This is a genomic window from Brachybacterium sp. sponge (assembly GCF_001613775.1).
GTDB lineage: Bacteria > Actinomycetota > Actinomycetes > Actinomycetales > Dermabacteraceae > Brachybacterium > Brachybacterium conglomeratum.
In genome coordinates this window covers 449,868-507,119 of the sequence record NZ_LRMP01000001.1, presented here as the reverse complement: position 1 = coordinate 507,119, position 57,252 = coordinate 449,868, and the positions used below count along the sequence as shown (strand labels likewise).

Sequence of the window (57,252 nt, the reverse complement as noted above, 5' to 3'; positions counted from 1 at the left end):
GCGACTACCTCTCCCTCTGCGTCGCCGTCGAGCAGCTCGCCCGCGTGGACCAGTCCATCGCCGTGACCCTCGAGGCCGGGCTCGGCCTCGGCGCCATGCCGATCCTCTCCTACGGCACCGAGGCGCAGAAGCGCCGCTACCTGCCCGCCCTCGCCCGCGGCGAGCAGCTCGCCGCCTTCGGCCTCACCGAGGCGGAGGCCGGCTCCGACGCGGGCGCCACCCGCACCACCGCGCGGCGCGAGGACGGGCAGTGGGTGATCGACGGGTCCAAGCAGTTCATCACCAACTCCGGCACCCCCATCACCTCGCTGGTCACGATCACCGCCGTCACCGGGCAGAAGAGCACGGCCGACGGGCGCACCGTCCCGGAGCTCTCCAGCATCATCGTCCCCACCGGCACGCCCGGGCTGACCGTGCTGCCGAGCTACGACAAGGTCGGCTGGCACACCTCCGACACCCACCCCCTCCTGCTCGAGGACGTGCGCGTGCCCGAGGAGAACCTGATCGGGCAGCAGGGCCGCGGCTTCGCGAACTTCCTGGCGAGCCTCGACCAGGGGCGCGTCGCGATCGCGGCGCTGTGCGTCGGCGCCGCACAGGGCTGCCTCGAGCAGGCCGTCGAGCGGGCGAGGAGCCGCATCGTCTTCGACAAGCCGCTCGGGGAGCACCAGCACATCGCCTTCACCCTCGCCCGCATGCAGGCCCGCGTCGCCTCCGCCCGCGCCCTCATGCACGAGGCCGCCCGCCGCCTTGACGCCGGGATCCCCTTCTCCCAGGAAGCGTCGATCGCGAAGCTCGTGGGCAGCCACGCCGCCGCGGACAACGCCCGCGACGCCTGCCAGATCTGGGGCGGCTACGGCTTCCTCAACGAGAACGTCGTCTCCCGCCACTACCGCGACAGCCGCGTGCTGCAGGTGGGGGAGGGGACCGACGAGGTCCAGCTCGGGATCATCGCCAAGCACCTCGGGTTCCCGGGGGCGCTCGCGGGGTGAGGCGGCCCCGTCCTGTCGGTCGGACGCCCCGTCAGTGAGAGCTCGTGCGCTGTGAGCTTCGAGACAGTCTCGGACTGACCAAATGACGAATGTGGTCAGGTGGTTCCATCATGGTGACATGACATCGACACCGCGACCCGTCCCGCCGCACTCCACCGTCTCCCACACCTCGACCCTGCCCGCCTCGCCGTCGGCGAACTCGTCCACGTCGGCACCCTCCGCCCCCGCGTCCGCCCCTTCGCGTCGCGCGCTGGTGGTCGGCGCCGGGATCGCCGGCCTCTCGGCCGCCACCGCGCTCCACCGCGCCGGGTGGCACCCGGAGATCGTCGAGCGCTCCGGGCAGCGCCGTCGGGGCGGCTACTTCATCATGATGTTCGGCAGCGGACGCATCGCCGGCGAGCACCTCGGGATCGAGGGCATCCGCCCCCGAAACGCCGAGGACGGCATGAGCTACAGCTTCGATCGGCGAGGGAGCCGCTCCTCGGCCCCGGGCTTCGGCGACCTGCCCGCGAACCCGTGGATGATGCTGCGCGGCGACGTGGAGAAGGCGGCCTACGAGGCGCTGCCCGCCGGTGTTCCGATCCGCTTCTCGACCTCGCCCGTCGCGATCGTCCAGGGCCCTGAGCGCACCAGCGTCACGCTGCGCGACAGCTCCGACGGCAGCGAGCGCACCGAGGACTACGACCTCGTGGTCGGCGCCGACGGCCTCCGCTCCACCGTCCGACGCCTGGTCTGGGGGCCGCACGAGGACTATCTCGAACGCGTCGGCGACATGATCTGCGCCTTCGAGCTCCCGGAGGCGCTCCCCGGAATGCAGTCCCAGGACGGAGGGAGGATCACGGAGCCCGGCCGCTCCTTCACCGTCTTCCCCTTCCGGGACCATGCTCCGACGGTGCTGTTCTCCTACCGGGCCGACGACGTCGACGCCGAGCGCGCCCGGGCCAAGGAGATCGGTGTCGCGGCGCATCTGCGCGAGATCTACGGCCCCGAGCCGCTCGGCGAGATGATGGAGGCGGCGCTCGGCCACCTGGAGTCGACCGACGAGTTCCTCTTCGACTCCGTCGAGCAGGTGCACGTGGACCACTGGCACCACGGCCGCGTGGTGCTGCTCGGCGACGCCGCCTGGTGTCCGAGCCTCTACTCCGGCATGGGCGCCACCTCGAGCCTCAGCGGGGCCGATGCGCTCCGGGTCATGCTCGAGCGACACCCGGAGTCCCTGGAGAAGGCGCTCACCGCCTGGGAGGCGAAGCTGCGCGAACCGATTGAGGAGTTCCAGCTCTCCGCCGCCCCGATGCGCAGCCTCTTCACCGTGGACACCGCGGAGGAGATCGCACGCCGCGGACGCACGCAACCGGTGCAGAGATTCCTGTTCTCCTTCCCGCCGACCAGGGCCGTCATCGCGAACCTGCCCACCTTCCGGAGGCGCGACAGCGACCTCGCCGTCTGAGCGCAGCGCTCCCCGCGCGTCAGGGACGAGTGAGGGATGATGGCCGGGACCCCCGAGGAGAGGAACCCATGACGTCCACCGCCGCCCCGTCGCCGCGGATCCAGCGGATCAGGCAGGCCGCCCGCGACATGGCGCTGCGCGGCGGCCTGCAGGGCATCACCATCGCCGAGATCGCCCGCCGCGCCGGCGTCGGGAAGGGGACGGTGTACCTGTACTGGACGACGAAGGAGGACCTCTTCGCCGACCTCTTCGCCGAGGACTTCCTCGACGCGCTCTCCGAGGTCGAGGCGGCCGTCCGCGAGGACCCCGGGCTCGTCGTCCCGCGACGACTGCTCCCGCTGGTCGGCCGCTCCCTGGACCGTCACCCCTTCGTCGCCGCCGTGCAGTCCTCCGGCGCCGGGCTGCTCGGCGTGATCGCCACGCACCCCGCGATCGTCCAGGTCACTCGTGATGTCGGCCCCGTGGCCGTGCTCGCCCGCGTCCTCCCCGTGCTGCGTGAGCACGGAGTGATCCGCAGCGATCTGGACTCCACGACGCAGGTGCATGCCACGGCGGCCCTGCTCCACGGCCTGCTCGGACTCGACGAGCAGGAGCCCGTGGCCGATCTGCTGCCCGGGAGCGATCCGCAGGAGGTGCTGTCCGCAGCCTGTGCCGCGCTCCTGGAGCCCGCCGAGGCCGTGGACCCCGGTCCTGCTGCGAACGCGGCGCTCACGGAGATGGCGCTCGCTCGTGATGCGGCGCTCGAGGGACTGCGCGGCTTCGGGCTGGGTGCGGGCGGGGCGCACTCGTGAAGATGACGAGCATCGAGCTCGTCCCTCCCCGACGGTGGCCCGTGGGCGTCGGCGCCGCCTGTCATCGATCTGTCATCGAAGGTCCCCACTTCCTATAGGATGCCGCGTGGGCGTGTGCGTCGGACGTGACGCGCCGCCCGTGCGACGATCGACGCCACCGGGACGGGCGAGGAGGCCCGCTCCGGGCAGAGAGGGGAGTGCCGTGATGGCTGTGCGACGGCAGGTGCTGCGCGCCGAGGTCGAGGAGCTGATCCTTCAGCGACTGCTGGAGGCTCGCTGGCCTCCCGGCGCCCGTCTCAGCATCGACGGACTCGCCCGCGACCTCGAGGTCTCCCCGACCCCGGTACGCGAGGCGATGGTGTCCCTCGAGCGCTCCGGGCTGGTGGAGTACGTGGCGCTGCGCGGCTACGTCGTCGCACCGATGCTCGACGCCGAGCAGATGACCGAGCTGCTGGATGCCCGCCGCGTCGTCGAGACCGCGGCGCTCGGTCGCGCCTTCGAGGACGTGGACGCGCTGCTCGCCGCCCTCGAGGAGGCCCACGCCGCCCACGGCGACGTCATCGCCCGTATCGAGGCGGCCGGCGAGGTCAGCATCGAGCTGCTCCAGGAGCACTTCCACGCCGACTGGGCCTTCCATCAGGCCCTCTTCGACCACTCCGGGAACCGCTACCTCTCGACGATGGTCGAGACGGTGCGCGCCCACACCCACCGCATGCGCCAGACCTGGGTGGGCGGACCCGCCGCGCTCGACGTCCACGAGGCCTACACCGAGCACGGCAGGATCCTCGAGAAGGTGCGCCGCCACCATCACGACGGGGCGCTGCAGGCCCTGGACGAGCACCTCGCCGCCGTGCTCGAGCGCTCCCACGCCGTCGCCGAGGCCGAGGAGGCCGGCGGCGCCGCGAAGGGCTGACGGTCCGCGCCGGGCCGTCGGATCACGCCGGGCGGACGGTCACGTCGGAGCGCGGCGGGACCATCGGCGCGGGGCCGTCGCTGAGGGACCGTCGGCTGCGCCGAGGAGCGACCGGCTCAGCGGTCGCCGGCCGGATCTGCCGACGGCTCCGAGAAGCGGGCGCGGAGGAACTCCGAGTGCACGTCGAGGGTGCGCGAGACGCCGGAGACGACCTCGTGCTCGAGCCGGTCCAGGCGCCCGTCCAGCACCGCGAGCTGCTCGTCGATGCGCTGCAGGTTCCCCGCCGCACGGGCACGGGTGTCCTCCGTCGAGCCGGGCGTCAGGAAGCCGACCGTGTCCTCGAGCGCGCCCACCAGCTCGGGGACGTAGCGCTCGGTCATGCCCTCCAGCAGCATCACGTCGGGGTCCGAGGCGCGACGGGACTGCAGCGCCGCCGAGCCCAGCAGCGCGTCGACCCGCAGCAGGAGGGTCTCGGCGCGGTCCAGCAGACGCTTCTCCGTCGGCCCCTGGCTCCGGCGCCGCATCCGATGGATGCGCCGGCGCTGCTGGGTGGAGTCCTTGACGATCTTCTCCAGCATCGCCCGGGTGCCGGAGGAGATCTCCTCCGCGGAGCGGCCCAGGCGCGTCGGCCTCGGTCGACGATTGCGCAGCAGGAAGGCGCTGCCGCCGCCCGCCATCGCGGCGATGCCGAGGCTCGCCAGGAACGGGGTGAGCAGACCGGCGCCGCCCACCAGGGCGCTCACGCCGAGGAGCATGAAGCTGCTGATCCCGAGCACGCCCGCGAGCACCACCGGCACGCCGACGGTCAGCCAGCGCCCGCGCCTGCGGGGCAGCGAGACCGAGCGGGAGCGCGGGGCATGGACCGTGCCCTCGAGGGGCGCGGTGCCGGCGGCCCACGAGCCGGGCGCGGGCGGCGCCGGGGCGCGCAGGCCGGGGTGCGCGCCGGGACCGGGGCGCGAGGGCGTCCCGCCGGGACGTGCCGGGTGCCGGCGGGGCGAGGGGCTCTGGGGGCTCATGGGAACCGCGGACCTCTCTGTGGACGGAGCTGAGGTCTCGACGGTGAGGGCCCTGCGGTCCGGCCTCGGGGCGATCGCGGGAGGCGACCAGCGCGGCCGCGGACCCGGCGCGGGCCCTCGTCGTCGACGGCTCCCAGGCTATCGCGGCACCGTGAGGATCCCCTGGGGGATGTCCCCCTGATCCTGGGAGGGACGCCCCGGAGGTGTCCGTGCGCAGGCGGCGATCGTCGGCCGTGGGAGGCGGCGGGGGCCGTCGGCCGTGCGGGGCGGCCGGGTCCCAGGACCCGGTCCCGTCCTTGACGGAATTAGTGAGCCGCTCCTAATCTCCGTCCACCGGCACGCAGCCCCGAAGTGCCGGCCCGGATGCCATGGACGAAGGAGTCCCTCACATGCGCACCACCCTGCCCCGCCGTTCCCTCCTCACCACCGGAGCCGTCGGCGTCGCCGTCGGCGCGACCGCCCTCCTGCCTGCCGCCGCCCAGGCGGACCCGCCCGGCCGCGGCAGGTACGCGCAGGTCCGATTCGACCTGGGCGCCGAGGTCCTCGACGGCGGCGAGCAGGTCGTCACCCTGACCCTGCGCTCCCGGGCCCTCGCCCCCGTGGCCCGCGAGTCGCTCACCGTGGACACCTTCGCCGTCCACGTCCGGGCGACCAGCCCGCTGGACGGCGCCCTCGCCTACGAGCAGGACCGCGCCGTCACGGCCGTGCGCTGGTCGGGACGGGACGCGGTGCTCGAGCTCGAGCACGGCCAAGACGTCGCGGGCGCGTCGACCCTGCTGTACACCTCGGGCCGCAACGTCCAGCTCGACCTCGAGTACACGATCACCCAGGCAGCTCCCCTGCGGAAGCGCGGCAGCGGGGCCGCGGTCGAGCTCGGCACCTTCGTCCAGGGCGCGCTCGTCTCCCCGGAGGTCGACGCCTTCACCCACCACCAGGTCGACGGCGGCCTCAAGTACCGCCTGTTCACCCCCGCCTCGAAGAGGTCGAAGGGCGCCGGCCGACGGAAGGGCCGGGCGCTGGTGGTGTGGCTCCACGGCGGCGGCGAGGGCGGACTCCTCACCGGCGGCCACGACTACTACGACAACGAGACCACCCTCCGTGCGAACCGCGGCGCCCTCGGCCTCGCGACCGACGAGGCGCAGGAGGCGTTCGGCGGCGCCTACGTCCTCGCCCCGCAGTCGACCTCGGCGTGGATGCAGGACGGCGACGGCTTCGCCCCGCAGATCCAGGCCGTCATCGACGAGGTCGTGGCCCGGGAGGACATCGACGAGGACCGCATCCACGTGCTCGGCTGCTCCAACGGCGGCTACATGACGCTGAAGATGGTCGCCGAGCAGCCCGGACGCTTCGCCTCCCAGGTCCCGATCTGCGGCGCGGTGAGCGGGCCCGAGGGCACGTACCACCTCTCCGACGACACCCTGCGCTCGCTCGCCGAGACCCCGACCTGGCTGGTCGCCGCCGCGAACGACGACACGATCGACGCCGAGGCGAACACCGTGCGCTTCCACGAGCTGATCGAGGACTCGATCCTCAGCCTCTACCCGACCGTCGAGTGGGACGGGGTCGACTACCCCGGCCACTGGTCGTGGATCTACGTGGCCCGCAACGACCCGCAGCACGAAGGCGTGCGGATCTGGGACTGGATGGCGGCCCAGCAGCGCTGAGCGCCACAGCTCAGCGGCCGGCGGCCTTCGCGTGCAGCGCCCGGACCTCGGCGGAGAGCTCCGGGTCCGGTCCGGCGACGTCGATCCCCGGCGCGACCTCCGGGATCCGCAGCGGGGCGACCGGCCCGGCGGGGACGCCGAGCTCGCCCTGCCACTGGAGCAGCTGCTCGGTGCTGGAGGCGTAGACGATCCGGCCCAGTCCCACCCAGGCATGGGCGGCCGCGCACATCGCACAGTGCTCGCCCGAGGTGTACGTCGTCGACTCCCGCCGCTCCTCGGGCGTGAGGTTCGCGGCTGCCCAGCGGGCGATCTCGAACTCGGGATGGCGGGTGTGGTCGCCGCCGGCGACGCGGTTGCGGTCGGCGAAGCGCTCGACGCCGTCGGCATCGACGAGCACCGAGCCGAAGGGCTCGTCACCCGCCGCGAGCGCTTCGGCGGCGAGGTCGACGCAGCGGCGCAGGTGACGACGGTCGTCGGCGGTGAGGGCGGAAGGCGTGTTCATGCCCCCACCACAGCACATCAGGGCGCCGGGCGACAGATCAGGCGGCCGCGTGCGCCTCGGCGATCCGCAGCAGCTCGAGGTAGCCCTCGAGCTTCCACGCGGTGCGGCCGACGAACAGGCCGGTGACGTGCTCGATCCCGAGCAGGTCCGCAGCATTGTCGAGGTTGACCGACCCGCCGTAGAGCAACCCCGTGACCTTCCCCGAGTACTGCCCGCCGAGCGCGGCGAAGGGCTCGACGAGCTCCTCGACCGTCGCGGGACGGCCCTTCTCGCCGATCGCCCAGATCGGCTCGTACGCGATCACCACGCGGGAGAGCTCCTCGGCGGAGAGTCCCTCTAGCGCGCCCGCGGCCTGCTCGAGGATGAACGCGCTGGAGCCGCCCGCCTCCTTCACCTCCGCGCTCTCCCCGATGCACAGCAGCGGGGTGAGGCCGTGACGCAGCGCCGCGGCGACCTTCAGCCGCGTGGTCTCCACCGTCTCCCCGAAGTGCTCGCGCCGCTCCGAGTGCCCGATCTCGACGACCTGGGCGCCGGCGTCCTTCGCCTGCGGCACGGAGACCTCGCCGGTCCACGCGCCCTCGTCCTCCCAGTGCGCGTTCTGCACGCCGAGCAGCACGGGGGAGTCCTCGCCGAGGACGCCCCGCACCGTGGTGGTGGCGGTGAAGGAGGGGATCACGAAGGGCTGCACGCCTGAGGGGGCCTGGCCGCCGTGCTCGCTCGCGAGGTGATCGCGCAGGCTTTCGGCCCAGGCGCGACCCTCGGCGAGAGTCTTGGTCATCTTCCAGCTGGTGCCGATCCAGAGGGGGGACATGCTGCTCCTTGGTCGATGTGTGCCGCTCGCGCGGCGGGTGTCCGACGATCGATTCCTTGCCGGGGAGGAGTTCTTCGACGATTCGTACCAAGAAATGGGAAGAATCGTCGAAGAACTCCGCTCGGCCCGCGCCGGGATCCCCGCAGTGCCGGGTTGATCGACGTCCCGTTCCACGCCGCGGGGGTTGTTCGACGTCCGGTACCAGCTTCTTGGTACGTGACGTCGAACAACTGGTCGGGTCCCGGTAACGGACGTCGATCAGCTGGCCGGTGAGGGGCGCGTGCGGGGTGAGGGGGCGCCGCCGGCCCGGGTGCCGGGGCAGAGCCGGTCAGCCCGAGCCGGGGTGCCGGGCTCGTGCCCGGGGCACCGTGCCGGGGCTCGGGCCCGGCGTCAGCTCACTTCTCGAGGGAGCCGTCGTAGGCGCAGATCGCGTCGACCTTCGCCGCCGAGGAGGACTCCGGGTCGAACTCGAGGTCGAGCCACACCTTCAACAGCTCCTTCGCGAGCTCCAGCCCGATCACGCGCTCGCCCATGCACAGCACCTGCGCGTTGTTCGACAGCACCGAACGCTGCACCGAATACAGGTCGTGCGCGGTCACGGCGCGGATGCCGGAGACCTTGTTCGCCGCGATCGCGACACCCAGACCGGTGCCGCAGATCAGCAGCGCACGATCCGCCTCGCCCGCGGCGATCTTCTCCGCCGCCTCGACCGCGACGTTCGGGTAGTAGGTGCCGTCCTCACGGCCGGTCACGCCCACGTCGAGGACTTTCCCGACGCGGGGGTCCTGCTCGAGCAGCTCCTTGAGCGCGGACTTGTGGCCGTAGCCGGCGTTGTCGGAACCGGTGACGATGGTCAGAGCCATGATGTTCTCCTTCTGGTGATGCGTGACGGATGTGCAGGTGGCGGGTACGGATCGGGCGTCGAGGCGGTGGGTCCCTCGGTCCTGGGTGGTGGGGTCCTTCGTCCCAGCATGCCCGGGACGGGATCGCGGCGTGAACCCGCGGTCGGTGCGAGTCCCGGGGCGAAGCCGCGGCGGGGGAGGGACTCTCCCGTCCGTGGGGGTCCCGGCCGGGAGGGGAGCTGATCACCCTCCCGGCCAGGAAGATCAGGACAGGTGCTGGCCGAGCTCGCGCATGAGGATCGAGAAGGAGATCGCGCCCGGGTCCGGGGTGCCGACCGACTTCTCGCCGAGCACGCGGGCGCGGCCCAGGGTCGCGGTGATCTCGGCGGTCGCGTCGGCCGCCTCGCGGGCCACGTCCGCGGCCTGCAGGATCGCCTCGGCCGCGTTCTCGCCGGTGAAGGCCTTCGCGAGCTCCTCGCGGAAGGGCGCGGCGGCGTCGACCATAGTCTTGTCGCCCACCTGGGCGCCGCCGAGGCGCTGGATCGCGTCGATCCCGGCGTCGACCGCGTCCACGACGGTGCGCGCCTCCGCTCCGGCCTGGTCGTCGTAGACGGCGCCGGCCGCGATGAGGGCCGCGCCCCAGAGCGCGCCGGAGGTGCCGCCGGCGGACTCGGACCAGGCCTCACCGGCACGGACCAGCAGGGTGCGGGCCCCGGCGCCGTCCTCGAGCGCCTGGCGCGCGGCGGCCGCGGCACCCTTGGAGCCGTAGGCCATGCCCTGGCCGTGGTCGCCGTCGCCCGCGATCGCGTCGATCCGGCCGAGCTCGGCCTCCTCCCGCGTGCACACGCCCGCGAACAGGTCCAGCACCCCGGCGACCTTCTCGGCGACCTCGCGGGACTCGCTGCTCGCCGCGGGCGTCTCGTCGGCCCCTGCCTCCCAGAAGGCGGTGCGGCGCGGGCGCTCCGCCGCGCCGGTCATCGCGCCGCGGTGGAAGGCGGGGGTGTCGACCGGGGCGAGCCAGTGCTGCTCGAGCTCCTCGTCGAGGAACACCAGGGTCAGGGACAGGCCGGCCATGTCGAGGCTGGTCACGAGCTCGCCGACCTCGGGGCGGACCGGCGTGATGCCCGCGTCCTCGAGCAGTGCGGCGACCTTCGCGTAGACCACGAAGAGCTCCTCGTACTTCACGGTGCCGAGGCCGTTGACGAGCACCGCGGCGCGGCCCTGGTAGCCGCCCTCGGCGCGCTCGGGCTGCTCGGCGAGCACGCCCTCGACCAGCATCGCCGCGATCTCGTCGGCGGTGCCGATCGGCTCGTCGCGCACGCCGGGCTCGCCGTGGATGCCCAGGCCCACGCCCATCTGGCCCTCGGGCACGTGGAAGAGGGCGCCGGTGGCGCCGGGGAGGGTCGGGCCGTCGAAGGCGACGCCGAAGGAACGCGTCGCGTCGTTGGCCTTCCACGCCAGGCGCTCGGCCGTATCGAGGTCCGCGCCGGCCTCGATCGCGGCGCCGGCGATCTTGAAGACGGGCAGGTCTCCGGCGATGCCGCGGCGGTCGCGGTGGTTCTCCGGCGTGTTGGAGACGATGTCGTCGCTGACCTTGATGATCCGTACGTCGATGCCCTCGGCGCGCAGCTTCTCGGCCGCGGCGCCGAAGTGGAGCACGTCGCCGGCGTAGTTGCCGAAGCCGAGGATCACGCCGCCGCCGTTCTCGGCGTTGCGCGCCACGGAGTACACCTGGGAGGCCGACGGGGAGGCGAACACGTTGCCGCAGGGGGCGCCGTGGCCCATGCCGGGGCCGACCCAGCCGGCGAAGGCGGGGTAGTGGCCGGAGCCGCCGCCGATCACGAGGGCGGGCTGGCCGGCGGGGGTCTCGGTCGCGCGGACCACGCCGCCGTGGACCACGGCCACGTGGTCGGGATGGGACAGGGCCAGGCCCTGGACCGCGTCAGCGGCGAAGGCGGCCGGGTCGTTGAAGAGGTACGTCATCGTGGATTCCTCCGGGTGCTGCCGTGCGGGGTCGACGGCGCGGGGTCGTGGGGGAGCCGGGCGCTCCGCGCCGCAGCAGAATGATCCTATAGGAAATTAGCGGGGTCGGGCAGGGGGCGCCGGTCGATGGGAGCGTCCCGTCGGCCGGAGCCTCCCGGTCGGGCGGGGCGCCCTGCCCGACCCCTGATCATGCGGCGTGGGCCCTCCGGGCGGAAGGCTTCGACGAAATGGTCAGACCACCAGCCACACCAGCGAGAGCAGGAGCATGCTCGTGAAGCCCAGGACCGAGGTCAGCACCGTCCAGGTGCGCAGCCCGTCGGCCACCGAGAGTCCCAGGAACTTCGTGGCGATCCAGAAGCCCGAGTCGTTGATGTGGGAGAGCGAGACCGATCCCAGCCCGATCGCGAGGATGATCAGCACCACCTGCATCGGCGAGTAGTCCCCGGCCATCACGGTGCCCTGGACGATGCCTGCGGCCGAGAGGGTCGCGACGGTGCCGGAGCCCTGGGCGACCTTGAAGGCGAGCGCGACGAGGAAGGCGAGCAGCAGGATCGGCACGCCCGCGTCCAGGAGCAGGCCGGAGACCGCATCGCCGACGCCGGTCTCGGTGAGCACCTTCGCGAAGACGCCGCCGGCGCCGGTGACCAGGATGACGATCGCGGCCGGGCCGAGGGCGCCGTCCATCACCTCGCTGATCTGGGCCCTGCCCCAGCCGTGCATGATGCCCAGCAGGTACATCGCCGCGAGCGTCGCGACCAGGAGCGCGAAGGCAGGAGCCCCGAGGAAGGAGACCACGTGCGCGGCGGTCGAGCCCTCCTCGGCGACGAGTCCGCCGACGGTCCCGAGCGCGATCAGCAGGATCGGCAGCAGGATCAGCGCGGTCACCAGGCCGGCCGACGGGCGACGCCCGGCGAGCTCCCCGTCGGCCGACGACGCGGCGGTCGTCCCGCCGTCGGAGGGGTCGTCGCCCGTGGGGGTGCCCGCGGGGTCGAGGGCGAGGGACGAGGCGGCGACGCCGTGCGAGGAGCCGGAGGCGCCGTCGGCCGCTGAGCCGTCGTTCCCGCCGACGGCGGCGCGGCGACCGCGCCCCGCGCCGCCGAGCTCGGCCGCGCCTGTGCCGGCGTACCTCGCCTCGATCTCCGGGCTGAGCGTGAAGACCTTCGAGGTCACGCGCTTGCCGACGAGGTGGACGAGCAGGCACATCGGGATCGCGAGCACGATGCCGGAGAGGGTCACCAGGCCCATCAGATCCTCACCCAGCAGGGTGGTGGAGCCGACGATGCCGGGGTGCGGCGGGACGGTGTTGTGGATGAACACCATGAACACGGCGACCGGCATGCCGATCGCGACCGGTCCGCGATGCCCCGCCGCCTTCGCGAAGGCGAAGATGATCGGGACCAGGATGATGAAGGCGACGTCGAAGAAGATCGGGATCGCCACCAGGCCGGAGGCGATCAGCAGCGCCTGCGCCAGGCGCTTCTCTCCGAGCGCCTCGGCGGCCGCGTGGGCGATGACCTCGGCGCCGCCGGTGCGCTCGATGATCCCGCCGAGCATCGCGCCGAGCCCCACGAGCAGGGCGACGCTGCCGAGCGTGCCGCCCATGCCCTCGATCATCAGGGGGACGACGTCCTGGACGGGGATGCCGCCGGCCAGCGCGGTGAGCACCGCGACGAGGAGCAGCGCGACGAAGGCCGGCCACTTGAGCTTGATGACCGTGAACAGCAGGATCGCGATCGCGCCGGCGGCGATGCCGACGAGGAGCAGGGGGTCCATCAGGTCCTTCCGGAACGGGCCGGGGCGGTCGTCAGCGACCGCCCCGGCCGGTGGATGTGCTGGTCAGCGCTCGATCTTGTCGAGATTGAGCATCTGGGCGAGCACGGTGTCGAGCTCCTCGTCGTCCCAGACCTTCGTCCAGTCGGGCTTGATGATGGACTCGCGGCCGTAGTCCATCGCGCGCAGGCACGCCTCGGAGAAGGGGTTCGAGCCGCGCAGCGCGTTGGTGAGCGAGATGAAGATGTGGCCGTAGAACAGGGCCTTCACGGCCTTCTCGGGGATGCCGACCTCGTTGATCGCGTGGTCCATCGAGTCCTTGAGGAACTGGCCGATCATGCAGCCGGTGGTCTCCACCAGGGTGGGCTCGAGCTGGGCGAGCTGCTTGATCGTCACCCAGTGCACGTCGATGACGGGGGCGTAGATCGCGCGGATCACCTCGGCGGTGCGTGCCCGGACCTGCTCGTCCCCGCCCTCGTAGGCGGCCACGACCTCCTGCGGCGCGGCGATGCCGCCGAAGGTGTCGGCCCACTCCTCGGGCGTGGTGCGCTCGAGGAAGACCGACGGGTGGGCGGGGTGCGCGCAGGCCTGGTGGACGCCCTCGCGTTCGGCGAGCAGCCCCGCGTAGGCGGCGGCCGGATCCAGGGTCAGCAGGACCGAGCCGTCCTTCATCAGCGGCACGACCTGCTCGGAGATCTTCCCGAGGATCACGTCGGGGACCGCGAGGATCACGACGTCGGCCGCGGTCGCGGCGTCCTCGAGGGAGGAGACCTCGCGGCCGAGCTCGGCCAGGCGCTGCTGGCCGGCCTCGGATGCCTCGACGTAGAGGATCGGGGCGTCGGTGAGGTTGAGGTTGTTCGAGACGCGGGTGCCCATCTTCCCGGCCGCGCCGACGACGGCGACGGTGATCGACGGATCGAGCTCCACGGTCTTGCCGTACAGGGGGTTCAGTTCCTTGCTGCTGGTCATCGGTGACTCCTTCTGGTGGGGCGACGGGTGTCGCTGGGGGTGCGGCGGGGCCGCAGGGCGGTGCGACACGAGGTCGCGGGGTGGGGACCGGCGGGGCCGGTGCTGGTCGGGGCGGGCCGACGGGGTCGTCGTCGGCCGACGGGTCAGGCGTTCGAGAGGCGGTGCGCCTCGCGCCAATCGCGGAGCGCCGCGAGGGTGCGGTCGGTCCAGGCGCGCTCGGCCTCGAGGGTGGTGGCGAGATCGCCCTGCCAGGGCAGCCAGTGCTCGACGATCGCGGACGGGGTGCGGCCGACGGCCGACGTGGCGCGGTCGCCGAAGTAGACGTGGCGCAGCTCGTGGTCGAGGTCGAGCAGGCCCTCGCCGAGCGGGGCGCCGGAGTAGGTGAAGCCCACCCAGCCCTCCTGGCGCGCGAAGGCGAAGTCCTTCACGTGCAGGTTCGCGGTGTGCGGGGCGCAGGCCTCCACCACGTCCTTCGGGTGCTCGAGCGCGGAGACGCAGTTGGCCGGGTCCAGGCAGATCCCCACGTGCGGGGAGTCGAGCTCCTCGACGATGCCGAGCAGCGTGGAGGTGGGGACCTGCTCGTATGTCTCGAGCGCGAGGGAGATACCCGCCGCCTCGAGGCCGGGGAGCGAGGCGCGCAGCTCGGCGACTGCGGCCTCGGGACCGGTGGCGATCTCCTGCGACTGGATCATCGAGCGCAGGGTGCGGGCGTCGAGCGCCTCGGCGATGTCGAGGTACCTGCCCAGGTGCTCGCGCCCGATGGTGCGGGTGCCCAGCTCGAGCTCGACGCCGAGCAGCTCGGCGCGCTCACGCAGGTCGTGCAGGCCGGCGGTGTCGAGCTGCTCGATGCGGGGGTCGTCGCAGATCTGGAAGACCTCGCAGCCGAGCTGTGCGGCGCGGTCGATCATCCCCGGGATGTCGAGCGGGGAGGGGTTGCGGCACTCGAACTCCCAGAACAGGGAGTAGGTGCCGATGCCGATCTTCATTGTCCGGGGGACTCCGTCGTTGGTGTCGGGCAGGTGTGTGGTGGTCACCGTAGACGGAAGAACGGCAACCGGTCAACCGGTTGGACTTGGGAGAGTGGAGGGTGCTCGGGTGGGGGCGCGCGTCGAAGGGGAGGGGCCGAGGACTGCCGAGGCGCCGCAGCGCGAGTGCACCCTGTGAGGCCGGCAGGGGGTGGGCGACGCGCTGCAGGGCGCGTGGGCGCGGAGCTGCGCTGCAGGAAGGGCGGCGGGGCGGTGCCCGCCGCGGTGTGAGCCGGGCGGTCAGATGCTGAAGCGCGGGGGAGCGGCGGCTCGAGAGCCGGGTGTGCTCAGTCCGCGGCCGGCTCCTCGACGGCGCGCAGCAGCCGCGCCCGCGCCGTGGCCATGTGCGCGATCATCGCGGAGGCCGCGCGGTCGCCGTCGTGCGCCTCGAGTGCTTCGAGGATCGCGGCGTGCTCCTCCAGGGCGACGCGCATGTCCTCGACCTCGTGGACAGAGCGGTCGTTGTAGACGCGCAGGAGCTGCCGGCTCACGGCGAGCAGGTCCGTGACGATCGGGTTCTGCGCGGCGGCGCCGAGCACGGCGTGGAAGGCCGCGTCGGCGGTGACGAAGGTGTCGAGGTCCTCGAAGCCCTCGCGCATGCCCTCGATCGACTCGCGCAGGGCGTCGATCTGCTCGGCGGAGATCCGCTCGGCGGCCAGGCGGGCGCTGTAGCTCTCCAGGCCTGCGCGCAGCTCCATCAGCTGGTCGGTGCTGCGCTCGCCGATCATCAGGCCCCAGCTGAGGGTCTGGGGGAGCAGCTCGCTCGCGGTGCCGCGCAGGTAGGTGCCCGAGCCGGGGCGCACGTCGACGATCCCGAGGATCTCGAGCGCCGCGAGCGCCTCGCGGATGGCCGAGCGGCCCACGCCGAGCGCGCTCGCGAGCTGCCGCTCCGGGGGGAGACGCGTGCCCGGCTCCAGGTCCCCGCCGGTGAACAGCTCGAGCATCCGGCCCGCCACGCCGGAGACCGGCGTTCCCGCGGGAACGGCCGACAGCGCCTCGGCGAGGGCGTCGGAGGTGCTGTCGGAGAAGGCGGGCATGCCTGGAAAGGTACCAAGAGGAGGGGCGATGCGGCCGTCGCGCACGCCGCGGCCCTTGACATCCGCGCCCCCGGCCCTAGGATGATCCACGATCCTATTGGATAGTGAGTTTGCAGCGACGCGGTCATGCTGGTCTGCGCCTCCGCTCACGGACCGACGACGGAAGAGGACGATGATGCCCGCCCCCGCCCCCCGCATTGCGATGACCTTCGGCGACTTCTCGGGCATCGGCCCCGAGCTCGCCGTCCGCCTGCTCGCCGAGCCCGGCAACCTCGACAAGGCCCAGGTGCTGGCCCTCGTCTCCCGCGAGGAGTTCGACCGCGCCTGCGCGGCCGCCGGCGTGACGGTGCCTGTCGCGGACTCCCCCACCACGGGCGCGGTGAACCTGGTCGGCTCGCCCCGCCAGGACATCGAGGTCGAGGTCGCGAAGACCTCGGTCGCCGCCGGTGCGCGGGTGATGGAGGATCTCGAGAAGGCGCTGGCCATGTTCAAGGACGGGCAGGTCGACTCGATCATGTTCCTGCCGCTGAACAAGACCTCGCTGCACCTGGCCGGGATGCATGAGGAGGACGAGCTGCGCTGGTTCGCCAAGGAGCTCGGCTTCGACGGCTTCACGAGCGAGCTGAACTTCGTGCCCGGGCTGACGACCTCGCGCGTCACCTCGCACATCCCGATCTCCGAGGTCGCCCAGCACATCAGCGCCGGCCGCGTGCGCCAGGCGATCCAGCTGCTGAACCAGGTCGTGCTCGGCACCGGGGTCGATAAGCCTCGCATCGCCGTCGCGGCCCTCAACCCCCACGCGGGTGAGAACGGCCAGTTCGGCTGCGAGGAGATCGACCACATCGCCCCCGGTGTGGAGCTCGCCCGCGAGGTCGACGGCATCGACGTGAAGGGTCCCTTCCCGAGCGACACCCTGTTCATCAAGGCCCGCGACGGCCAGTTCGACGGGGTCGTGACGATGTACCACGACCAGGGCCAGATCGCCGTGAAGCTCATGGGCTTCGACAAGGGCGTGACGGTCCAGGGCGGCCTCCCCGTGCCGATCGCAACCCCCGCGCACGGCACCGCCTACGAGATCGTCGGCAAGAACGTGGCGCACCTCGGCCCCAGCCAGCGCGCCTTCGACATCTCCGTCGGCCTCGGCGCTCAGACCGCGGAGTCGCGCACCGCCTGACCTCAGGGCAGGGTGCTCCGGAGGACCGGCCGGGCCGCCCTGTGGCCGGCATGCCCTGAGGTGTCGGCGTCCGAACGGATGCCCTGATCGAGGGCCGGAGAGTTCCGAGGCCATCCGGGTCCTGCTCGTCGGTCGTTGCGCGACCGAGACCTCTCACCCCACATTTCCAATAGGATCTTCGGTATCGTCGTCTCCGGACGGCGCTCCGCGGACCGCCACCCCCCCCGGTCGACGATGCGTCGGCCGCCCGTCTCAACGAGGAGATCTGACCATGAAGCGACGCTCCGTACTCACCGCAGGCGCCATCGGCACCGTCGGCCTCGCGCTCTCCGCCTGCTCCGGCGGCTCCGGCGGAGGCAGCTCCGCCGACGGGGAGTTCGACCCCGGCAATCGCGTGACGATGATCGTCCCGTTCTCCGCCGGCGGCGGCTCCGACATCGCCGGACGCGCGATCGCCGCAGGCCTCGAGGAGGTCACCGGCGCGACCATCACCGTGGAGAACCGTGTGGGCGGCTCCGGCGCGGTCGGCTACTCCGGGCTCACCAACGCCGAGGGCGACGGCTCCATGCTCCTCGCGAGCGAGACCGCGCTGATCACCCTCCCGATCGTGCAGGACGTCGACTTCACCTACGAGTCCTTCACCCCGATCATGAAGGCCGGAGAGGACTACAACCTCGTCGTCGTCGCCGCGGACTCGCCCTTCCAGTCGATCACCGACGTCATCGAGGCCGCGAAGACCGAGCAGCTCAACGCCGCCGTCTCCGGCGCGACCGGCCCCGACCACATCGCCTGGAGCCTCATCGAGCAGGAGCAGGGGATCACCCTCGAGCGCGTCACCTTCGAGTCCAGCTCCGAGGTGCTCGCGGCCCTCATGGGCGGCCACGTCCAGGTCGCCGCGTCGAGCCCCGGCGAGCTCACCGGCCAGCTCGAGTCCGGCGACATCCGCGCCCTGTGCGCCCTGGCCCCGGAGCGCTACGAGTATGACCTGCTCGCCGATATCCCCACGGGCTCCGAGGAGGGCGTCGAGGTCACCTTCGCACAGTGGCGCGGCTTCATCGCGCCCGGCGGCATCGACGACGCCGCCAAGGAGTACTGGATCGCGAAGGCCAAGGAGTACGAGCAGAGCGACGCGTACAAGGAGTTCATCGAGTCCAACATGCTGCAGCCGGTCACGGCCTACGGCGACGACTTCGTGGAGTACCTCCACGAGTACGCCGCCGACGTCGAGTCCGTGCTCGGGAACTGACGGGGGGAGCCATGACCGATTCGACGATCGAGACGCCGCGAGCCCGTTCGATGCCGAACACGAGCGACCTCGTCGGCACGGGGATCCTCGCGCTGGTGGGCCTCGTCGCGGTGATGATGGGACTCGGGTACGGGTTCATCGGGGACAACGGCCAGATCGGGCCGGGCTTCATGCCCGTGCTGACCGGCGCGTTCATCCTTGTCGCCTCGCTCGCCGACATCGGTCGGCTCTTCCTGGCACCGAAGGACGGCTCGACAGCCGGGCTCGGCGGAGTGGCCGAAGAGCTCTCCGCCGAGGCTGCTGCCGCGCAGGCGGCGGCCAAGGAGGAGCGCGGCGCCTCGTCCGAGGAGGAGCTGGACACTTTCGGGCGCACCGCGAAGCAGCGCAGCCGCACTGTCCCTCTGATCTTCGGGATCGTCCTGGCTGCGGTGCTGCTCATCCAGGTGCTCGGGATGCTGCTGTCTCTGACGGTGATGATGTTCGCCGTCGTCTTCCTGGTCGAGAGGAAGCCGCTGCTTCCCTCTCTGCTGACGTCCGCCGCCGTGCTCGCCGTCGCCTATCTGATCTTCGTCGTCATGCTCGGGGTGCCGCTGCCCCAGGGCATGCTCGGCATCCTGTGAGGAACTCCCGATGATCGACAACCTGATGCTGGGGCTCGAGACCGCGGTCAGCCCCGAGAACCTCCTGTGGTGCGCGGTCGGCGTGGTCCTGGGCACCGTGATCGGCCTGATGCCCGGTCTCGGCTCCGCCACCGGTGTCGCGATCCTGCTGCCGGTGACCCTCACCATGGAGCCGGTGACCGCGCTGATCATGCTCGCCGGCATCTACTACGGCAGCCAGTACGGCGCCTCGATCAGCTCTATCCTGATCTCCACACCAGGCGACTCCTCCTCTGTGGTGCTGACGCTCGACGGCTACCAGATGGCGCGCAAGGGGCGTGCCGGTGCGGCTCTCGCGATCTCTGCCATCGCCTCGTTCATCGCCGCGATCCTCTCGCTGATCGTGATGCTCGCGATCGCCGCCCCCATCGCGTCATGGGCGTTGAACTTCGGCCCGCCGGAGACCCTCGCGATCATCCTGCTCGGCATGGCCACGATCGTGACCTTCGCCGGCGAGAACATGCTGCGTGGCATCATCATGGCCGCCGTCGGCCTGCTCCTGTCGATGATGGGCATCGCCTCCGGGTTCACCACCGCCAGATTCACCTTCGGCAGTGTCGAGCTGCTCAGCGGGCTCGAGTTCGTCGCGGTGATGATCGGCATCTTCGCCCTCGGCGAGGTGCTCCACCAGATCCAGCGCGGCGGAGAGAAGCCGATCCGCGCCGGGTTCCGCGACCTGCTGCTGAAGAAGGACGAGGCCAAGCGCATCCCGGGCCCCGCACTGCGCGGCACCTTCCTCGGCACCGCACTCGGCGTGCTGCCCGGTGCGGGTGCCACCCTCGCCTCGTTCATGTCCTACGGGCTCGAGGGCCGCGTGGGCAAGCATCGCAAGGAGCTCGGCACCGGCGCCGTCGAGGGTGTCGCCGCCCCGGAGGCGTCGAACAACGCCGCCGCGAACGCGAGCTTCATCCCCACCCTGGCACTCGGCATCCCCGGCTCCGGCACCACCGCGATCCTGCTCGGCGCCTTCGTGATCTTCGGCCTCCAGCCCGGGCCGATGCTCTTCGAGCAGCAGCCCGACCTGGTCTGGGGCCTGCTGGTCTCGTTCTTCTTCGGGAACCTGCTGCTGCTGGTCCTGAACCTGCCGCTCGCACCCGTCTTCGCCCAGGTGCTCCGCGTCCCGTACAGCTACCTGTACCCGATCATCATCGTGCTGAGCCTCGTGGGCGCCTACGCCGTCGGCAACAGCCTGTTCGCCGTGTGGGTCGTGTTCTTCGCCGGTGTGCTCGGCTTCTTCATGAAGAAGTACGACTTCCCGGCGGCGCCGCTCGTGCTGGGCCTGGTGCTCGGCCCGATGCTGGAGCGCACCCTGGTGCAGACCTCGTCCATGGGCCACGGCAACCTGCTGATCGTGTTCGAGCGTCCGCTGTCGGCGTTCTTCATGGTCGTGGCGATCCTCGCCTTCGTCGTCCCGCCGCTGTGGACCGCGATCCAGGGTCGCCGTCAGAGGGCGCAGGCGCAGAAGGCGAGCGTCGACGCCTGAGCCCCCCCCCGTCGGCGTCATCGCCGGCCCCACTTCCCCGCAACACCACCAGGATCACCCGGTCCTGCACAGATTCCGGAAGGACCTCCATGTACACCGCTGAGACCTGGCCGATCGGGGCCAACATGCTCTCCTTCGGCAGCGCCGCCTCCGACGGGACACCGCTGAAGGACGCACCCTCGACCGTCTGGGCCTCCCACCTGCGACAGGTGAAGGAGCTCGGTGTCCACCAGGTCGATCCCACCGACGCCTGGCTCCCGCTCGCCGCGCTCAGCGAGGACCGCCTCGAGGAGTTCCGCCGCGTCCTGGACGGTGAGGGGCTGACGCTCTCCTCGATCTCGATGACCCGCAACTCCGTCGTCGACGCGGACAACGGCGAGCAGAACTTGCGCGATGCGCACCGCTACCTGGAGATCGCGCCGAGCTTCGGCGTGACCGTGGTGAACACCGGGTTCATGCAGGCTCTGACCCCCGTGCAGCAGAAGGCGACCTGGTTCTGGCTCGCCGACGGGCACGTCGACGACCCGGCTCGCCGGGACCTCGCGGTCGAGCGGGTCCGGGAGCTCGGCGACGCGGCCCGTGCACAGGGGGTCCAGCTCAGTCTCGAGATGTACGAGGACACCTTCGTGGGCACCGCCGACGACGCCGTCTCCTTCGTGACGGACGTCGACCACGAGGCCGTCGGGCTGAACCCCGACATCGGCAATCTCGTGCGTCTGCACCGCGAGGTCGAGCCGTGGACGGACATCCTCGAGAAGGTTCTTCCCCATGCCAATTTCTGGCACATCAAGAACTACTCCCGGGACCAGGACCCGACCACCGGTGCGTACGCCACCGCCCCGATGCCGCTGAAGTACGGCTACATCAACTACCGCCAGGGGATCCGCCGAGCACTCGAGCTCGGCTACACCGGTCCGTTCTGCTGCGAGCACTACGGATCGGACTCCCTCGGCGTCATCGCGGAGAACGTGCACTACATCCGCCAGGTGCTGACCTCGGCGCTGTCCGATCAGAGCTGAACCCGGCCCGGGCGGTGAGGAGCGGGCGCTGCAGCCGCAGCCTCCGCTCCTCGCCGCCCGGGCATCGATCCCATAGGATCACGAGGAGCCTGACGGAGTGCGGTGCGTGATCAGCGCACCTCGACACGACGGGTCGCAGCGACGGCGTCCGGCGGGACGCCACCGGACGAAGGAGTTCCCCCGAATGACCATCTCGACCGTCACCATCGTCGGCGCCGGATACATGGGCGGCGGCATCGCTCAGGTCCTCGCCATCGCCGGCTTCGACGTGACCATCGCCGACGTCAGCGTCGACACTGCGAACGCCTCCCTCGAGCGCCTGCAGCGCGAGGCGCGCGAGTTCGAGGAGCAGGGCCTGTTCTCGCCCGGCTCCGCGGATCTCGTCGCGAAGAACATCTCCGCCGGCAAGAGCCTCGAGGAGGCCGTCGCGGACGTCGACTTCATCGAGGAGGCCGTCTTCGAGCGCCTCGACGTCAAGCGCGACGTGCTCGGCACGATCTCGCAGCACGCCCGCCCCGACGCGATCATCGGCACCAACACCTCGACCATCCCGGTCAAGGAGCTGGTCAGCGCGGTCAAGAACCCCGAGCGCTTCCTCACCGTCCACTTCTCCAACCCCGCCCCCTTCATCCCCGGCGTCGAGCTCGTCGCCGGCGAGGCCACGACGCCCGAGACCGTCGCCGCGGTCAAGGAGCTGCTGGAGAAGTCGGGGAACGAGGGCGCTCAGGTCGCCGACACCCCTGGCATGGTCCTGAACCGCCTCCAGTACGCGCTGCTGAAGGAGGCGACCTCCATCGTCGAGGAGGGCGTCGCGACCGCCGAGGACGTCGACACCATCGTCCGCACCACCTTCGGCTTCCGCCTGGGCTTCTTCGGCCCCTTCGCGATCGCCGACCAGGCGGGCCTGGACGTCTACGCGAACTGCTTCGTGACCTTCGAGGACGCCTTCGGCGACCGCCTCGCCACCCCGTCGATCCTCACCGACGCCGTCGCGGGGGACCGCAAGGGCGTCAAGAACGGCAAGGGTTTGCTCGGCGACTACGACGAGGCGACTGCCGCCGAGCTCATCGCCTACCGCAACAAGGCCTACGCGAAGATGTCCCAGCTCCTGGCCGAGCTGGGCCCCGCGCCGAAGGCCTCCCCGGGCGCGAGCTGAGCCGTCTCGTCCGCATCGGGAGTCCTTCCCTCGCGCCAGCCTCCTCCCCGTCATCGTCCCCGCGGGACGTCCGCCCCGACCGGAAGGCCCCCGTTGACCGCCACCGCGTCCACCGACCGTCGCCTGCTGATCCTCGACGACGACCCCACCGGCTCGCAGTGCGTCGCCGGGATCGACGTCGCCTTCGACCTCGATCCGGCGATCCCCGTCGGCGTCCTCGAAGGACCCGGCAGCGCCTGCTTCGTGCTGACGAACACGCGCGCGCTGGACGAGGCGGAGGCGGTCGCGCTGAACCGGCGCGTCCTCGCCGGGGTGCTCGACGGGGGAGTGCCCGCCGCCGGGCTCCACGTCGTCTCCCGCTCCGACTCGACCCTGCGCGGACACGTCATCGCCGAACCGGTCGCCATCGCCGACGAGCTCGCCGCACGCGGCATCGACGTCGACGCCTTCGTGCTCTGCCCTGCGATGCTCGAGGCGGGCCGATTCACGGAGGGCGAGGTCCACTACGCCACCGTCGGCGGGGAGTCCGTCGAGGTCGCCGAGACCGACTTCGCCCGCGACGCCACCTTCGGGTTCACCAGCTCCGACCTGCGCGCCTTCCTCGAGGAGCGCTCCGGCGGAGCGGTGCGAGCGGACGACGTCCTCTCCCTCTCCCTCGAGGACATCCGTGCCGGCGCAGGCCGGGTGCGGGAGATCCTCTCCGGCGCCCGCGACCGACGCTGGGTGGTCGTCAACGCCACCGAGTACACCGACCTCGAGGTCGTCGCCGAGGCCATGGCGCTGCTGGAGGCGGAGGGCCGCACCTTCGTCACCCGCTGCGCGCCCTCCTTCGTGCGGCCGCTGGTCGGGCAGCAGGGCGCCCGCGTCGTCGACCCCGCCTCGATCACGATCCCCGAGGGGCGGCTCGACCACGGCCTCGTCGTCGTCGGCTCCCACGTCGGGCTGACCACCACGCAGCTGCGCGCCGTCCAAAGGCGCGGCACCCTCGCCGAGCTCGAGATCCACGTCCCCTCCGTGCTCGACGAGCGCCGCGAGCAGCACCTCGCGGGCGTCGCCGCGCAGGTGAAGGAGACCCTCCGCAGCTCCGACTGCGTCGTCTTCACCAGCCGCGATCTGGTGCGCACCGACGATCCCGCCGAGTCCCTCGCCATCGCCCGCAGCGTCTCCGACGCCGTGGTCGAGGTGGTGCGCCGGGTGCGCGAGGCGAAGCCCGCCTGGGTGGTCGCCAAGGGCGGGATCACCTCCCACGAGGTCGCCGAGAACGGCCTCGGCATCCGTCGCGCCCGCGTCGAGGGGCAGTTCTGGCCCGGGCAGGTCTCGCTGTTCTCTGCCCAGGAGGCGCCCGACGAGGTCCTGGGCGCGCCCTACGTCGTCTTCCCCGGCAACGTCGGCGGCGAGCAGGCGCTTGCCGACGTGATCGACGTGCTCACCGCCGCGGTCGCCGCTCGCTGATGCCGGACGCTGGGCCGAACGCTCCGGCGCTCAGCGAGCCGGCACGTCGACGTGGCAGCAGTTCCTATAGGCGCAATGCCCCGCCGGGCGTCCATATGCTGCCGTGAGCAGGCCCGCGGCGAGCGCCGAGGTGAAGGCAGGAGACGTAGTTGACCTGAGATCTTTCGCGCGGTACTCAGGGGGCGACTCGATGCAGACAAGATCGAGCCGACGGTATAGAGTGCAGAGATCCTATTGGAAATAGTGGTTGCGGGGACGCGACGAGGATCCCCACCACTGCCCGAGCAGAGTGAAGGAGCTCTTCTCATGTCGGCACCTGCACCGAACCCCGGTCGCTCACCGCTGCGGCCCACCCGGGTCCGCCTCGGCATCTTCTTCGTGCTGTGGCTGATCGTCCTGCTGAACTACATCGACCGCACGGCTCTCTCGATCGCGCTGCCGTACATGTCGGAGGACCTCGACCTCGACCCCGCGATGCAGGGCTGGATCCTCTCGCTGTTCTTCTGGACCTACCTGATCTTCCAGATCCCCGGCGGCTGGCTGCTCGACCGCTTCGGCGCGCGCAAGGTCGTCGGCGCCGCAGGTGTGACCTGGGGTCTCGTGCAGACCTCGATCGGGTTCCTGACCTCGGGGATCGGCCTCGGCATCGCCCGACTCGGCCTCGGAGCCTTCGAAGCGCCGACCGCGCCGTCCGGGTCGAAGATCAACAGCGCCTGGATGCCCCCGAGCGAGCGCGCCCGCGGCGCCACGTTCATCGACATGGCCGGGGCCTTCGGAAGCGCCGTCGGCGGCATCATCGTCACCTCGATCATCGGGGTGTTCGGGTCCTGGCGCTGGGCCTTCATCATCACCGGCCTCATGACCGTCGCCGCCGCGATCATCTACTACCTCTACGTGCGCGATACCCCCGAGCAGCACCCCAAGGTCAACAGCGCCGAGCTCGAGCACATCCGCCAGGACTCCCAGACCGACATCGCCGCCGAAGCGGCCGGAGAGGGCTCGGCCGAGGAGGCCGCGGCACTTCCGCGGATCTCGGACTACGCCCGGTCGACCTCCTGGTGGGGACTGTGGCTGGGGCGTCTCGGCTGGGCGACAGTGTGGTGGGGGATCATCTCGTGGACTCCCTCCTACCTCTCCGATGCGCGGGGCTTCGACCTGCTCAGCGTCGGCGGCGCGACCTTCTTCGTCTTCGGCATGGGCGTCGTCGGCCAGCTCGTCGCGGGCTGGCTCGCTGACAAGGGCCGCACGAAGTCGGGCAACTACAACCGCGTGATGAAGGCGCTCCTTGTGGGCTCCGGTCTCGCGATGGTCGCGACCGTCTTCCTGATCCCCGCCGTCCCCAGCGCAGGCGCCTCCCTCGTGATGCTCGCTCTCGCGGTCTTCTTCACCAACTTCGGCGGTCTCTACTGGGCGATCCCGGCCTGGCTCGCTCCCGCGAAGCAGGTCGGCACTGTCGGCTCCGTGATGAATATCGCGTCGAGCCTCGGCGGGGCGCTCGCCCCCGTGATCATGGGGTACGCGATCGGCGCGGCGGGCGGCTCCTACACCGGCGCGTTCGCCTTCCTCGCCGGTGCGGCCGCTCTGTACATGCTCGGCTCTGCCACCATCAACTTCGCCCGCCCGCTCGCGACGCGGCGTGAGAGCGCGGCGGTGGCCCGATGAGCCTCTATGACGGCCCGGTCATCGACGCACACCACCATTTCTGGCAGCCAAGCCTCGGGCGGCAGCCCTGGCTCCGTCCCGGCGTGGACATCGGCTTCCGCTACGGGCCCTACGAGTCGATCAAGCGCGACTACCTGCCCGATGACATCCGGGGGGATGCCGCCGAGGCCGGCATCGATCTCGTCGGCACGGTGACGATGGAGACGGAGTGGGAGGTCGAGGACCCCGTCGGGGAGATGCAGTACACCGCGTCGATCGCCGATGAACATGGTCTGCCCGACGCGGCCGTCGCCCATGCCGTGCTGCGGGACCCCGACGTCGGCAGGACGCTCGAAGCGCTTGCCGAGATCCCCCTGGTGAGAGGGGTGCGGAACAAGCCCGGGCAGGCTCCGGGGCCGACGGAGGCGGCAGCATCCCCGAGTCTCCTGACCGATCCGGACTGGCAGCGGGGGTACGCACAGCTCGCCCAGCACGGACTGAGCTTCGATCTGCAGGTCGCCTGGTGGCACCTCCATGAGGCGGTGCCGCTTCTCGAGGCGCATCCCGGCATCCCCGTGATCATCAACCACGCCGCACTGCCCTCGGATCGCTCCCCCGACGCGCTCGAGGCCTGGTCGCAGGCGCTGGAGCACGTGGCCAGGTTCCCCCACGTCTCGATGAAGGCGAGCGGCATCGGGCTGCGCGGGGTGCCGTGGACCGCGGAGAACAACGGCCCGATCGTGCGGAGACTCATCGAAGCGTTCGGCCCCGACCGCGTCATGTTCGCCTCGAACTTCCCCGTCGACGGGCTCACCGCGACCTATCCGGAGATCTGGAACGGATTCCGTCAGATCGTCTCGGACCTGAGCGGGGAGGAGCAGCGGCAGCTCTTCGCCGGAACGGCGCAGCGCGTGTACCGGCTTCCGGAGCAGCTGCTCGGAGTCTGAGAGGCTTGGAGCGTCCGACGAGCGCCGACGCCGACGGTCGTCGCACAGCCGGCGCACCGACTCGAAGGAGAGCACGACCGCAATGAGCTACCCCTCAACCTGGGATTCCCTCCCGCAGCGACTGCCCGACTGGTTCCGCGACGCGCCGCTCGGCATCTTCATCCACTGGGGACCGTACTCCGTGCCCGCCTGGGCCGAGCCCACCGCAGAACTCGGCGCGGTCCCCGACGACCTCGGCTGGTTCGCCCACAACCCCTACGCCGAGTGGTACTTCAACACGATCCGCATCGAGGGCTCCCCGGCGGCCGAGCACCACCGCGAGGTCCACGGCGACGCGCCCTACGACGACTTCCTGGACCAGTGGGACACCTCCGCCTTCGACCCCGCCGCCTGGGCCGACCTGTTCCGCCGCGCGGGCGCCGACTACGTCGTGCCCACCACCAAGCACCACGACGGGGTGACCCTGTGGGACGCCCCCGGCACCGGGGACCGGAACACCGTGCGCCGCGGCCCGCAGCGGGACCTCGTCGGCGAGATCGCGACCGCCGTGACCGAGGCGGGGATGCGCTTCGGCGTCTACTACTCCGGCGGCCTGGACTGGCACGTCCGGCCGACGGAGCCGCTGGTCAGCGGGGAGGACGTGCACGACCTGAAGCGTCCGCGGGATGACGAGTACGGGAAGTACTGCGCCTCCCACGTCCGCGACCTCATCGACCGCTACTCACCCGACGTCTTCTGGAACGACATCGGCTGGCCCGACGAGAACTTCCACTTCGAGGAGGGCGGGCTCGGCGAGCTGCTCGAGCACTTCTACACCGCCCGTCCCGAGGGCCTGATCAACGACCGCTTCGCCGGCGCGCAGCAGGACTTCGTCACCACCGAGTACCAGTCCGGCGAGATCCCCGACGGGCAGCCCTGGGAGAACTGCCGCGGCGTGGGCCTGTCCTTCGGCTACAACCAGGTCGAGGACGCCTCCCAGTACATGTCCGGCGCGCAGGCCGTGCGCCATGTCGTCGACGCGGTCTCCAAGGGCGGCCGCGTGCTGCTGAACGTCGGCCCCCGCGCCGACGGTTCCCTGCACGAGCTGCAGGTCGTGGCGCTCGAGTCGCTCGGCGAGTTCATGGCCGAGCACAAGGCGCACCTGGCCGGCTCCCGCGGCCTCGGCGAGCTGGCGCTCGACGGGGTCGACTGGGCACGGGCGGTCGAGAAGGACGGGATGTGCCACGTCTTCCTCAGCGGTCCGGCCGGCGCGGTGCGGATCGACGCCTCCGCGCTGCCGGCGGGCTTCGACTGGCCGACGAGCGGGGTCGGGGTGACCCTCGCCGGTGAGGACGCCGCACCGGTCGCGATCTCGGCGGCACGGGCGGGCTGAGGCGACCGGAACGTCGGCGGCGCGCCTGCGCCGAACGGGCCGCCGCCGTTTGGGGGCGCACATTTCGGCGTCCCCGGCGTGACCTCAGCTCGCACAGGGCGGTGAGGTCACGCAGGGGACGCCGAATCGTGCGCTGCACCGAGGGTGGTGCCGGCGTGGGCGGGAGCCGTCGCCCTGGTGTCGTCAGTCCTGGACGACGTCCTCCCAGCTGCGGGAGGCGGCCGAGCGCACGATCGCCTCGCAGATCTCGGCGGCGCTGAGTCCGTCCTCGGCGCTCGGGGCGCGGCGGGTGCCGTCCACGACGTCGGAGAGGAAGGCGGCGCCCTCGATGGTCTTGAGGTCGTCGAAGCTCATGGGGATGCCGGGGCCGGGCTGGAAGTGGTCGTAGTCGCCGTGGCCCGGGCCGGCGAGCACGGTGGTGTAGCCGTGCTCGGTGCCGCCCTCGCCGATCATCACCTCGAACTCGTTCATGCGGGTGAAGGACCAGCGGGCCGAGCCCTCGGTGCCGAACACCTCCAGCGCGTAGTCGCTGCGGTGGCCGCGGGCGACGCGGGAGGACTCCAGCGTCGCGTGCGCCCCGCCGTCGAGCCGGGCGAGCGCGGCGACCCAGTCCTCGTTCTCGACCTCTCCGCGCTCCTCGCCCACCTCGAAGCCGCCGTGGCCCACGCCGAGCTTCGTCGGGATCGGCCGGTCGCGGACGAAGATGTCGGTGGTCGCGGAGACCTCGGCGATCCGCTGCCCGGTGACGTGCTGGACCAGGTCCGCGCCGTGCGAGAGCAGGTCGCCTATCACACCGCTGCCACCCTTGGCGCGGTCGTAGCGCCAGGTCAGAGGCCCCTCGGGGGAGGAGGCGTAGTCGGCGATCAGCCAGCAGCGCACGTTCGTGATCCGCCCCAGCCGCTCACCGCGGACGAGCTCGCGCAGGTGCGCGATCGCGGGGGCATGGCGGTAGTTGAAGCCCACCGCGGTCGCGATGCCGGCGCCGCCCAGGGCCGCCGCCGCGGCGTCGCGGATCTCACGGGACTGCTCGGCGGAGACGCCCATCGGCTTCTCGATCCAGAAGGGCTTGCCCGCCGTGGCCGCCTTCACGGCGAAGTCGCGGTGGAGGAAGTTCGGGGAGCAGATCGAGACGACGTCCACCTCCGGATCGGCGAGGACCTCGTCGATCGAGGCGACGGCCTTCTCGAAGCCGAACTGCTCCACGGCGGCCTGCTGGTTCTCCTCGATCGGGTCCGCCGCGACCACGAGCCGCGGCCGGATGCCGAGCTCCGGGAAGCGGGAGGGGATCCGCTGGTAGGACGCGGAGTGCAGCCGCCCCATCCAGCCGAGGCTCACCACGCCGATGCCGATCTCACGCATGTCGTCTCCTTCAGGAAGTCCGTGGAAAAAGCAGGGCCGACGGGACGCGGGCCCCGTCGGCCTGGGCCGGAGATGCCGTCTCCCGTCGGCCCGGTGGGAGGCCGGGGCGCAGCCGCCCCGTCGGCCCGGAGCCGGGCCCGGAACGCGCGCATCCTGTCGGCCCGGGGCTCAGCCGGCGCCGAGCTCCTTCTGGATCCGCTCGCGCATCCGCACGTTGATCGCGTCGGCCTCCTCCTCCCAGCCGAACACGCACACGGACACGGGCCCGTCGTACTCGCGCTCGCGCAGGTAGGCGAAGGCGGAGTCCCAGTCGATCTCGCCGTTGCCGATCTCGTTGTGCTGGTGGATGCGGGCGTCGACCCCGGGCGGGTTCATGATGTAGCGGTTGCCGACGTTCGCGGTGTGGTCGAAGACGTCCGCGATGTGCAGGTGCTTCAGCCGGTCACCGGCGTAGTCCATCATCTCGCGCGGATCCCGGGCGCCCTGGCCGAGGTGGTAGGCGTGCGGGAAGCAGAACTCGTAGTTCAGCCAATCCCGGTCCACGCCGCGGATGATCTGCACGGCCCGGTCGTTCTCCTCGACGAAGTCGTAGGGGTGCGCCTCGATCGTGCACTCCAGGCCGTACTTCTCGAAGACGGGGATCAGCTCCTCCATCGACTTGTAGAACTGGCCCTCGCTCTGCCGGGGGCGGTTCGGGTCGCCGGAGAACTCGGTCGCGATCAGCGGCACCTCGAGCGCGTCGGCGATCTCCAGCAGCCGCCTCCAGTTGCGCACCTGCGCCTGGCGCTCCTGCTCGTCGGGGCTCGCCCAGTCGAAGACGGGGTTGAAGGTCCAGATCTTCACCCCGGTGTCCTTCATCGCCTGCTTCACCTCGGCGATCTGGTGACGGTCCACCTTGGGGTAGTGGTGCCACTCGTGGAAATCGGCGCGGGGCGAGAGCTCGAGGTACTCGAAGCCGAGCTCGGCGGCCTTCGCGAGCTCCTCCGCGACGCTGAGGTGGGGGTGGTACATGGACGGATCCAGCAGGATCTTCACCATGGGAGGTCTCCTCTCACTTCACGCCCAGGCCGCACTCGGCCAGGAACTCGCGGGTCGCGATGGCGTTGGGCAGCGGGAGCGACGGATCGCAGGGGTAGAGGTCCTGCTCGCAGATCACGTACAGCTCCTTGTCGAGGGTCACCAGCTTCTGGACCAGGTCCTTCATGTCCGGCAGACCCGCCGGCGGCTTCACCGAGGCGCCCTTGGCGACGGCCTCGCCGAAGGGCCAGTCCTTCTCGTGCGCCTCGCGGGTGATGTCCGGGTCGAAGGCCTTGATGTGCACGTAGCCGATCCGCTCGGGGTACTCGTCGATCATCGAGATCGGGTCGCCGCCGCCGTAGACGATGTGGCCGGTGTCCAGGCAGAAGCTGACCAGCTCCGGGTCGGTCGCCTCGAAGACGCGGGCGATCTCCTCAGGGGTCTCGATGTGGGAGTCGCCGTGGGGGTGCAGCACCATCGTCAGGCCGTAGTCCTGCTTCATGATGCGGCCCAGCTCGTTCGCGTTCTCGACGTAGCGCCGCCACGCCTCGCCGGTCAACTCCCGGTCGTCGGTGAACTCCCAGGTCTTCTCGTCGCGGTACATCGGCGGCAGATGCACCATGTACTCCGCGCCGACGGCGGCGTGGGTCTCGGCGATCGCGCGGAAGGTCCTCTCCGTCTCCGGCCAGGCCTCCTCCTTGTGCAGGATGCCCCAGCCGGTCCCGGCCACGACGCGGAAGCCGTGCTCGTCCATCACGGACTGCAGCTCCTTCGCGTCCTTCGGGAAGTAGCCCCACGGCCCGGTCTCCATCACGGAGAAGCCGGCCTCGGCCATCTCGCCGAGCGCGGTGCGCCACGGGATCTGCTTCTCGTCCTCGGGGAACCACACGCCCCACTGGTCGGGGCAGACGCCGATCGTGAGCTTGTCATAGGGCGCTTCGGGATTGCGCGACTTGTCGCCGGCGGCGGGAGAGGGCGAGGTAGTGGTCAAGACTCTGCTCCTTCGGAGGTCATGCGGGGCGTGGGACCGGGGGCGGCGGCCGTGGAACCGGCGGCTGCACGGCTGCTGATGAGGCTTTGCTGTCGCTACGACTCATGCGGGTGCTGCTATGAGTCGTAGCGGACGCAAAACCTGCGGGGCCGGGAACCCGGGGGCCGACGGGACGGGCCATGCGGCTGAAGCGCCGGACTGAGCGGCCAGCGGGACGGTCCAGGCGGCTGACGGGACGGGCCAGGAGGCTGACGGGACGGGTCGGATGGCCGACGGGCCGGGCGGCCGACGGAGGCCGCCCGGCCCCGTCGGCCGCCCGTGCGGCTGCTCAGTCGTGGGTCGGGAAGCTCATCGAGGACTCGACCGACTCGTTCTGCGAGGGCCACCGGGTGGTGACCGCCTTCTGGCGGGTGTAGAAGGAGACGCCCTCGGGGCCGTGAGCGTGGTGCTCGCCGAACAGCGAGTCCTTCCAGCCGCCGAAGGAGTAGTAGCCCACCGGGGTCGGGATCGGCACGTTGATGCCGATCATGCCCACCTGGATCTCGTCCTCGAAGCGGCGCGCGTAGTGGCCGGAGTCGGTGAAGATCGCGGTGCCGTTGCCGAACGGCGAGGCGTTGACCAGGTCGATCGCCTCGTCGAAGTTTTTCACGTGCATCACCACGAGCACCGGGCCGAAGACCTCCTCGGTGTAGGTCGGGTGGTCCGCGGCGAGGTCCGTGATGATCGTCGGCCCCACGAAGTTGCCGTTCTCGTGGCCCTCGACCACGAGCCCGCGGCCGTCGACCACGATCGTGGCGCCGGCAGCCTCGGCCTCGTCGGTCATGCGGATCACGCGCGCCTTCGCGTCGGGCGTGATGACCGGCGGCATGTCGGTCCTCTCGTCATCGCCCGGGCCGACCACCAGCTTCTCGGCCTCGGCCTTGATCGCGGCGAGGAACTCCTCGTGCACATCGCCCACGGTCACCGCGACCGGGACGGCCATGCAGCGCTCGCCGGCGGAGCCGAAGGCGCCCGAGGCGACCTGCGCGGCGGCGAACTCGACGTTCGCATCCGGCATCACCACGGCGTGGTTGTTCGCGCCGCCGAGGGCCTGGACGCGCTTGCCGGCCGCGGAGGCGGTGGCGTGGACGTGCTTGGCGATCGGGGTGGAGCCGACGAAGGAAACGGCTGCGACGCCGTCATGCTCGCACAGTGCGTCGACGACGGTCTTGCCGCCGTGGACCACCTGGAACACGCCGTCGGGCAGGCCGGCCTCCTGGTAGAGGCGGGCGACGATGTTCGATGCGGAGGGGTCACGCTCGGAGGGCTTGAGGATGAAGGCGTTGCCGGTCGCGATCGCGATCGGGTGCATCCAGAAGGGCACCATCGCCGGGAAGTTGAAGGGGGTGATCCCGGCGACGACGCCGAGCGGCTGGCGCAGGGTGTGGCCGTCCACGCCGGTGGAGATGTTCTGGGAGAAGCCGCCCTTGAGGTCCTGCGTGATGGAGGTGGCGAACTCGAGGGTCTCCAGGCCGCGGGCGATCTCGCCCTTCGCGTCGCCGACGGTCTTGCCGTGCTCGCGGGAGATCACGACGGCGATCTCGTCGGTGTTCTCGATCATCAGCTGCCGCATGCGGTAGAGGATCTGGGTGCGCTTGGCGAGCGAGACCTTCGCCCACTCCTTCTGCGCGCGCCGGGCGACCTCGACGGCCTGGTCGACGGTGGAGGCGTCGCCGAGCTGCAGCGTGCCGACCTCGCCGCCGGTGGCGGGGTTCATGATCGGCTGGGTGGAGCCGGCGCCGGCGACCTCGCGGCCGTCGATCCAGTGAGTGATCTCGTATCCCATGGTGTCTCTCCTCGGGGTGGGGTGTCGGGGTGGTCTGCGGTGGGTCAGAGGTAGTGGCGCTGCGGGACGAGGTCCTGCTCGTACTGGGTGCGGGCCTGCTGGGTGGACTCCAGGCGGGAGACGGCGCTGACCGGCACGTCCCACCAGCCGATCCCGGGAGGGTTCGGGCCGTACAGGCTCGTGTTGACCACGATCGCGGTCGCCTCCTCGGACTGCTCCGCGCGGCGGTACGCCTCGCGGAAGGACTCGGTGTCGGAGACCTCCTGCACCTCGAGCCCGTAGGAGCGGATGTTCGCCGGGATGTCGAAGGGCAACTTGTCGCCGTCGAGCATCCCGCTGCTCTCGTCGCGCATGCGGTACTTCGTGCCGAAGCGCTGGCTGCCGTGGGACTCCGAGAGGGATCCGATCGAGGACCAGCCGTGATTCTGCAGGATCACGAGGATGACCTTGAATCGCTCGGCGACGATGGTCGCGATCTCCTGCGGCGCCATCTGGAAGGTGCCGTCGCCGATGATCGCGACGACCTCCGACTCCGGCGCGGCCATCTTCGCGCCGAGCGAGGCCGGCAGCTCGTAGCCCATGCAGGAGTAGCCGTACTCGAGGTGGTACTGCTGCGGGGAGCGGGCCTTCCACAGCGCCTGCAGGTCGCCGGGCATGGAGCCGGCGGCGTTGATGACGATGTCGGTGTCACCCATCAGCTCGTTCAGCGCGCCGAAGATCTCGGGCTGGGCGGGAAGCTCCTGGTCGTGGGGCTGGAAGCAGGGCTCGACGAGCTGCTCCCAGTCGGCGCGGAGCTGCCTGGCCCGCTCGCCGTGCGCGGCGGGGGCCTGCCAGCCGGAGAGCCCGGCCTGCAGGGCGGCGAGGCCCTCGCGGGCGTCGGCCACCAGCATCGTCGCGGCGTGCTTCGCGGCGTCGAAGGCCTTGACGTTGAGGTTCACGAAGCGCACGTCGGGGTTGCGGAAGGCGGTGTGCGAGGCGGTGGTGAAGTCGGTGTAGCGGGTGCCCACGCCGATCACCACATCGGCCTCGGCCGCCAGGGTGTTCGCCGCGTCGTTGCCGGTCGCGCCGATGCCGCCGATGCACAGCGGGTGGTCGGCGCTGAGGGCGCCCTTGCCGGCCTGGGTGTCCAGCACCGGGATGCCGGTCGCGTCGGTGAAGGCCGCGAGCGCCTCGCTCGCCTCGGAGTAGATCGCGCCGCCGCCGGCGATGACGACGGGACGCTGCGCGCCGCGGATCACCTCGAGCGCGCGGTCCAGCGCCGCGGGCTCCGGCACGGGGCGGCCGACGTGCCAGGTGCGCTCGGCGAACAGCTCCACGGGCCAGTCGTGCGCCTCGGCCTGCACGTCCTGGGGGAGGCAGATCGTCACGGCGCCGGTCTCGGCGGGGTCGGTGAGCACGCGCATCGCGGCCAGCAGCGAGGGGATCAGCTGCTCGGGCCGCCAGATGCGGTCGAAGTAGCGCGAGACGGGGCGGAAGGCGTCGTTGACGGTGACGTCCATGGCCCGCTCGTCCTCGAGCTGCTGCAGCACGGGGTCCACGGCGCGGTTGGCGAAGACGTCGCTGGGCAGGATCAGCACGGGGATCCGGTCGATGGTCGCCAGCGCCGCGCCGGTGACCATGTTGGTCGAGCCCGGGCCGATCGAGGCGGTGCACGCCATGGCCTGCAGCCGGTTCTTCGTGCGCGCGTAGGCCACGGCCGTGTGGACCATGTTCTGCTCGTTGCGCGCCTGGTAGTAGGGCATCTGCGCTTCAGCGGGGGCGCCGGCCTCCGCGGGGGCGGGGTCGACGGCGTTCTGCAGGAGCGCCTGGCCGACGCCCGCGACGTTGCCGTGGCCGAAGATGCCGAAGGTGCCGGGGATCAGACGCTGCCGCACGCCGTCGCGCTCGCTGTGCTGGGCGGCGAGGAAGCGCACCAGGGCCTGGGCGACGGTGAGCCGGATCGTGCCGGCGGGGGCCGACGATGTGCCGTCGGCCGGCGCCGCGGCAGGGGCCGAAGGGTTCTCGCTCATGCTGCCTCCGTGATGCAGGCCCGCCGCACGATGGGGCGGGAAGGTCGGACCCGCCGTGCGTCCCGGCGGGAGGTCGTCGTCACTGCCGGTGACCGCGCGGGGTCCACTCAACGGTGAGCTCGTGGGACAAGCATGGCCCGCGAGACCGACCCTGTCAACACTTTGTCATGACAAGATTCCCCGCAGGTGCTTGTGGTAAAGCTCCAGGTAGGCGCGATCTGCGCTCGCTCGCTCGGGTCGAACGACCCTTCCTCGGGTGAGGATCCTGTGTTAGCTTGCCGTCTCGTCAGTGTTGTTCGGTCATTAAGACAGGACAATCAAGCCTCTCCAGCGCTCCTCCGTCCTGACATATCAGAACGCCGCGGATCGACGGGGAGCGACCCCGCACAGCGCGCAGGTGCCCGGCGGCACCGCGCACCGGCGCCCCGGCGTCGGTCTCAGGTTCCAAGGAGGGAACATGAGCCTCACCCCGTCGCAATCCACCGAGAGATTACGCGAGCTGGTCGCGAAGACCCCCGCCTCCGGGAAGAAGCGCTCGATCGGATTCCTCGCCGTCGTCGCCTGCCTCGGCGGCTTCCTCTTCGGCTACGACACAGGCGTGATCTCCGGCGCCCTGCCCTACATGCACCTGCCCTACGAGGCGGGCGGCCTCGCCCTGACCTCCCTCGAGGAGGGTCTGATCGGCGGCTTCCTGCTGTTCGGCTGCGCCGTCGGCGCGATCGTCGGCGGCCGCCTCTCGGACCGCTACGGCCGACGCCACAACATCCTGCTGCTCGCGGTGCTCTTCTTCGTCGGCGCCGTCGGCTGCGCCCTCGCCCCGAACATCGTCCTGATGTACATCGCCCGCTTCGTGCTGGGCCTCGCCGTCGGCGGCGCCTCCACCACCGTGCCGGTCTACCTCTCCGAGTCCGCGCCCAAGGAGCAGCGCGGCATGCTCGTCGCGGTCGACCAGCTCATGATCGTCACCGGCCAGCTCGCCGCCTTCGCCTTCAACGCCGTGATCGCCTCGCTGCAGGGCGGGCCCCAGGCCGTCGTCGAGAACGACCCCTCCGGCACCTACCAGGCAGGGGAGACGGTCTCCTGGGACCTGCTCGCCGGCATCGCCGGGGTCAGCGTCTCCGAGGGCAACGGCCACGCCTGGCGCTACATGCTCGTGCTCTGCTCGGTCCCCGCGATCGCGCTGTGGATCGGGATCCGTCTGATGCCGGAGTCCGCCCGCTGGCACGTCAGCCGCGGCGAGATCAAGGAGGCGATCGGCTCCCTCAAGCGCCTGCGCGTCGAGGGCAAGCACGACGTCCTCACCGAGGTCGCCGAGATGGAGGAGGCTCGTCGCCTCGAGGCCAAGCGGGAGAAGCTCAGCCTGCGCGCCGGCTTCAGGGTCCCGTGGCTGCGCTCGATCATCATCTTCGGCGGCACCTTCGCGATCCTGCAGCAGCTCACCGGCGTGAACACGATGATGTACTACGCCCCGAAGGTGCTGATGGCGGCCGGCTTCGACTCGCAGGCCTCGATCATCCTCAACGTCTTCACCGGCGTCGCCTCCGTGATCGGCTCCGCCGCGGGCCTGCTCGCGCTGCGCCGCTTCGGCCGACGCCAGGTGCTGCTCGTGGGCCAGGTGATCCTCACCCTGTCCCTCATCGCGATGACCGCGATCTTCCTGCTCGGCATCAACCCGTACATCAACCTCGACGGCACCGTGTCGCCGGACATCCCCGGCTTCGTCCCGTATCTCGTCGTGGTCGTGATCGTGCTGTTCATGCTCGGCATGCAGTCGGGCCCCGGCCCGGTCATGTGGGTGATGCTCTCGGAGATCTTCCCGGCCTCGATCCGCGGCGCCGCCAACGGCTTCGCCGTCATGCTCCTGTGGCTCGCGAACATGACGGTCACCGTCGTCTTCCCGGTCCTGATGGACGGTGTCGGCCCGGTGTTCACCTACGGCCTGTTCGCGGCGATCAACATCTTCGCCGTCATCTGGTACTTCCTGCGGGTGCCGGAGACGCGGAAGTTCAGCCTCGAGCGCATCGAGTGGGAGTTCCGCGAGGCCGGCGGCGTCATCCGCCTGCGCTGACGGCGTGCCGGGCCGGCCGCGCGTCGGTCGCGCCCGGCCCGTCGGCCCCACCCGGCAGCGCACCCGCCCCACGAGCCCGGCAGCGCACCTGCCCCACAGTCCCCTGCTCGTCACCCGACCCGCAGGTCCTGCACGTCATCCGTCCCGCCGACCCCGTCGGCCGCTCGATCCGAGAGGACCATCCCATGACCACCGCACCGCTCTCCGTCGCCGTGATCGGAGCCGGCATGGCCGGCAAGACCCACGCCAACGCCTGGCGCCAGGCCGGCACCGTCTACGACCTCGGCCTCCCGCCCGTGCGCCTGGCGACCATCGCCGATGCCCACCTGCCCTTCGCCGAGGACGCCGCGAAGCGCTACGGCTACGAGAGGGCCGTCGGAGACTGGCGCGAGGTCGCAGGCGACGACTCCATCGACATCGTCTCGATCGTGGTGGGCAACGCCCTGCACCGCGAGATCGCCGAGGCCATGGCCGCCGCCGGCAAGCACGTGCTCTGCGAGAAGCCCCTGGCCGGCACCCTCGAGGACGCGAAGGCCATGGCCGAGCTCGAGGCGAAGCACCCCGACCTGGTCCTCGCCACGGGCTACACCTTCCGACGCAACGCCGGCATCGCCATGCTCGCCAAGCTCGCGCAGGAGGGCGCGCTCGGCGAGGTCGCCCACCTCGACGCCCGCTACTGGTGCGACTACGGCGCCGATCCGAACGTGCCCATGGCCTGGCGCTACAAGGGCCCGATGGGCTCCGGCGCGCTCGGCGACGTCGGCTCGCACCTGGTGGACTCCGCCGAGCTGATCATGGGTCCGGTCGTCGAGGTCTCCGGCGCGCAGCTGGTCCGCACCATCGCCGAGCGCCCCGTGGTGACCGGCGCCGTCGCGGGCGGCCGCGGCGTGACCGCGTCGGCCGACGCCCCGAAGGAGGAGGTGGAGAACGACGACGTCGCGACCTTCACCGCCCGCTTCGCCTCCGGCGCGGCCGGCACCTTCTCCGTCTCCCGCGTCGCGCACGGCCTGCCCAACTACAAGAACCTCGCCGTGCTCGGCACCGGCGGCTCCGCCACCTGGTCCCTGGACCGCACCGGCGAGATCCAGCTGGCCGACGCCTCCTCGCCCGCGGGCCTCGGCGGCCTCCGCCAGGTGCTGGTCAACCCCGACTTCCCCTACTTCAAGAACGGCTCCTCCATGGCCTTCGGCGGCGTGGGGCTGAACCAGATCGAGCAGTTCACCTACCAGGCCCACGCCTTCCTCCAGCAGGTCGCAGGCATCGAGGACGGCGCCCTGCCGCGCTGCGCGAGCTTCTCCGCCGGCTACCGCCAGATGCGGATCCTCGGCGCGGTCGCCGAGTCCGCCGAGCGCGGCGGCGCGGCCATCCAGATCGACTGACCCCGTCGGCGGGCCGGGCGGCGTCGGCCGCAGGCGACGCCGCCCGCCCCACGACACCCCGCGAACCCTCCTGAAAGGACCCGTCATGGCCTTCACCTACGGCGCCTACACCGCCTGCCTGCAGGACCGCTCCCTCTCCGAGGCCCTCGACGTGCTCGCCGCGGCGGGCCTGACGGGCGCCGAGCTCAACACCGGCGGCTTCATCCCCTCCCCGCACGCCCACGTCGACGCGCTGCTGGCCAGCGAGAAGGAGCGCGGCGAGCTGCGCGCCCTCTTCACCGACAAAGGCATGGAGCTGACGGGCCTGACCGTCTCCGGCAACCCGCTCTCCCCGCTGCCCACCGAGGGCCTCCCGCACGCCCACGACCTGCGCCGCACCATCGAGCTGGCCGGCAGCCTCGGCGTCCGTGACGTGGTCGCGATGTCCGGCACGCCCGGCACCGACCCCGGCGCCCGCTACCCGGCCTGGATCGTGAACCCCTGGAACGGCATCGACCTGGAGATCCTGGAGCACCAGTGGTCCGTCGAGGTGCCCTTCTGGAAGGAGATCGACGCCCTCGCCCGGGAACGCGACGTGCAGCTCGCCTTCGAGATGCACCCGCGCAACCTCGTCTTCTCCCCGCTCACCTTCGAGCAGTTCCTCGACCGCGTGGAGCCGACGAACATCGGCGTGAACCTCGATCCCTCGCACCTGTTCTGGCAGCAGATGGAGCCGATCGACTGCATCGAGCGGCTCGGCGCGCACATCACCCACGTGCACGCCAAGGACACCTCGGTACTGCCGGGCGCGGCCGTGCGCGGCGTGCTCGACACCGCCTTCGACCCGGTGCCGGAGGATCCCGCCCAGCGCACCCCCACCGGCATCGGCCACTACTGCAGCACCTGGCCAGAGGACCCGGCCTGGCGATTCGTGGCCCTCGGCGAGGGGCACGACGTGGACTACTGGACCCGGTTCCTCACGGCGCTCGCCGCGGTGAACCCGGACCTGGGCGTCAACATCGAGCACGAGGACGCGGCCTTCGGCAAGGTCGAAGGCCTCGAGCGCGGCGCCCGCACCCTGCTCGCCGCCGCCGAGGCCGCCGGGGTCTGAGCGCCGGGCCCTGTCGTCTGCGCTGTCCCGCGATCCGCATTTCCCCGAGCCAGCCGTCCCTCGATCCGCAGTTCCCTGTCCCCAGAAGGAGCACCCCATGCCGCTCGTCCGCATCACCCAGCAGGATGTCCGCACCCCCGAGGAGTCCCGGAAGATGGCCGACATCGTCCAGGACGTCATGCTCGAGCTGTTCGCCGCCCCGCCCGGGGACCGCTACCAGATCCTCGAGACCCTGCCCGTCGGCTCGATCATCGCCGAGGACACCGGTCTCGGCCTCGAGCGCAGCGACGGCGTGGTGATCATCCACATCACCCAGCAGGGCCGGGGCGAGGAGCAGAAGAAGGCGATCTACGCGGCGCTGTCGGAGCGCCTTGCCGCCGCAGATCTCGTGCGCGAGGACGACCTGATCGTCTCCGTCGTGGAGAACGGTCACGAGGACTGGTCCTTCGGCCGGGGCCGCGCGCAGTTCCTCACCGGCGAGCTCTGAGCCCGGGCGCCCTGCAGCCGGGCATCTGCCCTGGGCCTCGGGAGATCAAGTGGCGGATCTCGACCGCTTCGAGAGAGGTGAAGCGGTCGAGATCCGCCACTCGATCCGGCGGGCTGTCGGCCGCCCGACAATCACCTATATTTGTATGGACAAAGACCGTTCCCCATGTGATCATGGGTGGTGACCGGAGGGTCGTGGGGCAGAGCGGCCCGCGACACCGCACCAGGTTCTGACGCAGGGAGGCATGGAGAGCCATGGCATCTGATCTCGACATCATCACGTTCGGCCGCAGCGGCGTGGACATCTACCCCTTGGAGATCGAGAAGGGTCTCGAGGACATCCACAGCTTCGGCAAGTTCCTCGGCGGCAGCCCCACCAACGTCGCCGTCGCGGCGGCCCGCCTCGGGCACACGCCCGCCGTGATCACGGGCGTGGGCGATGACCCCTTCGGCCGCTACGTGGTCAAGGAGATGGAGCGCCTGGGCGTCTCGGGCCGCTACGCGGTGAAGAACGACGAGCTGAACACCCCGATCACGCTGTGCGAGATCTTCCCGCCGGACGACTTCCCGCTGTACTTCTACCGCAAGCCCAGCGCCCCCGACCTGCAGGTCGCGCCCGAGCACCTCGACTTCGCCGCGATCCGCAGGGTGCCGCTGTTCTGGTTCTCCGGCACCGGGCTGTCCGAGGAGCCCAGCCGCTCCGCCCATCACGCGGCGCTCGAGGCCCGCGGCACGGACGGCGGCCCCGAGGGCGGGTTCACCGTCTTCGACCTCGACTACCGACCCATGTTCTGGTCCTCGGTCGAGGAGGCGCGCGAGCAGTACCGCGAGGCGCTGAAGTACACCACGGTCGCCGTCGGCAACAAGGAGGAGTGCGAGGTCGCCGTCGGCGAGACCGAGCCCGAGCGCGCGGCCGACGCTCTGCTCGAAGCCGGCGTCAGGGTCGCGATCGTCAAGCAGGGCCCCAAGGGCGTGCTCGGCAAGACCGCCGACGAGCGCGTGGTCGTCGCCCCGAACATGATCCAGGTGATCAACGGCCTCGGCGCCGGCGACAGCTTCGGCGGCTCGCTCTGCCACGGCCTGCTCACCGGCCAGTCCCTCGAGGAGACGCTGACCCGCTGCAACGCGGCCGGCGCCATCGTGACCTCCCGCCTCGAGTGCTCCACCGCCATGCCCACCACCGAGGAGATCGACCTGCTCATCGCGGGCGGAGACCCCAACCACGGCCAGACGGTTGACGAGATGCTCGGCGCCCTGCGCAACCGCGGCACGGTCGGGGCGGAGCAGCGATGAGCACGAGGGATTCCTTCGTCTCGACCTACGACGAGGTCACGCGCGTGCGGATCGAGGATCCGGGCCGCTTCGCCCGCCTCGCCGCCGCGCGGAAGCGCCGCACCGTCGCCGACACCGACGGCACGATGATGATCATCGCCGCCGACCACCCGGCCCGCGGCGCCCTCGGCGTCGGCTCCCGCGACCAGGCCATGGCCTCCCGCACCGAGCTGCTGGACCGCATGCGCGAGGCGCTGGCCGTGCCCGGGGTGGACGGGGTGCTCGGCACCGCCGACATCCTCGAGGACCTGCTCGTCATGGGCGCGCTCGAGGACAAGGTCGTGTTCGCCTCGATGAACCGCGGCGGACTGCAGGGCGGGTCCTGGGAGATCGAGGACCGCTTCACCGCCTACGACGCCGCCTCGATCAAGCAGGCCGGCTTCGACGGCGGGAAGATGCTCACCCGCATCGACCTCGACGACGACCGCACCTCCTTCATCCTCGAGTCGAGCGCGAACGCCGTCACCGACCTCGCCCGCCACGAGCTGATCGCCATGGTCGAGCCGTTCATGTCCTCCCGCCCCGGCGGGCCGGGCACGAAGGTCGTCAACGACCTCTCCCCGGAGGCGGTCATCAAGTCCATCCACATCGCCCAGGGCCTCGGCGCCACCAGCGCCTACACCTGGCTGAAGCTCCCGGCGGTCGAGGACATGGAGCGGGTCATGGACGCGACCACCATGCCCACCCTGATCCTCGGCGGCGACCCGGTGGACGACGATCCCGAGACGATCCGCGCCTCGTGGGGGAGGGCACTGGCCCGCCCGAACGTGCGCGGCCTCGTCGTCGGCCGGACCCTGCTGTACCCGGCGGGGGACGACGTCACCGCGGCGGTCTCCGCCTCGGTCGACATGATCCGCTCCGCGAGCGCGTCCTGACGATCCCGCCCCCAGCATCGAGAACAGGAGAGCATCCATGAGCACCACCGAGCAGCTCCACCTGCCGGCCGGGTCCACCGGCCGCGGGAACTACGAGACGATCATCGATCCCGGCGCCCGCGAGGGCTGGGTCCACACCGGCCTGCGCGTCCTCGCCCTCGCCCCGGGCGGCAGCGAGCTGGTCACGGCCAACGGTGTCGAGGCGATGGTCGTGCCGCTGAACGGGGCGTGCGACGTCACCGTGGCCGGCGAGACCCACCACCTGCGCGGCCGCGAGGACGTCTTCGCCTCCGCGACCGACGTGCTCTACGTCCCCGTCGGCTCCCAGCTGACGATCTCCTCCGAGCAGGGCGGCCGCTTCGCGCTCGCCACCGCCGTCGCCACCGGCGCCCACCCCGTCGCGCTGATCCGCGCCGAGGACGTGCCCGTCGAGATCCGCGGCGGCGGGAACATGACCCGCAAGGTGCGAAACTTCGGCGCCGTCGGCGCCTTCGACCAGATGGACTCCCTCATCGCCTGCGAGGTCATCACCCCCGGCGGGAACTGGTCCAGCTACCCCGCGCACAAGCACGACGAGACCACCGATACGGAATCGGAGCTCGAGGAGATCTACTACTACGAGATCCAGGACGGCCCGGCCGGACCCGGCTTCGGCTTCCACCAGACCACCTCCAGCGGCGAGGACACGCCGATCGACGTGCTCACCGAGGTGCGCAGCGGCGACACGGTGCTGGTGCCGCACGGCTGGCACGGCCCCTGCGCCGCCGCGCCCGGTCACGACATGTACTACCTCAACGTCATGGCCGGCCCCGAGGCGGAGCGGGCCTGGAACATCACCGACCATCCCGAGCAGGGCTGGGTGCGCGACACCTGGGCCGAGGCCGGGATCGATCCCCGACTCGAAGGAGAGGCCCGATGACCGCAGCGCAGGATGCTCCCGTCCAGCCCGGCCCGCAGTCCGCACCCCCGCAAGACGTCCGCGTCGGCGTGATCGGCGTGGGCCGGATGGGCGCCGACCACGTCGAGCGCATCACCCGGCGCATCAAGGGCGCCCGGGTGAGCGTGCTCAGCGACTACCTGCGCGAGACCGCCGAGAAGATCTCCCAGGCCGCTCCCGGCTCCCGCGTCGTCGACACCTGGCAGGAGGTCGTCGCGGCCGGCGACGTCGACGCCGTGCTCATCGCCAGCCCCGGCGAGTTCCACCGCGAGCAGGTCCTGGCCTGCATCGAGGCGGGCAAGCCGGTGCTCTGCGAGAAGCCGCTGGCGATGAACCCCTCCGACGCCTACGACGTGGTCCGCGCCGAGGCCGAGGCCGGCACCCCGCTGGTCTCCCTCGGCTTCATGCGCCGCTTCGACGTCGGATACGGCGAGCTGAAGGACGCCCTCGAGGCCGGCGAGCTCGGCACGCCGATGCTGCTGAACTGCAAGCACCGCAACGCCTCGGTGCTGCCCGGCTTCACCGACACCCACATGGTCTACGACTCGGCCGTGCACGAGATCGACGCGATCTCCTTCTTCCTCGAGGAGCCGGTGGTCTCGGTGCAGACCGTCATGCCGCGCAGCACCGAGAAGGCGCCCGAGGGGCTGCACGACCCGCTGCTGTTCCTGTTCCGCACCGCCTCCGGCACCGTCGTCACCGACGAGCTGTGGGTCAGCACCGACGCCGGCTACGAGGTGCGCACCGAGCTCGTCGGCTCGAAGGGCGCGGCGACCGTGGGCCAGGAGTCCGGGATGGTCACCACCCAGCAGGCCGGCTCCCGCTGGGGCGGGCAGGTGCCGCTGGACTTCCGCCCCCGCTTCATCGCCGCCTACGACGCGGAGGTGCAGGCCTGGGTCGCCGCGGTGGCCGACGGCAGCAACATCGCGCCCCGCTCGGCGACCGCCTGGGACGGCTACGCCGCCGCCGCGGTGTGCGAGGCGGCGGAGCGGTCGCTCACGGCCGAGGGCGCCGTGGACGTGACCCTGCAGGAGCGCCCCGCCTGAGGCGGCGCGGTCGAGGAGCCCCGCCCGCGGCACCACCGCCCGGCCTGCCCCGTATCCTGCGGGGCGGGCCCGCGCCGCGGCGGGGGAGGACCCGGAACTCGATGGGGAGACCCGGAGGACGAGGAGACAGACGTGGACAGCGAGAGCACGAGCGACGTGGCCGAGAGCGAGGCCGAGCACGCGGCGCCGGGGAACGGCGCGGCGGGCGGCGCCGCGTCGGAGAACGGCGCGATCACCCTGGACCTCACGATCGAGCGCGATACCAGCACCCCGCTGTACCTGCAGCTCGCCGGCGGCATCGAGGACGCGATCCGCTCCGGCGTGCTGCCCCCGGGCAGCCGCCTCGAGAACGAGCTGGCCCTCTCGAAGCGGCTGAAGCTGTCCCGGCCCACGGTGCGCCAGGGCATCCAGGAGCTCGTGGACAAGGGGATGCTGGTGCGCAAGCGCGGCGTCGGCACCCAGGTGGTGCAGGCCCCCGTGAACCGGCAGGTCGCGCTGACCTCGCTGTACGACGACCTGCGCACCGCCGGGAAGGCTCCGCGCACCGAGATCATCGAGTACCGCATCGGCCGGCCCTCCCCGGAGGCGCTGGACCGCCTGCAGCTCTCCCCGGGCGAGCAGGTCCTGGACCTGATCCGCGTCCGCTACGCCGACGGGGAGCCGCTCGCCGTCATGCGCAACACGATCCCCGAGCGGATCGCCCCTTCGCGCGAGGCGCTCGCCGCCTCCGGCCTGTACGCGTGCCTGCGCGAGCGCGGCATCGCCACCGTCCTCGCCCATGAGCGGATCGGCGCGACCGTCGCCGACGAGGAGCACGCCGAGCTGCTCGAGGAAGAGATCGGCGCGCCGCTGCTGACCATGGAGCGCAAGTCCTTCGCGAACGACGGCAGCGTCGTCGAGTTCGGGTACCACGTGTATCGCGCGTCCCGGTACTCCTTCGAGGTCACGCTGGTCGATTCCTGAGCTGCCCGGCGGCCTGGACGCCCCGGTTGCCGGAGCACCCAGGCGGCCCAGGCGCCTCTTCAGAGCCGGCCCCGGTGGCCCAGACGAGGAATGTGCAGTTCTGAGCCACTTCCACGCCGAAAGTGGCTCAGAACTGCACATTCCTCGGTTCTCGCGGGCCTCAGCCCTTCGTCGCGCCCGCGGTGAGGCCGCCGACGATGTACTTCTGCAGCAGCATGTACAGCACCAGGATCGGCACCACCGCGATGAGGATCCCCGCGGCGAGTCCCGTGTAGTTCGTCGCGAACTGACCCTGGAAGTTCAGCAGACCCAGCGGGATCGTGCGGTTCTCCTCCGAGCTCAGCAGCGACAGCGCCAGGAACAGCTCGTTCCACGTCGCGACGCCGTCGAGGATCGCGACCGTGACCAGCGCCGGGACGCTGAGCGGCAGCACCACCCGGGCGAAGATGCGCACGTCCCCGGCCCCATCGATCCGCGCCGCCTCGAGCAGCTCCTCCGGGACCCGGCGGAAGAACGCCTGCAGGATCAGCACCTGCAGCGGGAGGCCGAAGGCGATGTAGGGCGGGATGATCCCCGCGATGCTGTCGGTCATCCCGATCCCGCGCAGCATGGTGAACAGCGGGACGATCGCGATGTAGATCGGGATCGTCATGCCCAGCACGACGGTGAACAGGATGGCGCTCCGGAAGGGGAACTCGAGCTTCGCCAGCGCGTAGGCCAGGAGCGAGGCGACCAGCACGCCCAGCGGCACCTTCACCAGCAGCAGGATCGTGCTGTTGAGATAGGCGGTGCCGAACTGCCCGGCCTCCCACGCCTCGGGGAAGTTCGCGAGCGTCAGCTCCTGCGGCCAGGAGACCGGGCCGTTGCTGAGGAAGTCCGACAGGGGGCGCAGCGCCGAGATCACCAGCAGGATCAGCGGGGAGATCCACACGAGGGCGGCGAGCACGGAGCCGAGGGTGACAGCCCCGCCCTCGAGGCGCCGCCTGGTCCGGAGGCGGGACCCGGGTCGGCCGTCGGTGCGGCCGACGGCGCTGCGGGCGGGGGCGTCGGCCGAGCGGCCGCGCGCGGGAAGGGCGCCGTCGGCGCCGGTGTCGAGGGTCGGGGAGGTCATGAGCTCTTCACCTGCGATCGGACGTAGGGGATGCCGGCGGCGATGGCGACCAGGGTGATGACCACGGCGATCGCGGTGCCGTAGCCGGCCTCGAAGTACTGGAAGACGTTGGCGTACATCCAGGTGCCCATCACCTGCGTGGAGTACCCCGGGCCGCCGTAGGTCATCGCGTAGACCAGGTCGAAGACCTTGAACGACTCGATGAGGGAGAGCGCCAGGACGATGTAGTGGGTGTCCTTGAGGCTCGGGACGGTGATCCGCCAGAACTGCTGCCAGCGGGTCGCGCCGTCCATCGACGCGGCCTCGTACAGCTCGTCCGGGATGGACTGCAGCGCGGCCAGGTACAGCAGCATCGGGAACCCGGTGCGCACCCAGACGGCGGGGATCATGACGGACCACAGCGCGGTGGAGTCCTGGCCGAGCCAGGCCTGCTCGAGCCCGGAGAGCCCGACGGCCCCCAGGATCGTGTTGATCGCGCCGTCGCTCGGGTCGTAGAGCCACGCCCAGATCGAGGCGATCGAGACCAGCGGCAGCACGGCGGGAGCGTAGAAGATCGTGCGGAGCACGGGGGAGGTGTGGCTCTTGCGGTTCAGGACCACGGCCAGCAGCAGACCGAGCGTCATCGGCAGCGCGATGGTCACCAGCGCCCACAGCACGTTGTTCCAGGCCGCGATGCCGACCACCGGGTCCTCGAGCATCGCCGCGTAGTTGCCGAGGCCGATGAAGCTCTGCTGGTCGGAGAGGCCGTCCCAATCGGTGAGGCTGATCCACAGCGCCTGCAGCGCCGGCCAGACCAGGAACCCCAGGTAGAGGAGCAGCGCGGGGGCGGCGAAGGCGAAGGGCAGCAGCCGCAGGCGAGGCGCCGACGGGCGAGCCGTTGCGCCGGAAGCGCCGACGGGTCCCGCGCCGCGAGGTGTGCGGTCGATGGTCTGTGCGCTCATCGCTGGTCCTTCCACTCGGAGACGATCTGCTGCATGTCGCGGGCGGCCTCGGCCGGCGAGGCATCGCCCTGCAGGACCTTGCTCTGGACGGAGAAGTAGCTGTCCGCGACGGCCTTGGGGAAGGCCTGGTCCTGGATCGTGTAGATCTCGCTGGTCTCGCGGATCTCGACCCACTTCGCGCTGAGCGGGAACTGCTCGGCATCGGGCGGGGCGCCGAGCGCCGCGGACTGGGTGTTCTGCAGCGACTTCTGCACCGGCGGGCTGAGCAGGCGGTCGATGAGGGCGGCCGCATCGTCCGGGGCTCCGCTCGTGGAGGAGATCATCAGCCCCTCCACGAAGCCGGAGTGCCGCACCGTCTCGTGCCCGGTGGGCAGCAGGAAGGTGGCGAACTCCTCCTGGGGCTGCCCGGAGGGGAGGATGTACTGCCCCTCGATCCACGGTCCGGAGATCGTGAAGGCGCTGGTGCCCTGCACGAAGCTCTGCTCCGCGTCGGCCGGGGCGACGCCGAGGGCGCCGGGGGTGATCCAGCCGCGGTCGTTCCAGGTGCTGAAGAGGTCGAAGGACTCGACCACGGCGGCCTGGTCCCAGCTCTCCTCGCCCTGCAGCAGGGCGTCGTGCAGATCGGGACCGGCGGTGACCTCGAGGAGGTACTCGTACAGGCGCATGATGTGCCAGCCGTACTTGCCGCCGAAGCCGCCGGGGGTGACGCCGGAGGCGAGGATCGCCTCGTTGGCCGCCTCCAGCTCGTCGTAGGTGGTGGGCACCGCGGCGCCGGCCTCCTCGAAGATCCGGGCGTTGCACCAGGCGCCGAGGGAGGCGACGTTGATCGGGGCGCCGTGGCGCTCGCCGAGGAAGGTCATGCCGTCCACGCCGGCGGGGCTGAGCGTCTCGTCCCAGCCGTACTCGTCGTAGTAGGGGGCGAGGTCCAAGGTGAGCCCGGCCTCGACGAAGGGCTGGCCGATCTGCCCGCCCCAGATCTGCCACACGTCCGGGGCGTTCCCGCCCAGGATGCGGGTGCGGAGCTTGTCCGGGAACTGGGCGGCGCCGGAGCCCGGGACGGTGTCCAGGGTGGTGCGGATCCCGGAGTCGCCGGCGAAGGCGTCGAGCTGCTCGCGCAGGAGCGTGGCGGCGTCGATGTCCTCGTAGTTCAGCAGGGTCAGCCCGTCGGCCGTCGAGGTGGTGTCAACTCCGCTCGCGCAGGACGCGAGGGCGGCCGCGCCGGGGAGCGCGAGCGCCCCGGCGAGCACGGACCGACGGGCGGGCGACGATGCGTGAGCGCGCCGTGAGGTGGTCGTGACCATCGGGATCATCCCCGGGAGGCCGCGAAGCGGCGCAGCTTGGCGAACATGTCCTCGAGCAGGTAGCGGCCGTCGTACAGCTCGCACACCCGCACCGTGCCCCCGGTGCCGGGGAGCAGTCCGCCCTCGGCGCCGAAGGTCGGGGCGGGGACCGTGCGGAACTGCCCGCCCATGGGGTTGAGCATCAGGCCGATGGCGGGGGAGTCGCCGAGGGCGCGGTGCTCGATCGGCTCCCGGTGCCAGGTCGCGTTCCAGTCGATCAACTGGTCGACGAGATAGGCGCCGAGCTCTCCGCAGGGGCGCACCTTCTCCTCGAGCTCGGCGTAGCCCACCGAGGTCATGACGTAGGAGGTGCGGGGCACCTGCCAGATCCGGATGCCGGAGCGGAAGACGACGTTGGCCGCGACGATGTCGTTGCGCAGGTTGAACTCGGAGCGGTCACCCGTCTCGCGCTCGCCGTAGCCTGGGCCGCCGATCCAGATCACGGTGGTGTCGGTCTCGGCGATGCCGGGGTCCAGGAGCAGGGCGGCCGCCATGTCGGTCAGCGGTCCCAGGAACGCGATCTGGAGCGGCCCCTCGCCCTCCCTCCGCGCCTCCTCGACGATGAGCCGTGCGCCGGGGGAGTCCGCGGCGATGGTCTCGTCGGGCAGCGGGTCGGCGGCGCCGTTCTCGACCCTGACGTCGGAGCGGCCGAGGTGCTCCAGCAGCAGGTCGATCTCGGCGCGGCTGTCGAGCATGCTCGTGTCCGATCGCTCGGTCCCGAAGTGGGCGGCGATCAGGCCGCGCACGTCGAGGGTCTCGGAGAGCAGGGCGTGGACGATCGCGAACTGGTCGTCGGCCTCGTTCTTGGCGTCGGTGTCGATGATGACGCGACGGGTGCGGGGTGCGGCGGTCATGGTGCTCCTCGGTGGAGTGGGGGCGGGGTGCCGACGGCGGAGCAGCGGATCGTCGCGAGTCGCGGGGTCCGTCGCTCGTCGTCGAGCGAGGTGGGTGGTGCGCCCGGGGGCGCGGGGCGGTCAGGGAGCGGAGAGCCAGGTGTCGAGCTCGCGCAGCGTGAGGTACATGTCCTCGAACATCAGCCGGGTGTCGACCTGGGTGTAGACCCGCATCGGGCGGGCGTCGGGACAGGCGGTGTAGGTGCCGTCGGCCTCGAGCACGGGGGTCGGCATCACGACGTGGCGGCTCGAGGAGGAGTCGGGCTCGAAGAAGGAGCGCAGCGCGGTCAGGAGTACCAACGGGGAGTCGCCGAGCGCGTAGGTCCCGGGGTGCAGGCTCCCGTGCTCGGTGACCGCCTCGGCGACGGCGACGGTCTCGTCGTACAGGTACCGGCCGACGGGCCCGGTCGCGGCGACGCGGGTGCGCAGCTCGGCGTCGGAGACCAGGCACTGCCGGTACACGTCCCGGGGAACCTGCCAGATCTCGACGGTCGAGTCGGTGAACACGACCTGCCCGGCGAGGACGTCGATGAGCAGGTTGTACTCGATCGGCATGCCGCCCGGGGGTGGGGTCGCGAGGCCCTCGTGCTCGTTGCCGCCGATCCATACCACGGTGATCCGCTCGGCGATGCGCGGCTCGGCGATCAGCGCGGAGGCGAGGTCGGTGAGCCCGCCGCCGGCGACGTAGAACAGCGGCAGGTCGGTGTCCTCCCGCAGCGCCTCGCCGACGATCACGTCGAGGGCGGAGGAGCGCTGCGGCACGGTGCGCTCGGCGAGCGGGGCGTTCGATCCCTCGACGACGAGCCCCGGGGCGTCCAGGCCCATGCGGTCCAGCACGTCGCGAGCGATCGCCGCGGCCTGGGTCGCGGAGTCGCCGTGCGGGTAGAACCCGTCGCCCTCGCGGAGACGGGAGCCGACCACCGCGCGGATCTCGACCGCGGGGGAGAGCAGGTGGTGGACGAGCTGGTAGAGGTCGTCGGGATCGCCGGCGAAGTCGTTGTCGATGATCACCCGGGCGGCCGGCGGACGTGCTGCGCGGGGGGACTGCCACGGGGTCTCGCCGAGGGTCCAGCGCTTCGGAGCCGGGGCGGGGGTGCTGGGGGTGCGCGTCATCGGCGACTCATGCCCTTCGTCAGGATGACCTCTGCGTCATCAACCGGTTGGCCAATTGGGTTATCGATCACAGACCGTAGCATGTGATCGGTAACATGTGGAGGGGTCGATCGGAAGTCGCGGATGACCTGCGGCGGAGGAGGGCGTGGATGGCGACGGTGCGTGCTGGTGCGCGGCCGAGCATGGCGGATGTCGGGCGCGCGGCCGGTGTGTCCGCGCAGACGGTCTCCCGCTACTTCTCCGGGAACGGGTACGTGGGGGAGGAGACCCGCCGCCGGGTCGCCGATGCCGTCGAGTCGCTCGGATACCGCCAGAACCGCGCCGCGGGCAGCCTCCGCGCCCGGCACTCCGGAGTGATCGGCGTGCTCACCGTGGGCGAGCTGGTCCACGGCAGCGCCCAGATCCTCACCGGGCTCAGCCATGCAGCCCGGGACCTCGACCAGATGCTGATGATCTCGCAGGTCGACGTCGGGTTCGAGGGGGACGGCTGGCAGCGGGAGGTGGCGCGTGCGGTCGACCACTTCCTCTCCGCCCCGGTCGACGGGATCATCGTCTCCGCCTCGATCCCCGGGGTCGACGAGGCGCTCGACGCCGCCCGACGGCTGGTCCCGGTCGTGAACCTCTCCGAACGGCCGCGCCAGTCCACGGGCACCGTGAGCACGCATTCGTTCACCGCCGGGCTCGAGGGGACACGGCATCTCCTCGGGCTCGGGCATCGCGCGGTGCTCCATGTCGCCGGCCCCGCCAGCCGCAACGAGGCGGCCGAGCGGGAGCGCGGCTATCGCGCCGCCATGGAGGAGGCCGGGCTTCCCCCCGTGGTCCTCGGCGAGGCGCGCGACTGGTCCTCGATCGGCGGCGCCGCCGCGGCGGAGCGCGTCGAGCCCGGAACCTTCACCGCCGTGTTCGCCTCGAACGACGAGATCGCGCTGGGCTTCCTCAGCGTCATGGAGCGGCGCGGACTCGTCGCGCCGCGGGACTTCTCGATCGTGGGCGTGGACGACATGCCGGTGGCCGCCTTCTTCTCCCCGCCGCTGACCACCATGCGCCTGGACTTCCAGGGCGTCGGGCGCACCACTCTGGAGATGCTCCATGCGATGATCCGCAGCGGCGAGGAGCCGGCCCGGCGGATCATCGAGCCCGAGCTCGTCGTGCGGGAGTCGGCCGCGCCCCGGGCGCAGGGCGGCTGATCAACCCCCGTCGGGCACGGGCGGAGCGGCCCGCCAGGAGACGGGGTCGAGGGCGAGCGGGTCCTGTCGGCCGGGCAGGTGGATGCGGCGCGGGCGGGGCGAGAGGTTCGCGAGCAGGAGCGTGCGGCCGTCGCCGATCGCCCACAGGAGCATGTCCTCGGAACAGGCGGTGACCAGCCCGTCCTCGGACGGAGCGGTGGCCTGGGCGGTCTCCTCGGATCGCTCTGAGGCCGACCCGCGGTCGTCGGAGCGGGAGCGGACGTCGTGGGCCGACGTGCCGGTGCGACGGAGCGCGCGCAGCGCGGCAGGGGCCTGCTCGTACGTCAGCGACGCCACCCCGGGGACGGCCAACGCCGCGGCGCTCGCGATCGTCCATGCCTCGTGCAGCACGGTTCCTGCTCGGGGGTCGACCGGCGGCGCGGGTGCGGGGACGGGCTGAGTCCGAGTGGCGACGTTCGCGAAGCGCGGGCGCAGGGTGATCGGGCCGACGTGCACGGGCAGGTCGGGCGTGCGGGCGGTGAGCTGCTCGACGAGCAGGCGCTGCATCGCGACCGCCTCGATGAGCTGCTCGGTCTCCAGCGTGTGGAACAGCGGCGTGGTCGCGAAGGCGAGAGCCTCCGGCTCCGCGGCGAGGACCGTGTCCCACTCGCGGTTCAGCTCCGTGAAGTGGGAGCGGGCGCCGGCAACGACGGGCAGACCCGCCGGCAGCGCCGAGCGCAGGGCGGCGGCGAGCTCCGGGGTGGTCACGTGCCGGGCGTCGTCGGCGATTCCGACGAAGCGCAGCTGTGCTCCGTGCTCGATCCCTGCGGCGAGGCGTCGCCCCAGCTCCGCGAGCGTCGACGTATCGGCAGGGGAGGGGGAGACGATCCAGAGGGCGAGGCCGGCGCCCGCGTCCGCGAGCGCCGCGTCGAGACGTTCCGGCCAGTCCGGGGCCGCGAGCTCGAGGTCGAGATGGCCGGTGCCGATGAAGGGCACGGTGCCGCCGCGGAACCAGGTGAGCTCCTCTGTCTCGGCCGCGGGAGTCCCGTCGGTCGAGGATGCCGTGCCGGCCGTCGGCGTTGCATCGGCGCCCGTCACCCGGTGGGCCGACGGCGCGGCGCCGGACACCGGCTCTCCGATCTCCGACCGCGCCGCGGCTCCCGCCGCGAGCACGAGGGACTGCCGCACGTGCTGACCGGCGGCGAGCAGATACGGGAACGGCAGGTCCAGCGGCCGCGAGTAGGTCTTGTACGAGGCGTCGGTCCAGTTGCGCTGGTCCTCCATCTCGAACACGTCTCCGTCGAGGTCCAGGCGCAGCGGGAGGCCACCGGCCTCCCAGGCGAGGCCGGCGATGTCCTTCGCCGGCTGGTGCGGGCTGACCTGCACGGGGAAAGCGAGCTCGGAGACGCTCCCGTCCGGATGCGTGACCTGCAGGGGTGTGCTCGCGAGCTGCGGCGGGTGGAGCACCACGAGCCCGATGCGGTTGGTCGAGGAGTCGGTGACCGCCTCGAGGTCGAGGTCGACGACGAGGTGGTCGCCGTCGACGGGGTCGGTGCCGTTCGCGCCGTTCCCTGCTCCGGCGCTGTCGTCCGCCCGCACCCGGAGCGTGCCGGCGAGATCGAGGCCGAGGTCCTGGATCCGCAGGTCGAGGGTGATCCCGTCGTCGTCGGCCGTGACGTCCACCGAGCGCGGCCAGGCCGTCGCCCAGTCGTCGTCCCGAGCGACCGCACGCACGGCACGCAGCACCACGCGGCCGTCGCAGCGGATGTCCGCCAGCTTGTCGCCGCGCACCTCGAGCGACCAGCGGCCGGAGGTCCATGGCCTGCTGGTAGGGGACGCGATCGTGGGGGAGGCGCCCTCCGCGGAGCGCCCAGCGACTGATGCGGCGGGGGCGGGAGCGCCGTCGGCGGCGCTCACAGCGAGGTCATGCCGCCGTCGACGCGGAACAGCGCGCCGGTGGCGAAGGCGGCGTCGTCGCTCGCGAGGAACACCATGATCCCCTCGACGTCGGCCGGGGTGCCGGGGCGGCCCATCGGGATCCGGCCGACGATCGCGGTGCGCTCGGCCGGGTCGTCGGAGATCGTCGTGACCAGCGGGGTCTCGGTGTAGCCGGGGACCACGGCGTTCACGCGGATGCCGTCGGCCGCATAGGCGGCGGCGACGGTGCGGGCGAGTCCGTGGATCCCGGCCTTCGTGGTCGCGTAGGAGGTGAAGTCGTTGCCCTCCCCGGTCAGGCCCGTCGGGGAGCCGGTGAGGATGATCGAGCCGCCGCCGGTGGTCAGCATCGAGCGGACCGCGTGCTTCACGGTGAGCATGGTGCCGGTGAGGTTCACGTCGACGGTGCGCTGCCAGACGGCGAGGTCGAGGTCGGCGATCTTCGCATCCTGCCCGAACAGCTGCACGCCGGCGTTCGCGACCACCACGTCCGGGCTCCAGCCGGCCTCCGCGAGCTCGTCGAATCCGGCCTCGACCGCGGGCTCCGAGGAGATGTCGACGGCGAGGGGGCGGGCCTCGGCGCCGAGGTCGGCGACGATCCCCTCGGCGGCGCGAGCAGCGGCCTCGGCGTCGCGATCGGCGATCACGACCCGGGCGCCCTCGCGGGCGAAGCGGGTGGCCACGGCCAGGCCGATGCCGGAGGCGGCGCCGGTGACGAGGGCGGTGCGGGAAGCGAGACGAGACATCGTTGGATCATCCGTTCAGTCGGTGGTGCACGCAGTCTGCCCAACCGGTTGACCAAAAGGCAAGGGGGTGGTGGAGGCACGGAGGAGCAGCGCCTGCGGCGTCGCGGGGAGCGGAGGGCGCTCGCCACCGTATCGACCTCCGGCCCCCTCCCGCCCGTCGGCCCGCGGCCGTACGCTTCCCCCGAGTCCCCGCACCGGCGCGGGACCGCACCGGAGAGGACCCGCCATGACCGACAACTCCGCACAGGCCGGCACCGCAGGCAGCGCCGACGGCGACACCGCGCAGGGCCAGGACTGGTCGAAGGGCCGCCCCGTCCACTTCGAGATCCAGGCCGCCGATCCGCAGCGCGCCGTCGAGTTCTACACGACCGTGTTCGGGTGGACGACCGAGGACTGGTCCGGCTTCGCCGGCATGCCGTACTTCGGCGTCACCACCGGCACCGGCCCCGGCATCGACGGCGCGATCCTCGGACGCCCGGGCGGGGAGAACGCCGAGGTGGGCGGCCCGGTCATGGGCGCCACCCTGACCATGGGCGTCGCCGACTTCGACGAGGTCGCCGAGCGGATCACCGCCGCGGGCGGCACGGTCGCGCTGCCGAAGTACGCGCTGCCCGGCATGGCCTGGCAGGGTTACTTCCACGACACCGAGAACAACGTCTTCGGCATCCACCAGCCCGACCCCGAGGCGAGATGAGGGGCTGACCCGTGGCGCTCAGCGCCCGAACAGATCGCCGATCCCCAGGTCGGAGAGCTGCTCGCCGAAGCCGGTGAGCTGCTCGCCGAGGTCGGTGATGCCGCCGCCGAGACCGTCGGCCGCGCCGTCGAGGCCCTCGAACCCCTCGAGGCCCTCCATCCCCTCGAACCCCTCGGTGAAGCCCGCGAGCTGGTCGGAGAGGTCGGGGGCGAGGGCGTCGACGTCGATCCCGTCGCCGATCGCGGCCTCGAGCAGCGAGCCGCCGACGGAGCTGAGCACCGCGCCGCCCGCGACCACCGCGAGCAGCCCGCCCGCCGCCGCGCCCGCCGCGCCGAGGCCGACGGCTCCGGCGCCGAGCGCGGCCTTCCCGATCCCGCCGGAGCCTCGCGCTCCTGCGCCGTCCCCGCCCGCGTGGGAGGAGCCGACGCCGCCGGAGCGGCCGAGCAGTCGTGTGAGCCGCCGCGGATCCTGCACCCCGAGACGGGTCGCAGAGCGGGCCAGATCCTGGGGCGCGTCGGAGCGCGGCCGCTCGCCCTCGGGCAGCTCGCTGCGCATCGACGAGTTCAGCTGCTCCCGCTGGGCCGGGGTGAGGCGCTCGAACGCCTCGCGGTGCACGCGCTCGAGCTGGTCCGGCTCCGCGGTGCGCACCAGGTAGTCGTAGCGGGCGATCGCCCGACGGTCCTCCGCGGAGAGCTCCGCCGACGCGGCGCCGCCCCGTCCGCTCCGGCCGGCGGGCCCGCTCGCGCCGGCGTGCGGCGAACGGTCCCCGGCCAACGACGGCATGGACGTCGTCGGGATGCCCACGCCCGCCCGCTGCGCGGAGCTCCCGTCCCGCTGATCACGGCGGGGACTGTCGTCCCAGCGTGACGAGGAGCCGTGCGCGGAGCGCTGCGAGGAGTCGTCCCCGGTGAGGGCGTCGGCGGCGCCGCGCACGAGGGAGCGCCAGTCCGAGCCCCCTCCCGTGCGGGAGCGGCCCGAGCCCTGCTGGTCCAGGGCCTTCTGGGCGGTGCCGATCAGACGGCGGAACGTGCTCATGAGGGTCCTTCCGGTGGGACGCGCCCGGGGCTCCGGGCAGGGGACGAGAGTGACGGCGCCGCCTCCGTGCCCGCCGGGATATCCCTGGACCGCGCCTGGGAGTTCAGTATTGCCGATGCGAAGTGCAAGTTGCACTCACAATGGGCCCTCATATGACGGCTTCATCGCGTGGCGAGTAGTCCTGCTGACCGCCATTCAGGTTTGGCGGTGACGTAATTCAATACGGGCATAAAGATTCGCGACCCTAGTTCAACTTCGATGTCCGCATGGTGTAGTTAATATTAAATGCCAGACGCATGCGTCAGATGCCCATTTGGAGGGCGGTGTCGCGCAGCGTCCTGAGGTTCCCTCGGGGAAGGCGTGGACTGGTGGGAAGGGGGTGCTAGACCGAGCAGTCCAGTGAAGAATCGTCTATTTGGCTGACCCAGCCCTGGATTACCCTCCGGCCCTCTTGCATGGAAAGCAGTCCCCGCTTCATGGTTTTCAGCGGAGCCCGAAGGTCTCGCGACATGGTCTCAATGCTTTGAGTCGCTTCGAGCATAGACTCCAGGCCTTCCAGCGCCTTTTCATAGGAGATCGCCATCTGCTTGATGGATTCAAAAAGCCTGCAGGCTTGCGCTACCCGGTCAGGGTATTCTGCCGCCTCTGCCGGAGTGCGCTCGATCATAATCGCTAGACCCTGATCGACTTCATTTAGCCTCTTTGTGAAAGACTCCCCAGAGTTGGCGATCTCTGAAGCGGGGTCACGAAGATCGCTCGCAAGCTTACGGGCGACCGTCAGTCGCGCGGCAAGCGGCTTGTTGCTTTTGTTGGCGCCCTCCATCTCTGGGGTTGCCGCTGTGAAGAGTTCACCCACACTCTGGACTCCGCGCCCGATTGACTCCAAGGCTTCTTGCCATTCCGGGAGGGCGGCCTCCATTCCGGCCATGCTGTCTAGAATCCCGGGCCCGTCGTCCATGTCGGTGGACTCGAGAAGTTCGACTGGAACCTGGG

General features: G+C 71.4%; 48 protein-coding genes and 1 pseudogene (2 of these 49 running past the window's edge). 26 read left to right on the top strand and 23 right to left on the bottom strand.

Translation table 11 applies throughout. From position 1 onward, the window contains the following. The 4 genes from A4A78_RS02215 to A4A78_RS02195 form a co-directional block, all read left to right on the top strand. Window positions 1-989, top strand: partial view of an acyl-CoA dehydrogenase family protein gene (locus A4A78_RS02215; RefSeq protein WP_062946799.1) — the 3' portion only. It extends 223 nt beyond the left edge of the window; the window shows 989 of its 1,212 coding nt (coding positions 224-1,212); its start codon lies off the left edge, out of view; the stop codon is at window positions 987-989. Window positions 990-1,107: 118 nt separating this feature from the next. Then, on the top strand, window positions 1,108-2,436 hold the full coding sequence (locus A4A78_RS02205; RefSeq protein ID WP_156488520.1) for an FAD-dependent monooxygenase: 1,329 nt from the start codon (window positions 1,108-1,110) through the stop codon (window positions 2,434-2,436). A 68-nt stretch (window positions 2,437-2,504) separates the two neighbouring features. Continuing rightward, entirely contained in the window at window positions 2,505-3,227 is a 723-nt protein-coding gene (locus A4A78_RS18230; RefSeq protein ID WP_062946796.1) for a TetR/AcrR family transcriptional regulator, read from the top strand. Between the two features lie 205 nt (window positions 3,228-3,432). Further along, on the top strand, window positions 3,433-4,140 hold the full coding sequence (locus A4A78_RS02195; protein WP_062946795.1) for a GntR family transcriptional regulator: 708 nt from the start codon (window positions 3,433-3,435) through the stop codon (window positions 4,138-4,140). A gap of 116 nt (window positions 4,141-4,256) precedes the next feature. On the opposite strand, the gene A4A78_RS02190 is transcribed toward A4A78_RS02195, so the two are convergent. Next, window positions 4,257-5,156 carry a hypothetical protein gene (locus A4A78_RS02190; protein WP_062946794.1) on the bottom strand — a complete coding sequence of 300 codons (900 nt, stop codon included), beginning with the start codon at window positions 5,154-5,156 and terminating at the stop codon, window positions 4,257-4,259. Between the two features lie 389 nt (window positions 5,157-5,545). On the opposite strand from A4A78_RS02190, the gene A4A78_RS02185 reads away from it, so the two are divergent. Continuing rightward, window positions 5,546-6,820: a prolyl oligopeptidase family serine peptidase gene (locus A4A78_RS02185; protein ID WP_062946793.1), complete on the top strand. Its 1,275-nt coding sequence runs from the start codon at window positions 5,546-5,548 to the stop codon at window positions 6,818-6,820. Window positions 6,821-6,830: 10 nt separating this feature from the next. Here the strand turns inward: A4A78_RS02185 and A4A78_RS02180 are convergent, their stop codons facing one another. The 8 genes from A4A78_RS02180 to A4A78_RS02145 all read right to left on the bottom strand — a co-directional run bounded on the left by A4A78_RS02180 (window position 6,831) and on the right by A4A78_RS02145 (window position 15,759). Next, a complete protein-coding gene (locus A4A78_RS02180) occupies window positions 6,831-7,322 on the bottom strand; it encodes a tRNA-specific adenosine deaminase (protein WP_062946792.1) in 492 nt (163 codons plus the stop codon). 37 nt (window positions 7,323-7,359) lie between these two features. Continuing rightward, window positions 7,360-8,133: a triose-phosphate isomerase gene (locus A4A78_RS02175; RefSeq protein ID WP_062946791.1), complete on the bottom strand. Its 774-nt coding sequence runs from the start codon at window positions 8,131-8,133 to the stop codon at window positions 7,360-7,362. Window positions 8,134-8,528: 395 nt separating this feature from the next. Beyond that, window positions 8,529-8,996: a ribose-5-phosphate isomerase gene (locus A4A78_RS02170; protein ID WP_062946790.1), complete on the bottom strand. Its 468-nt coding sequence runs from the start codon at window positions 8,994-8,996 to the stop codon at window positions 8,529-8,531. A gap of 243 nt (window positions 8,997-9,239) precedes the next feature. Next, window positions 9,240-10,958: a dihydroxyacetone kinase family protein gene (locus A4A78_RS02165; RefSeq protein ID WP_062946789.1), complete on the bottom strand. Its 1,719-nt coding sequence runs from the start codon at window positions 10,956-10,958 to the stop codon at window positions 9,240-9,242. 231 nt (window positions 10,959-11,189) lie between these two features. Beyond that, window positions 11,190-12,731 (bottom strand): SLC13 family permease, encoded by a 1,542-nt coding sequence (locus tag A4A78_RS02160; RefSeq protein WP_062946788.1) that lies wholly within the window; start codon window positions 12,729-12,731, stop codon window positions 11,190-11,192. A gap of 63 nt (window positions 12,732-12,794) precedes the next feature. Further along, entirely contained in the window at window positions 12,795-13,697 is a 903-nt protein-coding gene (locus A4A78_RS02155) for a phosphogluconate dehydrogenase C-terminal domain-containing protein (RefSeq protein WP_082835140.1), read from the bottom strand. 143 nt (window positions 13,698-13,840) lie between these two features. After that, window positions 13,841-14,731, bottom strand: a complete 891-nt coding sequence (locus A4A78_RS02150) for a sugar phosphate isomerase/epimerase (protein ID WP_231880810.1) — start codon at window positions 14,729-14,731, stop codon at window positions 13,841-13,843. Between the two features lie 278 nt (window positions 14,732-15,009). Beyond that, on the bottom strand, window positions 15,010-15,759 hold the full coding sequence (locus tag A4A78_RS02145) for a FadR/GntR family transcriptional regulator (RefSeq protein WP_062946786.1): 750 nt from the start codon (window positions 15,757-15,759) through the stop codon (window positions 15,010-15,012). A 172-nt stretch (window positions 15,760-15,931) separates the two neighbouring features. Between A4A78_RS02145 and A4A78_RS02140 the strand changes: the two genes are divergently transcribed. The 10 genes and pseudogenes from A4A78_RS02140 to A4A78_RS02095 all read left to right on the top strand — a co-directional run. Further along, a complete protein-coding gene (locus A4A78_RS02140) occupies window positions 15,932-16,933 on the top strand; it encodes a 4-hydroxythreonine-4-phosphate dehydrogenase PdxA (protein WP_156488519.1) in 1,002 nt (333 codons plus the stop codon). 271 nt (window positions 16,934-17,204) lie between these two features. Further along, entirely contained in the window at window positions 17,205-18,179 is a 975-nt protein-coding gene (locus A4A78_RS02135; RefSeq protein ID WP_062946784.1) for a tripartite tricarboxylate transporter substrate binding protein, read from the top strand. An 11-nt stretch (window positions 18,180-18,190) separates the two neighbouring features. Then, entirely contained in the window at window positions 18,191-18,799 is a 609-nt protein-coding gene (locus A4A78_RS02130) for a tripartite tricarboxylate transporter TctB family protein (RefSeq protein ID WP_062946783.1), read from the top strand. A gap of 10 nt (window positions 18,800-18,809) precedes the next feature. Continuing rightward, the gene (locus A4A78_RS02125) at window positions 18,810-20,321 is read left to right on the top strand and encodes a tripartite tricarboxylate transporter permease (RefSeq protein WP_062946782.1); all 1,512 of its coding nucleotides are present in this window, start codon (window positions 18,810-18,812) and stop codon (window positions 20,319-20,321) included. Between the two features lie 89 nt (window positions 20,322-20,410). Then, window positions 20,411-21,340 carry a sugar phosphate isomerase/epimerase gene (locus A4A78_RS02120; protein ID WP_062946781.1) on the top strand — a complete coding sequence of 310 codons (930 nt, stop codon included), beginning with the start codon at window positions 20,411-20,413 and terminating at the stop codon, window positions 21,338-21,340. Between the two features lie 184 nt (window positions 21,341-21,524). Then, window positions 21,525-22,496: a 3-hydroxyacyl-CoA dehydrogenase family protein gene (locus A4A78_RS02115; protein ID WP_062946780.1), complete on the top strand. Its 972-nt coding sequence runs from the start codon at window positions 21,525-21,527 to the stop codon at window positions 22,494-22,496. Window positions 22,497-22,589: 93 nt separating this feature from the next. Next, window positions 22,590-23,948 carry a four-carbon acid sugar kinase family protein gene (locus tag A4A78_RS02110; RefSeq protein WP_062946779.1) on the top strand — a complete coding sequence of 453 codons (1,359 nt, stop codon included), beginning with the start codon at window positions 22,590-22,592 and terminating at the stop codon, window positions 23,946-23,948. A gap of 306 nt (window positions 23,949-24,254) precedes the next feature. Next, window positions 24,255-25,610 (top strand): MFS transporter, encoded by a 1,356-nt coding sequence (locus A4A78_RS02105; RefSeq protein ID WP_062946778.1) that lies wholly within the window; start codon window positions 24,255-24,257, stop codon window positions 25,608-25,610. Next, window positions 25,607-26,536, top strand: coding sequence for an amidohydrolase (locus tag A4A78_RS02100; RefSeq protein ID WP_062946777.1), 930 nt, complete (start codon window positions 25,607-25,609; stop codon window positions 26,534-26,536). The genes A4A78_RS02105 and A4A78_RS02100 overlap by 4 nt, the downstream gene beginning before the upstream one ends. 76 nt (window positions 26,537-26,612) lie before the next feature. Continuing rightward, window positions 26,613-27,908 (top strand): annotated as a pseudogene (locus tag A4A78_RS02095) (alpha-L-fucosidase); the annotation flags it as partial. A 183-nt stretch (window positions 27,909-28,091) separates the two neighbouring features. Here A4A78_RS02095 and A4A78_RS02090 read toward each other — a convergent pair. From A4A78_RS02090 to iolD, 5 genes are all read right to left on the bottom strand, one after another. Further along, the gene (locus tag A4A78_RS02090; RefSeq protein ID WP_062946775.1) at window positions 28,092-29,267 is read right to left on the bottom strand and encodes a Gfo/Idh/MocA family protein; all 1,176 of its coding nucleotides are present in this window, start codon (window positions 29,265-29,267) and stop codon (window positions 28,092-28,094) included. Window positions 29,268-29,435: 168 nt separating this feature from the next. Beyond that, entirely contained in the window at window positions 29,436-30,305 is an 870-nt protein-coding gene (locus tag A4A78_RS02085) for a sugar phosphate isomerase/epimerase (protein WP_062946774.1), read from the bottom strand. A 13-nt stretch (window positions 30,306-30,318) separates the two neighbouring features. Further along, window positions 30,319-31,275, bottom strand: a complete 957-nt coding sequence (locus A4A78_RS02080; RefSeq protein WP_062946773.1) for a TIM barrel protein — start codon at window positions 31,273-31,275, stop codon at window positions 30,319-30,321. A gap of 328 nt (window positions 31,276-31,603) precedes the next feature. Beyond that, the gene (locus tag A4A78_RS02075; RefSeq protein WP_062946772.1) at window positions 31,604-33,100 is read right to left on the bottom strand and encodes a CoA-acylating methylmalonate-semialdehyde dehydrogenase; all 1,497 of its coding nucleotides are present in this window, start codon (window positions 33,098-33,100) and stop codon (window positions 31,604-31,606) included. A gap of 44 nt (window positions 33,101-33,144) precedes the next feature. After that, the gene (gene iolD, locus A4A78_RS02070; RefSeq protein ID WP_062946771.1) at window positions 33,145-35,109 is read right to left on the bottom strand and encodes a 3D-(3,5/4)-trihydroxycyclohexane-1,2-dione acylhydrolase (decyclizing); all 1,965 of its coding nucleotides are present in this window, start codon (window positions 35,107-35,109) and stop codon (window positions 33,145-33,147) included. Between the two features lie 457 nt (window positions 35,110-35,566). Between iolD and A4A78_RS02065 the strand changes: the two genes are divergently transcribed. The 9 genes from A4A78_RS02065 (at window position 35,567) to A4A78_RS02025 (ending at window position 45,285) form a co-directional block, all read left to right on the top strand. Further along, on the top strand, window positions 35,567-37,177 hold the full coding sequence (locus A4A78_RS02065; protein ID WP_062946770.1) for an MFS transporter: 1,611 nt from the start codon (window positions 35,567-35,569) through the stop codon (window positions 37,175-37,177). 185 nt (window positions 37,178-37,362) lie between these two features. Further along, on the top strand, window positions 37,363-38,556 hold the full coding sequence (locus A4A78_RS02060) for a Gfo/Idh/MocA family protein (RefSeq protein WP_062946769.1): 1,194 nt from the start codon (window positions 37,363-37,365) through the stop codon (window positions 38,554-38,556). 85 nt (window positions 38,557-38,641) lie between these two features. After that, window positions 38,642-39,646 (top strand): sugar phosphate isomerase/epimerase, encoded by a 1,005-nt coding sequence (locus tag A4A78_RS02055; RefSeq protein ID WP_062946768.1) that lies wholly within the window; start codon window positions 38,642-38,644, stop codon window positions 39,644-39,646. Window positions 39,647-39,743: 97 nt separating this feature from the next. Further along, entirely contained in the window at window positions 39,744-40,133 is a 390-nt protein-coding gene (locus A4A78_RS02050; RefSeq protein WP_062946767.1) for a tautomerase family protein, read from the top strand. 254 nt (window positions 40,134-40,387) lie between these two features. Further along, window positions 40,388-41,425 (top strand): 5-dehydro-2-deoxygluconokinase, encoded by a 1,038-nt coding sequence (iolC, locus tag A4A78_RS02045; RefSeq protein WP_062946766.1) that lies wholly within the window; start codon window positions 40,388-40,390, stop codon window positions 41,423-41,425. Next, window positions 41,422-42,339, top strand: a complete 918-nt coding sequence (locus tag A4A78_RS02040; protein WP_062946765.1) for a hypothetical protein — start codon at window positions 41,422-41,424, stop codon at window positions 42,337-42,339. The genes iolC and A4A78_RS02040 overlap by 4 nt, the downstream gene beginning before the upstream one ends. A 37-nt stretch (window positions 42,340-42,376) precedes the next feature. Beyond that, complete coding sequence (gene iolB / locus A4A78_RS02035; protein ID WP_062946764.1) at window positions 42,377-43,258, top strand: 5-deoxy-glucuronate isomerase; 882 nt, start codon at window positions 42,377-42,379, stop codon at window positions 43,256-43,258. Continuing rightward, the gene (locus A4A78_RS02030; RefSeq protein WP_062946763.1) at window positions 43,255-44,322 is read left to right on the top strand and encodes a Gfo/Idh/MocA family protein; all 1,068 of its coding nucleotides are present in this window, start codon (window positions 43,255-43,257) and stop codon (window positions 44,320-44,322) included. Before iolB ends, A4A78_RS02030 begins: the two co-directional genes overlap by 4 nt. Before the next feature lie 231 nt (window positions 44,323-44,553). Beyond that, on the top strand, window positions 44,554-45,285 hold the full coding sequence (locus A4A78_RS02025; protein ID WP_197466642.1) for a GntR family transcriptional regulator: 732 nt from the start codon (window positions 44,554-44,556) through the stop codon (window positions 45,283-45,285). 160 nt (window positions 45,286-45,445) lie between these two features. Here the strand turns inward: A4A78_RS02025 and A4A78_RS02020 are convergent, their stop codons facing one another. From A4A78_RS02020 to A4A78_RS02000, 5 genes are all read right to left on the bottom strand, one after another. After that, entirely contained in the window at window positions 45,446-46,396 is a 951-nt protein-coding gene (locus tag A4A78_RS02020) for a carbohydrate ABC transporter permease (protein WP_082835139.1), read from the bottom strand. Beyond that, window positions 46,393-47,337 carry a carbohydrate ABC transporter permease gene (locus A4A78_RS02015; protein WP_197466613.1) on the bottom strand — a complete coding sequence of 315 codons (945 nt, stop codon included), beginning with the start codon at window positions 47,335-47,337 and terminating at the stop codon, window positions 46,393-46,395. Before A4A78_RS02015 ends, A4A78_RS02020 begins: the two co-directional genes overlap by 4 nt. After that, a complete protein-coding gene (locus A4A78_RS02010; protein WP_062946762.1) occupies window positions 47,334-48,638 on the bottom strand; it encodes an ABC transporter substrate-binding protein in 1,305 nt (434 codons plus the stop codon). The genes A4A78_RS02015 and A4A78_RS02010 overlap by 4 nt, the downstream gene beginning before the upstream one ends. A 5-nt stretch (window positions 48,639-48,643) precedes the next feature. Then, window positions 48,644-49,531 (bottom strand): nucleoside hydrolase, encoded by an 888-nt coding sequence (locus A4A78_RS02005; RefSeq protein WP_062946761.1) that lies wholly within the window; start codon window positions 49,529-49,531, stop codon window positions 48,644-48,646. 120 nt (window positions 49,532-49,651) lie between these two features. After that, window positions 49,652-50,683, bottom strand: coding sequence for a nucleoside hydrolase (locus A4A78_RS02000; RefSeq protein WP_062946760.1), 1,032 nt, complete (start codon window positions 50,681-50,683; stop codon window positions 49,652-49,654). A 149-nt stretch (window positions 50,684-50,832) separates the two neighbouring features. Here A4A78_RS02000 and A4A78_RS01995 point away from each other — a divergent pair, with 149 nt between their 5' ends. Next, window positions 50,833-51,870 (top strand): LacI family DNA-binding transcriptional regulator, encoded by a 1,038-nt coding sequence (locus A4A78_RS01995; protein ID WP_197466612.1) that lies wholly within the window; start codon window positions 50,833-50,835, stop codon window positions 51,868-51,870. Here the strand turns inward: A4A78_RS01995 and A4A78_RS01990 are convergent, their stop codons facing one another. Next, window positions 51,871-53,766 (bottom strand): hypothetical protein, encoded by a 1,896-nt coding sequence (locus A4A78_RS01990; protein ID WP_156488518.1) that lies wholly within the window; start codon window positions 53,764-53,766, stop codon window positions 51,871-51,873. Next, window positions 53,763-54,530, bottom strand: a complete 768-nt coding sequence (locus A4A78_RS01985; protein ID WP_062946757.1) for an SDR family NAD(P)-dependent oxidoreductase — start codon at window positions 54,528-54,530, stop codon at window positions 53,763-53,765. Before A4A78_RS01985 ends, A4A78_RS01990 begins: the two co-directional genes overlap by 4 nt. 226 nt (window positions 54,531-54,756) lie before the next feature. Between A4A78_RS01985 and A4A78_RS01980 the strand changes: the two genes are divergently transcribed. Beyond that, on the top strand, window positions 54,757-55,224 hold the full coding sequence (locus A4A78_RS01980) for a VOC family protein (protein WP_156488517.1): 468 nt from the start codon (window positions 54,757-54,759) through the stop codon (window positions 55,222-55,224). Window positions 55,225-55,242: 18 nt separating this feature from the next. On the opposite strand, the gene A4A78_RS01975 is transcribed toward A4A78_RS01980, so the two are convergent. Both A4A78_RS01975 and A4A78_RS01970 read right to left on the bottom strand, forming a co-directional pair. After that, window positions 55,243-56,259 (bottom strand): hypothetical protein, encoded by a 1,017-nt coding sequence (locus A4A78_RS01975; protein WP_062946756.1) that lies wholly within the window; start codon window positions 56,257-56,259, stop codon window positions 55,243-55,245. A 382-nt stretch (window positions 56,260-56,641) separates the two neighbouring features. Continuing rightward, window positions 56,642-57,252 carry the 3' portion of a toll/interleukin-1 receptor domain-containing protein gene (locus A4A78_RS01970; RefSeq protein ID WP_062946755.1) on the bottom strand. 424 nt of this gene lie beyond the right edge of the window, so only the last 611 of its 1,035 coding nucleotides appear in the window; its start codon lies off the right edge, out of view — the gene reads right to left on this strand; it ends in the stop codon at window positions 56,642-56,644.

Coding starts and splice junctions, on each gene's coding strand:
- A4A78_RS02205 (WP_156488520.1), top strand. CDS start 1,108: ATGACATCGACACCGCGACCCGTCCCGCCGCACTCCACCGTCTCCCAC.
- A4A78_RS02190 (WP_062946794.1), bottom strand. CDS start 5,156: ATGAGCCCCCAGAGCCCCTCGCCCCGCCGGCACCCGGCACGTCCCGGC.
- A4A78_RS02155 (WP_082835140.1), bottom strand. CDS start 13,697: ATGACCAGCAGCAAGGAACTGAACCCCCTGTACGGCAAGACCGTGGAG.
- A4A78_RS02000 (WP_062946760.1), bottom strand. CDS start 50,683: ATGACGCGCACCCCCAGCACCCCCGCCCCGGCTCCGAAGCGCTGGACC.
- A4A78_RS02040 (WP_062946765.1), top strand. CDS start 41,422: ATGAGCACGAGGGATTCCTTCGTCTCGACCTACGACGAGGTCACGCGC.
- iolC (WP_062946766.1), top strand. CDS start 40,388: ATGGCATCTGATCTCGACATCATCACGTTCGGCCGCAGCGGCGTGGAC.
- A4A78_RS01975 (WP_062946756.1), bottom strand. CDS start 56,259: ATGAGCACGTTCCGCCGTCTGATCGGCACCGCCCAGAAGGCCCTGGAC.
- A4A78_RS02100 (WP_062946777.1), top strand. CDS start 25,607: ATGAGCCTCTATGACGGCCCGGTCATCGACGCACACCACCATTTCTGG.
- A4A78_RS02105 (WP_062946778.1), top strand. CDS start 24,255: ATGTCGGCACCTGCACCGAACCCCGGTCGCTCACCGCTGCGGCCCACC.
- A4A78_RS02030 (WP_062946763.1), top strand. CDS start 43,255: ATGACCGCAGCGCAGGATGCTCCCGTCCAGCCCGGCCCGCAGTCCGCA.
- A4A78_RS02125 (WP_062946782.1), top strand. CDS start 18,810: ATGATCGACAACCTGATGCTGGGGCTCGAGACCGCGGTCAGCCCCGAG.
- A4A78_RS02185 (WP_062946793.1), top strand. CDS start 5,546: ATGCGCACCACCCTGCCCCGCCGTTCCCTCCTCACCACCGGAGCCGTC.
- A4A78_RS18230 (WP_062946796.1), top strand. CDS start 2,505: ATGACGTCCACCGCCGCCCCGTCGCCGCGGATCCAGCGGATCAGGCAG.
- A4A78_RS02010 (WP_062946762.1), bottom strand. CDS start 48,638: ATGGTCACGACCACCTCACGGCGCGCTCACGCATCGTCGCCCGCCCGT.
- A4A78_RS02075 (WP_062946772.1), bottom strand. CDS start 33,100: ATGGGATACGAGATCACTCACTGGATCGACGGCCGCGAGGTCGCCGGC.
- A4A78_RS02180 (WP_062946792.1), bottom strand. CDS start 7,322: ATGAACACGCCTTCCGCCCTCACCGCCGACGACCGTCGTCACCTGCGC.
- A4A78_RS02195 (WP_062946795.1), top strand. CDS start 3,433: ATGGCTGTGCGACGGCAGGTGCTGCGCGCCGAGGTCGAGGAGCTGATC.
- A4A78_RS02005 (WP_062946761.1), bottom strand. CDS start 49,531: ATGACCGCCGCACCCCGCACCCGTCGCGTCATCATCGACACCGACGCC.
- iolB (WP_062946764.1), top strand. CDS start 42,377: ATGAGCACCACCGAGCAGCTCCACCTGCCGGCCGGGTCCACCGGCCGC.
- A4A78_RS02120 (WP_062946781.1), top strand. CDS start 20,411: ATGTACACCGCTGAGACCTGGCCGATCGGGGCCAACATGCTCTCCTTC.
- A4A78_RS02085 (WP_062946774.1), bottom strand. CDS start 30,305: ATGGTGAAGATCCTGCTGGATCCGTCCATGTACCACCCCCACCTCAGC.
- A4A78_RS02170 (WP_062946790.1), bottom strand. CDS start 8,996: ATGGCTCTGACCATCGTCACCGGTTCCGACAACGCCGGCTACGGCCAC.
- A4A78_RS02140 (WP_156488519.1), top strand. CDS start 15,932: ATGATGCCCGCCCCCGCCCCCCGCATTGCGATGACCTTCGGCGACTTC.
- A4A78_RS02135 (WP_062946784.1), top strand. CDS start 17,205: ATGAAGCGACGCTCCGTACTCACCGCAGGCGCCATCGGCACCGTCGGC.
- A4A78_RS02145 (WP_062946786.1), bottom strand. CDS start 15,759: ATGCCCGCCTTCTCCGACAGCACCTCCGACGCCCTCGCCGAGGCGCTG.
- A4A78_RS02050 (WP_062946767.1), top strand. CDS start 39,744: ATGCCGCTCGTCCGCATCACCCAGCAGGATGTCCGCACCCCCGAGGAG.
- A4A78_RS02165 (WP_062946789.1), bottom strand. CDS start 10,958: ATGACGTACCTCTTCAACGACCCGGCCGCCTTCGCCGCTGACGCGGTC.
- A4A78_RS02175 (WP_062946791.1), bottom strand. CDS start 8,133: ATGTCCCCCCTCTGGATCGGCACCAGCTGGAAGATGACCAAGACTCTC.
- A4A78_RS02015 (WP_197466613.1), bottom strand. CDS start 47,337: ATGAGCGCACAGACCATCGACCGCACACCTCGCGGCGCGGGACCCGTC.
- A4A78_RS02160 (WP_062946788.1), bottom strand. CDS start 12,731: ATGGACCCCCTGCTCCTCGTCGGCATCGCCGCCGGCGCGATCGCGATC.
- A4A78_RS01980 (WP_156488517.1), top strand. CDS start 54,757: ATGACCGACAACTCCGCACAGGCCGGCACCGCAGGCAGCGCCGACGGC.
- A4A78_RS02090 (WP_062946775.1), bottom strand. CDS start 29,267: ATGCGTGAGATCGGCATCGGCGTGGTGAGCCTCGGCTGGATGGGGCGG.
- A4A78_RS02065 (WP_062946770.1), top strand. CDS start 35,567: ATGAGCCTCACCCCGTCGCAATCCACCGAGAGATTACGCGAGCTGGTC.
- A4A78_RS02060 (WP_062946769.1), top strand. CDS start 37,363: ATGACCACCGCACCGCTCTCCGTCGCCGTGATCGGAGCCGGCATGGCC.
- A4A78_RS02130 (WP_062946783.1), top strand. CDS start 18,191: ATGACCGATTCGACGATCGAGACGCCGCGAGCCCGTTCGATGCCGAAC.
- A4A78_RS02020 (WP_082835139.1), bottom strand. CDS start 46,396: ATGACCTCCCCGACCCTCGACACCGGCGCCGACGGCGCCCTTCCCGCG.
- A4A78_RS01985 (WP_062946757.1), bottom strand. CDS start 54,530: ATGTCTCGTCTCGCTTCCCGCACCGCCCTCGTCACCGGCGCCGCCTCC.
- A4A78_RS02115 (WP_062946780.1), top strand. CDS start 21,525: ATGACCATCTCGACCGTCACCATCGTCGGCGCCGGATACATGGGCGGC.
- A4A78_RS02055 (WP_062946768.1), top strand. CDS start 38,642: ATGGCCTTCACCTACGGCGCCTACACCGCCTGCCTGCAGGACCGCTCC.
- A4A78_RS01995 (WP_197466612.1), top strand. CDS start 50,833: ATGGCGACGGTGCGTGCTGGTGCGCGGCCGAGCATGGCGGATGTCGGG.
- iolD (WP_062946771.1), bottom strand. CDS start 35,109: ATGAGCGAGAACCCTTCGGCCCCTGCCGCGGCGCCGGCCGACGGCACA.